We start from the raw sequence: 56,892 nt of genomic DNA on the forward strand, positions 1-56,892 counted from the left end.
CTGCCAGCCGCCCGCGACGCCCAACACGGTGGCGAAGGGCAACGGCTACGACGTGCTGTGGCTCGGCCCCGACGAATGGCTCGTGCGCTCGGACGCAGCCGTGCAGGCCGGTGTGCTCGAAGCGAAGCTCGCGCCTGCATTCGGCGAAGCCTACGCGGCCGCAGTGGACGTGGGCAGCGGCTACACCGTGGTGGAGATCGACGGCGCGCGCACGCGCGAACTGCTCTCGCGCGGCTGCCCGCTCGATCTGCATCCGAACCTGCTCAAGGAAGGGCAATGCGCGCAGAGCGTCTTTTTCAAGGCCTCGATCGTGCTGATTCCTGTGGGCGGCGACCGCTTCGAGATCGTCGTGCGCCGCAGCTTCGCCGACTACTTCTGCCGCATCATGCTCGACGCCACCGCGTCGCTTGCATCATGAAGATCGTCGACGGAACCTTCGATCCCGCGCTCGACGTTCCGGCGGCGCTCGATGCGCCGCCCTCGCGCGGGCGCGGCTGGAGCGTGTTCGTCGAGGGCCTGAGCGTGCCGGCGCGCATCGGCATTCATCCGCACGAGCATGGCCAGCCTCAGCCGCTCGTGATCGATGCGCAGCTCGGCTATCGCTCGATGCCGAAAGAAGAGAGCGACTGGATCGACTACGAGAGCTATTGCGCACGCATCGCCGAGTTTCTCGCGAAGAAGCCGCATACGCGGCTGCTCGAAACGCTGGTGGCCGATATCGCGGCGCTCTCGTTTCGCGAGTGGCCCGCGCTCGATACGCTCACGATCGAAGTGCACAAGCCGAAGATCCGGCCCGGCACGCGGCGCATTGGCGTGTCGCTCGAATGGACGCGTGCCGATTATCTGCAGTGGAGCACCACAGGACGTTGGTAGCGTGGCGCGCCGCCGTGCCTGATTTTGCCTGGTCGATGTCGGAGCACGACAAGCATGCGTCGGCTTTTGCACATCGCGGGGTACGTGCGGCGGGCTACGCTCAACATATCGCTGCGGGCGCGGTTTGATGGGCGCGGCGCAGTGCCAACTCTCAAGGAGACAAGGTGATGAGCAATCGAGGCGTCGTGTATCAAGGTCCGGGCAAGGTCGAAGTGCAGAAGATCGACTATCCGAAGATGGTCGATCCGACTGGCCGCGCGATCGGCCATGGCGTGATTCTCAAGGTCGTCAGCACGAACATCTGCGGCTCGGACCAGCACATGGTGCGCGGCCGCACCACCGCGCCGGTCGGCCTCGTGCTCGGTCACGAGATCACGGGCGAAGTGGTCGAGATTGGTAAGGATGTCGAAACGCTGAAGCTCGGCGATCTGGTGTCGGTGCCGTTCAACGTCGCTTGCGGCCGTTGCGCTATGTGTCGCGAGCAGAACACGGGCGTGTGTCTGACCGTGAACCCGTCGCGCGCAGGCGGCGCGTATGGCTACGTCGACATGGGCGGCTGGATTGGCGGCCAGGCCGAGTATGTGCTTGTGCCGTATGCCGATTTCAATCTGCTGAAGTTCCCGGACAAGGACCAGGCGATGTCGAAGATTCGCGACCTCACCTGCCTTTCGGACATTCTGCCCACCGGCTATCACGGTGCGGTGACGGCGGGCGTGAAGCCGGGTTCGACGGTTTATATCGCGGGTGCTGGCCCTGTTGGTATGGCTGCTGCCGCTTCGGCGCGCCTGCTTGGCGCGGCCTGCACGATCGTCGGCGACATGAATGCGGAACGTCTCGCGCATGCGAAGGCGATGGGCTTCGAAGTCGTGGATCTCTCGAAGGATGCTTCGCTGGGCGATCAGATCGCGCAGATTCTGGGCAAGCCGGAGATCGACTGCGCGGTCGACTGCGTGGGCTTCGAGGCGCACGGCCACGGCGCTTCGGGGCACTCGGAAGAGGCGCCGGCCACGGTGCTTAATTCACTGATGGAAATTACGCGGCCTGCGGGCATGATCGGGATTCCGGGGCTTTATGTGACCGACGATCCGGGTGCCAAGGACGTTGCCGCTCAGATTGGTAGCCTGAGTATTCGATTTGGCCTGGGTTGGGCTAAGTCGCATACGTTCCATACGGGCCAGACGCCGGTGCTCAAGTACAACCGTAATCTGATGCAGGCGATTTTGTTTGACCGGCTGCCGATCGCCAAGATCGTCAATGTCTCGGTTATTTCGCTGGATGATGCGCCTGAAGGGTATAAGAAGTTTGATGGCGGTGCGCCGCGCAAGTTCGTGATCGATCCGCATGGGTTGTTGGCGGCTTGATGGGCGGTAGCGTGTAAGTAGAAAGGGCAGCCGCTGGTGGGGCTGCCCTTTCTGCTTTCTGGAAAGCGGTATGGTGGGTTTGCTCAGCTACTTGGCTGCGTTGTAGCGCCGCCAGAGTTTAATGATTGCCGTATACGCGAGAAGCGCAACGATAAACTCAATAACCAGCATCACTGGAATATAAAGGTCATCCGGATCGCGGATGCCAATTCGATTCGCGGTGGATAGCCATGCGGAAAGCTGATTTTCCGGCATCGGCAGTGGATAGGTGTGGACATAGCGAACGGAAAGCAAAAACAATCCGATGAACAGGATTGTTTTGAATAACCAACGGACAAGTGTTGCCATATGGCATTCCACGGATCTCTTGTCCGATCGAAGCCCGGAGTCGAGGCGAGCGGCAGGGCGTTCTACGGACCAATGCCGATCGATGGCATCGGTCACGCCGGACTAGAACGATGAGTTGCCGGTTTTACCCGAGGAGATTTTCGATTGCAATGGAATCGCAATGAATTTGGGTGCGTGGCTTAATATTCGACAAAAATTTCGCCAATATCCGGCGGACACGGTGTGCCCGCACCCCCAACAACCACAAAAAATCAATGCGCCGATAACGAAGGCGCAACCGCAACAACAACCGGCGTATCCACCCCCGAAAGCGGCGCAATCCGCTTACGCCGTTCCCCAGTAGGCGCATTCCCAAACGCATCCCGATAGCTCTTGCTGAAATGGCAAGCCGACTGAAACCCGCAAGCCATCGTGATTTGCATAATCGACATGTCGGTTTGCAACAACAGCTCACGCGCCCGCCGCAACCGCAGGGTCAGATAGTAATGCGTCGGCGTCATCCCCAGATGTTCATGGAATAACCGCTGCAACTGCCGTTGCGACATATTCGCGAGCCGCGCGAGTTCTTCCCGGGAAAGCGGCTCCTCGATATTGTTTTCCATCAGCGCGATCACTTCGAACAGCGACTTGTTCGCCGACCCAAGCCGCGCCACCAGCGGCATGCGCTGCTGCGCACTGGTATCGCGCACATGCTCGACCACGAACTGCTCGGCAATCTGCGTGACGCGCGCAGTACCCACCCGCGCCGTAATCAGGTTCAGCATCATGTCGAGCGGAGCCACGCCGCCGGTGCAGGTCACCCGGTCCCGGTCGATCACAAAAAGCTCTTTAAGAAAGCGCGTGGAAGGAAACTCCTCCTTCAGCGCCGACATGTTCTCCCAGTGGATCGCGCACGCATACCCGGCCAGCAGCCCCGCCTTGGCGAGTGCATAGGTGCCCGTGCACAGGCTGCCGAGCGCCACGCCCATGCGCGCGAAGCGGCGCAGCGTGGAGAGATGGTCAGCGGTGGTGACGTGCTGCACGTCCACGCCGCCGCATACGAACACGATATCCGGTTGGCCCACGCATTCCGCGGGGCCGGTATCGATGGACAGTCCGTTGCTTGCCATGACCTGGCCGCCCTGCGGACTGATGATCGACCACCGGTAGAGCGGCTGGCCGCTCAGGTAGTTCGCCATGCGAAGAACTTCGATGGCGTTCGTAAACGCGATCATCGTGAAATTGGGCAGCGGCATGAACGCAAAATGCGCCAACGTCGCTGAACGGGCGGGGACCATGAGGGGACGATTCCTTTAATTCTTCAGCCCTGGGGCGGAGTCCCGCGCCAGGCTAACGCAATTTTCGAATCTGGCGTGCCAGGTGTGCCATGCGGCTAAACCCTAATTCAAACCCGACAAAAAGATGGGCGCCCAAATTTAAAGCGGGTTCCAGAGGAATTCGCCATGCAACGGCCATGGCGCTTTAATTCGCCGCGAATAACGTCTGATCATTGTTCGGACCGGAAACCATTCCGCAGGTTGTTTCGCCAATGGTTAGCGAACGTCCCTGTCACTTGTGAAAAACGGACGCCGATGGCGGAAAAGGAAAAGAACGCGTCTGAATTCATACATCGGCGGGAAATACGAAAGACAAGAATAGAGCCGTCAACCGCCACCGTCCCCACCGGCGGGAAACCCAGGCGGGGCGGGCCCTCACGCGGTACGGGCCGGGCCATTCATCTCACATCGTCACGGATGCTCTATGTCGAACACTCAAGCTTTCTTTTCGCAGCCGCTCGCCGAACGCGACTCCGCGGTGCGCACAAGCATTTTGAAAGAAATCGAGCGGCAGCAGTCGCAGGTCGAAATGATCGCGTCGGAAAACATCGTGTCGCGCGCGGTGCTGGAAGCGCAAGGTTCGGTGCTTACCAACAAGTATGCGGAAGGCTATCCCGGCAAGCGCTATTACGGCGGTTGCGAATTCATGGACGATATCGAGTCGCTGGCTATCGAGCGCATCAAGAAGCTCTTTAACGCCGGCTTCGCCAATGTCCAGCCGCACTCGGGCGCGCAAGCCAACGGCGCGGTCATGCTCGCGCTGGCCAAGCCGGGCGAGACCGTGCTCGGCATGTCGCTCGACGCTGGCGGTCACCTTACCCACGGCGCGAAGCCCGCGCTCTCGGGCAAGTGGTTCAACGCGGTGCAGTACGGCGTGAACCGCGAAACCATGCGTATCGATTACGACCAGGTCGAAGCGCTCGCGCATCAGCACAAACCGGGTCTGATCATCGCCGGCTTTTCTGCTTATCCGCGCCAACTGGACTTCGCGCGCTTCCGCGCGATTGCCGATAGCGTCGGCGCGAAGCTGATGGTCGACATGGCGCATATTGCGGGTGTGATCGCCGCCGGCCGCCATGCGAACCCGGTCGAGCACGCGCACGTGGTTACGTCCACTACGCACAAGACCCTGCGCGGTCCGCGCGGCGGCTTCATCCTCACCAACGACGAAGACATCGCCAAGAAGATCAACTCGGCCGTGTTCCCGGGCCTGCAGGGTGGCCCGCTCATGCACGTGATCGCCGGCAAGGCGGTGGCGTTCGGCGAGGCGCTCGATCCGAGCTTCAAGACCTACATCGACAACGTGCTGGCGAACGCACAGGCGCTGGGCGAAGTGCTGAAGGCCGGCGGCGTCGATCTGGTCACGGGCGGCACCGACAACCATCTGTTGCTGGTGGACCTGCGTCCCAAGGGCCTCAAGGGTGCACAAGTGGAGCAGGCGCTCGAGCGCGCCGGCATCACCTGCAACAAGAACGGCATTCCGTTCGACACGGAAAAGCCCACGGTTACCTCGGGCATTCGCCTGGGCACGCCGGCCGGCACGACGCGCGGTTTCGGCGTGGCGGAGTTCCGCGAGATCGGCCGCCTGATTCTGGAAGTGTTCGATTCGTTGCGCGCGCATCCGGAAGGCGACGCCGCCACCGAGCAGCGCGTGCGCCGCGAGATTTTCGCGCTGTGCGAACGTTTCCCGATCTATTGATTATTCAAGGGCCCGGCACGCCGGGTCCGTTCCCGAACAAAGTCGCCCCCCACCGACGTCTGACAATACTGGAGTAGAGACACATGAGCACGCTGCATCAGGACAGCATCATCATCGACGGCCTGAACATTTCGAAGTTCGCGCGGCCGGTATTCGAAGACATGCACAAGGGCGGCATCACGGCTGCGAACTGCACCGTGTCGGTGTGGGAAAACTTCACGAAGACGGTCGACAACATCGGCGTGATGAAGAAGCAGATTCGCGACAACAGCGAACTGCTGACGCTGGTGCGCACGACCGAAGACATTTTCCGTGCGAAGAAGGAAGGCAAGACCGGGGTCATCCTGGGCTTCCAGAATGCGCACGCGTTCGAAGACAACCTTGGCTACATCGAAGCGTTCGCCGATATGGGGGTGCGCGTCGTGCAGCTTTGCTACAACACGCAGAACCTGGTCGGCACCGGCTGCTACGAGCGTGACGGCGGCCTCTCGGACTTCGGCCGCGAAGTGATCACCGAGATGAACCGCGTGGGCATCATGGTCGACCTCTCGCACGTCGGCGGCAACACGTCGTCGGAAGCGATCGCGTTTTCGAAGAAGCCGGTGTGCTATTCGCACATCCTGCCGCTGGGCCTGAAGGATCATCCGCGCAACAAGAGCGATGCGCAGATCAAGGAGATCGCCGATGCGGGCGGCTTCGTCGGCGTGACGATGTTCGCGCCGTTCCTCAAGCGCGGGATCGAATCGACGATCGAAGACTATATCGAAGCGATCGATTATGTCGTGAACATCGCGGGCGAAGACACGGTCGGCATCGGCACGGACTTCACGCAGGATTACGCGAAAGAGTTCTTCGACATGCTCACGCACGACAAGGGCCGTTATCGCCAGCTCACCAATTTCGGCAAGATCGTCAATCCGGAAGGCATCCGCACGATCGGCGAATTCCCGAACCTGACCGCGGCGATGGAACGCGCCGGCTGGAAGGAGTCGCGCATCCGCAAGATCATGGGCGAGAACTGGGTGCGCGTGTACAAGGACGTCTGGGGCGCATAAGCCGCACCACAGTCTAGCCAGCACACAAAACACGAAACAACGGGACGTGCCCTGCGCAAGACGCGTGGGCACGCGGGCGATGCCGCGCCTGCGCAACGACGCAAACGGCTTTTTTCCCTCACGGAGTCACCACGATGCAACCGCAACTGCCGATCAACGTCGATCCCGAAACTGGCGTCTGGACCACCGACGCGCTGCCGATGCTGTACGTGCCGCGCCACTTCTTCACGAACAATCACGTCGCCGTTGAAGAAGCGCTCGGCGTCGAAGCCTATGCGGAAATCCTCTACAAGGCCGGCTACAAGTCCGCTTATCACTGGTGCGACAAGGAAGCGAAGCTGCACGGCCTGACCGGCATGGCGGTGTTCGAGCATTACCTGAAGCGCCTTTCGCAGCGCGGCTGGGGTCTGTTCTCGATCATCGAAGCCGATCCGTCGACCGCGCGCGCAAAGATCGAGCTGCGCCATTCGTCGTTCGTGCTCCAGCAGCCGGGCAAGGAAGGCAAGCTTTGCTACATGTTCGCGGGCTGGTTCGCCGGCGCGATGGACTGGGTCAACGACACGACGCCGGAAGGCAAGGGCGCACCGCGCTCGCAATCGAAGGAAGTGCAGTGCGCGGCCGAGAACCACGATCACTGCGTCTTCGAAGTGTCGCCGATCGCGCACTGAGACACACAAAGAACTACATCAAGTAACACGAGACATACGAACGCCAGAGGTCGCTTGCGATGCGCTATCCCAACCTGTTCAAACCCCTCCAGCTCAATCAGCTGACGCTGCGTAACCGCATTGTCAGCACGGCGCACGCCGAGGTCTATGCGGAGCCGGGCGGTCTGCCGGGCGAACGCTACATCCGCTATTACGAGGAAAAGGCGAAGGGTGGCGTCGGCCTCGCGATTTGCGGCGGGTCGAGCCCGGTGTCGATGGATAGCCCGCAGGGCTGGTGGAAGTCGGTGAACCTCACGACCGACAAGGTCATCGATCCGCTGTCGCGTCTCGCTGAAGCGATGCACCGTCACGGCGCGAAGATCATGATCCAGGCGACCCACATGGGGCGCCGCAATGCCTACCACGGCGAGCACTGGCCGCACCTGGTGACGCCGTCGGGCGTGCGTGAGCCGGTGCACCGCGGCAACGCGAAGATCATCGAAGTCGAGGACATCAAGCGCATCATCAAGGATTTCGCGGCCGCCGCGATTCGCGTGAAGAGCGCGGGCATGGACGGCATCGAAATCTCGGCTGCGCACCAGCAACTGGTCGATCAGTTCTGGAGCCCGCGCACGAACTTCCGCACCGACGAATGGGGCGGCAGCTTCGAGAACCGTCTGCGCTTCGGCATCGAAGTGCTGAAGTCGGTGCGCGAAGCCGTGGGCCGCGACTTCTGCGTTGGCCTGCGCATGTGCGGCGACGAATTCCACGAGAACGGCATCGACCACGAGCACGCGAAGGAAATCGCCCAGGCGATGGAAGCGACGGGCCTGATCGACTACATCAGCGTGGTGGGTTCGGGCGCGGACACGCACAACACGCTCGTGAACTGCATGCCGCCGATGGCGCTGCCGCCGGAACCGTTCGTGCACCTTGCGGGGGGCATCAAGTCGGTGGTGAAGCTGCCGGTGATGCACGCGCAGAGCATCCGCGACGCGGGCCAGGCCGAGCGTCTGCTCGCGAACGGCATGATCGACCTGGTTGGCATGACGCGCGCGCAGATCGCCGATCCGCATATGGTGATCAAGATCCGCGACGGGCGCGAAGACGAAATCAAGCAGTGCGTGGGCGCGAACTACTGTATCGACCGCCAGTACAACGGCCTCGACGTGCTGTGCGTGCAGAACGCCGCAACCTCGCGCGAAGAGACCATGCCGCACGTGATCGAAAAGTCGCGTGGCCCGAAGCGCAAGGTGGTGGTGGTGGGCGCGGGCCCCGCAGGTCTGGAAGCAGCGCGTGTCGCGCGCTCGCGTGGCCATGACGTCGTGCTGTTCGAGAAGAACACCGAAGTCGGCGGCCAGATCATGATCGCGGCGAAGGCGCCGCAGCGCGAGCAGATGGCCGGCATCGTGCGCTGGTTCGACATGGAAACGAAGCGCCTGGGCGTGGATCGCCGGTTGGGCGTCGCGGCGGACGAGAAGATGATCATGGCCGAAAAGCCGGACATCGTTGTGCTGGCAACGGGCGGCCACAGCTATACGGAAGAAGTGCCGGGCTGGGGCGTGGCTGAAGGCCTGGCGGTCAGCGCGTGGGACATCCTCACGGGCAAGGTGGAGCCGAAGCAGAACGTGCTGATCTATGACGGCATCAGCACGCATGCGGGCTCGGGCGTGGCCGACTTTGTCGCGAGCCGCGGCTCGAAGGTCGAAATCGTGACGCCGGACGTCAAGGTGGCCGACGACGTGGGCGGCACGACGTTCCCGATCTTCTATCGCCGGCTGTATGCGCAAGGCGCGGTGCTGACGCCGAATTACTGGCTCGACCGTGTCTACGAAGAAGACGGCAAGAAGATCGCCGTGTTGCGCAACGAGTACACGGAAGAACTCGAGGAGCGCGCGGTCGATCAGGTGGTGATCGAGAACGGCACGCGGCCGAACGACGAGCTCTACTGGAAGCTCAAGAACGAATCGGTGAACCGCGGCCAGATCGACGTGAACAAGCTGTTTGCTTCCGAAGCGCAGCCGTGCTTGACCGAAGAACTCGGCAATGGCCGCTTCCTGTTGTTCCGCGTTGGCGACTGCATCTCGATGCACAACATCCACGGCGCAATTTACGACGCGCTGCGGCTCGTGAAGGACTTCTGACCCATGAACCCGACTTGGCTGATTACCGCGCTGCTGTGGCTGTCGATGGCGGGGCTCGTGTTCGCCGTCGCGAAGCGGGCCGCTTACTGGCGCGTCGGGCGTGCAGCGGCGCCCGGTTCGTTCGGCGCTTTCGGTTTCACGAAGCTGTTCAGCATTCCGAAGCGCTATTTCGTTGACCTTCACCACGTAGTCGCACGTGACCCGTATATCGCGAAGACTCACGTCGCGACTGCCGGCGGCGCGATTGGGGCGCTCGCGCTTGTGTTCATCAACTATGGGCTCGCGATCTACTCGCCGTGGCTCGACAAGCTGATCTTCCTCGCGGCGCTCGCGATGCTGGTTGGCGTGGTGTTCGTGTGGCGTCGCCGTCATGCGAAGAACGTGCCCGCGCGTCTGTCCAAAGGCCCGTGGAACACGCTGCCCTGGGTGCTCGGTTCGTTCGCGCTCGGCCTCGTGCTGTTCATGCTCGTGCCGACCGGCGCGATGTCGGGCGGATTCGCTGTGCTCTGCGCGCTGCTGATCGGCGTGGGCGCATTCGCGATGACGTTCGGCGCGGCCAAGGGCGGCCCGATGAAGCACGCCATCGCAGGCCTGCTGCACCTCGCGTTTCACCCGCGCCAGGAGCGCTTTGCCGCCACGCGTGAAGGCTGGACCGGCAACGGCACGGCTACGCCGCCCACGGCGCTCAAGCTGCCGGATATCGAGCAGCAGGAATATGGCGTCGCCAAGCCGGTGGAATTCCGCTGGAACCAGCTGCTGAGCTTCGACGCCTGCGTGCAGTGCGGCAAGTGCGAGGCTGCTTGCCCCGCGTTCGCCTCGGGTCAGCCGCTCAATCCGAAGAAGCTGATTCAGGACCTCGTGGTGGGCATGGCGGGCGGCACCGACGCGGCCTACGCGGGCAGCCCCACGCCGGGCATTACGGTTGGCCAGCATAGCGGCACGCCCAACGGCCCGATCGTCTCGGGCCTGATCGAAGCGCAAACGCTGTGGTCGTGCACCACCTGCCGCGCCTGCGTGCAGGAGTGCCCGATGCTGATCGAGCACGTGGACGCCATCGTCGACATGCGCCGCAACCAGACGCTCGTGCACGGCACGGTGCCGGGCAAGGGCCCCGAGGTGCTCGCGAATCTGCGCGAAACCGGCACGATGGGCGGCTACGACAAGGCTGCGCGCTACGACTGGTCGGTTGACCTGAACGCGCCCATCGCACAACCGGGCAAGCCAGTGGACGTGCTGCTGGTGGCCGGTGAAGGCGCATTCGACATGCGCTATCAACGCACGCTGCGTGCGCTCGTGAAGGTGCTCAACAAGGCGGGCGTAAGCTACGCGGTGCTGGGCGGGCAGGAAACGGATACGGGCGATGTGGCGCGCCGTCTTGGCGACGAGGCAACGTTCCAGCGCATGGCCAAGCAGATGATGGGCACCCTTTCCGGGCTGAGTTTCAGGCGCATCGTGAGCGCCGACCCGCACGTGATGCACAGCCTGCGCAACGAATATCGCGCGCTCGGCACGCGCTACGAGGTGCTGCATCACACGACCTTCCTCGCCGAACTCGCCGCGAGCGGCAAGATTGCGCCGAAGGCTGTCGAAGCGCTGCGCGACAAGCGCACCACGTATCACGATCCCTGCTATCTGGGCCGCTATAACGGCGAGACCGAAGCGCCGCGCAAGCTGCTCAAGACCATCGGCATCAAGGTCGTGGAGATGGAGCGCAATGGCATGCGCGGACGCTGCTGCGGCGGTGGCGGCGGCGCGCCGCTGACCGATATCCCCGGCAAGCAGCGTATTCCCGATATCCGCATCGCCGACGCGAAGGCGGTGGGCGCTGAAGTGGTGGCGGTGGCGTGCCCGAACTGCACGGCGATGCTCGAGGGCGTCGTGGGTCCGCGCCCCGAGGTGCTCGACGTCGCCGAACTCGTTGCTGCTTCGCTGGAGTGAACCGATGAACGCGATCAAACGAATCGATCCGCGCCGCCCCTTCATCATTACGGCGGCGGGACTCAGGCGCATCACGCTCGGCGAGAGCGGCAGCGCGGACGCCAACGCGGCGCACTGGGGCGGCCATGCGCACGGCGCAGCGGCGGCCAAACCTCGCCGGCAAGTTAGCGATCCGAATCAAGTCATGCTGGTGGTGGCTCATGCCGAGCGCGGCGCGCTCGACGACCACACGTGCCAGACCATCGCGGCGGCGGCCTTGCTGGCCGATGCGAAAACCGAAGTGGCGCTGCTCGTGTTCGGCGAATTGAAAGACGACGCGGCGGCACTCGGCGTGGACAAGCTGATCGAGCTGCCGGGCTTCGAGCGCCGCGTGTTCGCACCCGAAAGCGAACTGCGCGCGTTGCAGGCGTGTGCGGCAGCGCTTGCGCCGAAGCACGTATTCGTGCCCGATAACGCAACCGGTGACGGCGATCTGGGCCGCCGCTATGCAGCTTCCGCTAGCGCAAGCGTGGCGGCGCACGTGGTCGAGATCGACGCGCAACACGTGGGCGCTTACGAGCAGGCGAAGCGCGCGTTCGCTACGCGCGCGCTGCCCGATGTGATTCTGCTAGAGCCCAACGCCGTGGATGCGAAACTGCCCTTCGTGGGCGCGGGCGAGCGTCTCGCGGGCGATTTCATTCGCCCCTCGGACGATATCGCACAGCCTTATCGCGATCTGGGTCTGGAGGAAATCGACGCGGCCCAGGTGGCGCTCGAAGAGGCCGACTTCATCGTCTCGGCGGGCAATGGCGTGACCGATATTGCGTCGTTCGAGCGTCTCGCGGGCGTGTTCGGCGCGGCTATCGGCGCGAGCCGCGTGGCCGTGGACAACGGCCATTTCACGCGCGACAAGCAGGTGGGCGCGACCGGCAAGACGGTCGAGGCGAGTGTGTATATCGCGTTCGGTATTTCCGGAGCCGTGCAGCATCTGCAGGGCATCAAGGATTGCCGCCACGTGATTGCCGTGAACATGGACGGCAGTGCGCCGATCGCGAAGCGCGCGAACCTGACCGTGGTGGGCGACGCGCAGCAGACCATTGCCGCGCTGATCCAGCAGGTGCAGAGTGCACGCGCGACGCGTGGGCAAGCGCCGGCTTCCGCCGAACAACGTCAACCCGCAGGAGTGGCTGCATGAACGCTCAACAACAGATTGCACGCATCGCGGTGCTGGTCTCGGCGGGCCGTCATCCCATGAGCGGAGTACCGCGCTACAGCCGCAATGATGCCCAGGCGCTGGAAATCGGCCGCAAGCTCGCCGATCAGCACCGCGCGCAACTCGACGTGATTCACGCGGGCGATGCGAACGATCCTGCGCTGGCCGAATACCTCGCGCTAGGCGCACGCGAAGTCGAAGTGCTCGCGTGCGGGCCCGGCGACGACGCGGCGCGTGCGCTCGCCGAGCGCGTGCGCGGCTACGACCTCGTGCTGACCGGCACGCGCGCCGAGGGCGCGCACGACAGCGGCATGCTGCCGTACAGCGTGGCGGCGGCATTGCACTGTCCGCTAGTGGGCAGCGCGGTGGACATAGACGTAAAAGGGGGCCGGGCAACGGTGCGCCAGTTCCTGCCCAAGGGGCTGCGCCGCCGCGTGGAAACGGCGTTGCCGGCGGTGATCGCCGTGCATCCGCTGGCGAGCGGCCAGCCGCAGTACGCCTATGCGCGGCTGCGTTCGGGCACGATCCGGCCCCAGCGCGTGACGCGTGTCGCGAGCGACGAAGCGGCCTCCTGGAAGGTCGGTCCCATCGAGCGCAAGCCCGTCAAATTCGCCGCCCCCGAGAAGCGCTCAGGGCATTCCCGGATGCTTGCTGCGGTCACGACCGAGAGCCGTGGCGGGAGCGTCGTAATTGAGGGGAGTTCGGTCGAAAAAGCACAAGTGATACTTGCGTATTTGCGCGAGCATCAACTCATCGATTACTGATCTTTGCCGAGCTGTCGGCAAGATCCGGTGATAAAAAAATCCGGAGCAAACGATGAACGTATCGGCAGATATTCGCGCGCTGGTGGAGCGCCGTCAGGAAGGCTACAGCCTTGAAGCACCCTTCTATCGCAGCGAGGAAGTTTTCAAGCTCGACATGGAGGCGATTTTCCGTCAACACTGGATTCAGGTGGCCACGGAGCCGGAGCTTCCGGAGCCGGGTGACTACGTGACGGTCGAGCTGGCCGGCGAGTCGATCCTGATCGTGCGCGACGACGACATGCAAGTGCGCGCGTTTCATAACGTGTGCCGCCATCGCGGCGCGCGCCTGTGCAACGAGCACAAGGGGACGGTGGGCAACATCGTCTGCCCGTATCACAGCTGGACCTATAACCTGACCGGCGAGCTGATGTTCGCCGAGCACATGGGCGAGCAGTTCGACCGTTGCAAGCACAGCCTCAAGACGGTCCACGTGGAAAACCTGGCAGGCCTGATCTTCATTTGCCTCGCCGAGAATCCGCCCACCGATTTCGCGAACCTGCGCGCAGCCATGGAGCCGTATCTGCTGCCGCACGATCTGCCCAGCTGCAAGGTTGCGGCTCAGGTCGACATCATCGAAAAGGGCAACTGGAAGCTCGTGATGGAGAACAACCGCGAGTGCTATCACTGCGTCGCGAACCATCCGGAACTCACGATTTCGCTCTACGAATACGGCTTCGGCTACCAGCGCTCGGACGCGAACGCGGAAGGCATGGATGCCTTCGTGCGCACCTGCGAGGAGCGCGCGAAGCAATGGGACGAGATGAACCTGCCTTCGGTCGAGATCGAAAAACTCTCGGACGTCACGGGCTTCCGTACCCAGCGCCTGCCGCTCGACCGCAGCGGCGAGTCGCAGACGCTCGACGCCAAGGTGGCTTCGAAGAAGCTGCTGGGCGAGTTCCGCACGGCCGACCTCGGCGGCCTGTCGTTCTGGACCCAGCCGAACTCGTGGCATCACTTCATGAGCGACCACATTGTGTCGTTCTCGGTGATTCCGCTGTCGGCCGGCGAAACGCTCGTGCGCACGCGCTGGCTCGTGCATCAGGACGCGGTGGAAGGCGTCGATTACGACGTGGCGAATCTCACGGCGGTGTGGAACGCCACCAACGACCAGGACCGCACGCTGGTGGAGTATTCGCAGCGCGGCGCGGGAAGCAGCGCCTATGAACCCGGCCCGTACTCGCCGTTCACCGAGGGGCTGGTCGAAAAATTCACGGCTTGGTATGTGGGCCGTCTTGCCGAAAAGATCGGCGCATAAGCTGGTGCGCGAGTAGAGCGGAGTTTGACATGATGCGAGATGCGGCCCAATTCGATCCCACCGACAGCCGGGTAACGCGCCCGGCCTTCTGGGGCGCGCTGCCTGAGCGCTGGACGAGCGATGCGGAAGAAACGCTGGTGTGCTGCCATGTGCGGCAGGAAACGCACGACGTAAAGAGCTTTTTCTTTCGATCGCCGCAAGGGCGCACGTTTTCGTTCGAGCCGGGGCAGTTCGTTACGCTCGAACTGGAGATCGACGGCGAAGCGGTGAATCGCTGTTATACGATTTCGTCGTCGCCGGCGCGGCCGCACACGATCTCCATCACCGTCAAGCGCGTGCCGGGCGGCAAGGTGTCGAACTGGCTGCACGACAACCTGCTGCCGGGCGCGTCGATTCGCGTGCTCGGCCCGGGCGGCGAATTCACCTGCGCGCGCCATCCGGCCAACAAGTATCTGTTTCTTTCGGCGGGCTCGGGCATCACGCCGCTGATGTCGATGAGCCGCGCGCACCACGATCTCGCCGAGGATCGCGACATCGTGTTCGTGCATAGCGCGCGCACGCCCGACGACATCATTTTCGCGCGCGAGCTCGAACTGATTGCCGCGAGCCACTCGAACTTCCGCACCTCGTTCGTTTGCGAACGGCTGGGCGCGCGTACGGCGTGGCCCGGCGTGACCGGCTTTCTCACGCTGCCGCTGCTGAAGCTGATTGCGCCGGACTTCATGGACCGCGAGATTTTCACGTGCGGGCCCGCGCCGTATATGAAGGCCGTGCGCGATCTGCTCGACGAAGCGGGGTTCCCGCGCAAGCAGTATCACGAAGAGAGCTTCTCGTTCGAGACGCTGAATGCGGACGAGCCCGAAGCGCTGGTCGAAGCGCCTGCGGAAACTGCCGTGGGCGCGGAAACGGAAGCTGCCACGTTCAAGGTCACGTTCGCGAAGAGCAACCGCGAGATTCAGTGCGGCACGGACCAGCACGTGCTGGAAGCCGCGCGCCAGGCCGGCGTGCGCCTGCCGTCATCGTGCGCGCAGGGCATGTGCGGCACCTGCAAGGTCAAGCTCGTCTCGGGCCAGGTGCAGATGAATCATAAGGGCGGCATTCGCCAGCGCGAAATCGATCAGGGCATGGCGCTGATGTGCTGCTCGAAGCCGCTGTCCGATCTCGTCATCGATAAATAACGCAAGGCAAAGGATCGCGCGCATGCCGCCTGGGCATGTCGCGCAAAAACAAGATCGTGTCGTAAAACGACGATAACAACACATTGTGGCAGGGGAATCTGGAAGCGCACAGGGCAGGCTTGCCCATACTAGAGGAGACGACCGTGAAGCTGCTTCAAAAACTGTTGTGGACCGGCATGGTGTCGGCGATGGTGGTGTTGAGTGGATCGGCCCTGGCCGACGAGAAGCCGACGTTGAAGATCGGCTATGTGGAAGGTTGGGACGACAGCGTGGCCACGTCGAACGTGGCGGCGCGCATCATCGAAAAGCGCTTCGGCTACCAGGTGCAGCTCGTGCCGGTGGCGGCGGGCATCATGTGGCAGGGCGTGGCGCGAGGCGATCTCGATGCGACGCTTTCCGCGTGGCTGCCGGTCACGCAGGGCGCGTACTGGGCGCAGTTCAAGGATAAGGTGGTCGATCTCGGCACGAATTTCACGGGCGCCAAAATCGGTCTCGTGGTGCCCGACTACGTGAATGCGAAGAGCATCGATGACCTCAACGCGCAGAAGAGCGCGTTTGGCGGGCGCATTGTCGGGATCGACGCCGGTGCGGGCGTGATGAGAAAGACCGACGAGGCCGTGAAGAAATATGGGCTCGATTACTCGGTCATGCCGAGTTCCGGAAGCGCCATGACGGCCGAACTCGCGCGCGATGTCAATGCGAAGAAGCCCGTTATTGTGACTGGCTGGACGCCGCACTGGATGTTCGCCAAGTACAAGCTGCGCTTTCTTGAGGACCCCAAGGATGTCTTTGGCGCAGCCGAGCATGTCGATAGCGTAGCGAATCCGGATCTCGAGAAGAAAGCGCCGCCGGTGGTGTCGTTTCTCAAGAAGTTTCAGTGGAAACCCGGTGAGATCGATAGCGTGATGCTCGCCATTCAGAACGGAGCCAAGCCCGAGGCTGCAGCCGACACCTGGATTGCCGCGCACGGCGATCGTGTGAATGATTGGGTGCAGGCTACCCAGTAATAGCGCGCTGATTGCGGTTTCGCGTTTCCTTGTGTTCGCTAATGTGATGCTGTCCGCCACTTGCCTTTAATCGGGGTGGGTCCGGAGCGTCTGCCACCACTCGCTTCATCCCGGAGCGATAAAAGGCTCATCCTGCCGGCGGCGCTGCACGCGCCGTCGGGCATAACCCAAAGCCGAGGGGGCGCACGCGCTTGCGCCTTCCTCCTCGTCTTTTCCGGTAGTACTCACCTGGTTTTCCGTGCGAATTCGTGCGCGGTGTTTCCGCTTTTCCGAACCAATTTTTCTTTGCGTGCGAATACGCGTATACCCGCGAAAAAGCACCCAAAAAATCTCAATTCCTGGCGTGTCGCTTTTACATAAGCTCCTGTCGCAAATAGCCATCCCGGCGGGGTTTTTTCTGGCAAACATGTAGATACACGAAGCGGGCCGGCGCCTGCATGACGAGGAGATGGAGTCGATGGAATCCCCAAAGATCGTAGTCGATGGACTATGCAAGGTTTTCGGGCCCAACCCGAAAGTGGCGCGCGAGCTGCTTTCGAGCGGCGCCACCAAGGACGAGATGTTCGCGAAAACCGGCTATGTGCTGGGCGTGAACAATGCCTCGTTTTCGGTGAACGAAGGTGAGATTTTCGTGCTGATGGGGCTCTCGGGCTCCGGCAAATCCACGCTGATTCGTCTCATCAATCGTCTCGTCGAGCCCACCGCGGGCAAGGTCGTGATCGATGGCCGCGATATCGCCGCCGTGAAGAAAAGCGAGCTGGTTGCGCTGCGCCGCACCGACATGAGCATGGTGTTCCAGTCGTTCGCACTCATGCCGCAGCGCACGGTGCTCTCGAACGCGGCCTTCGGCCTGGAAGTCGCGGGCGTCGGGCGCAAGGAGCGCGAGCAACGCGCGCTCACGGTGCTCGAGCAGGTCGGCCTCGCGCAGTTCGCACACAAGCTGCCCGCCGAGCTCTCCGGCGGCATGCAGCAGCGTGTGGGCCTCGCGCGCGCGCTGTCCGTCAATCCCTCGCTCATGATCATGGACGAAGCGTTTTCGGCGCTCGACCCGCTCAAGCGCAAGGAAATGCAGAACGTGCTGCTGCAACTGCAAAAGGAGCAGCGCCGCACGATCATGTTCGTTTCGCACGACCTGGAAGAGGCGCTGCGCATTGGCACCCGCATTGCCATCATGGAAGGCGGCCGCATCGTGCAGATCGGCACGCCGCAGGAAATCATCAGTAACCCTGCCGATGACTATGTGCGCGCGTTTTTCGACGGCGTGGACACGAGCCGCTATCTCACCGCTGGCGATCTGATGCAGCGCGAAGCGGTGCCGCTCATCCGCACGCTCGACAAGAAGAGCGTGGCCGCATCGCTCAACGGCAGCAACGAATATGCGTTCGTGCTCGACGCGCAGCGCCGCATCAGCGGCTTCGTCACGCGCGACGCGATTGGCGCGGACAATCCGTCGTTGCGCAAGGTCGAGAGCATTTCGATCGGCGCGCCGCTCGATCAGGTCGTTTCGCGCGTGTGCGCAACCAACACCGCATTGCCCGTGGTCGACGATGAAGGCCGCTATTGCGGTTCCATCGATCAGGCCGCGGTTCTCAAGGTTATTACGCGCAACAGGGGTGCCCATGTCTGAGATCATTCCACTCGGCCAATGGGTCGATCAGTCGGTTCATTATCTGCTCGACCACGATGCCAACACGTTCGACGCCGTCGGCAGGGCGATCGAAGGCTTCGCAAAGCTCATCGAACATGGCCTTCAGGCCGTGCCCATGTGGGCGATGATGGCGTTCTTCATCGCGCTTGGGTTGTGGCGCGTGGGCTGGCGCTTCGCGGCCTTCGCCGCTGGTTCGCTGCTGCTCATCTACGCGACCGGCTTCTGGGATCAGATGATCGTCACCCTGGGGCTCACGCTTTCGTCGACGCTCATTAGCCTCGTGCTGGGCATTCCGCTCGGCATCTGGACCGCGAAGAACAAGCTCGTGCAGACCATTGTGCGGCCGATTCTCGACCTGATGCAGACCATGCCGGCCTTCGTCTACCTGATTCCGGCGGCGATGCTGTTCGGTCTTGGCCGCGTGCCCGGCATTCTCTCAACCGTGATCTTCGCGATGCCGCCCGCCGTGCGTCTCACGAGCCTCGGCATCAAGCACGTGAACCGCGAAATCGTGGAAGCGGGCCATGCCTTCGGCTGCACGCCGTGGCAACTGCTCTACAAGGTGCAGTTTCCCAATGCGCTGCCGTCGATCATGCAGGGCGTGAACCAGACCATCATGATGGCGCTTTCGATGGTGATTATTGCCTCGATGGTGGGCGCCGGCGGCCTCGGCAACGACGTGCTCGCAAGTATCCAGCGACTCGATATCGGATTGGGCTTCGAGAGCGGGCTGGCGGTGGTGCTGCTGGCGATCATTCTGGACCGCATCACGGAGAGCTTCGGCCGCGCGCCGGGTGCCGTAAAGGCGCCGCTGTTCTCCGGCGTGAAGCAGCTTTTTCGTCCGCGCGCCGTAGTCGCGCAGGCTTGAGTGGATAAACGCTGGGACTAGTTGCCGCATTCTTTATCAGGTGAACCGGCTCGCGCTTGCGGGCCGGTTCTTTATTCTCAGTCCGTGCAGGTTTGTCTCCATAGGGGCGCAACGTGACATCCGGCACCGCCGAAGCTGTAGAAACCACCGAACTCACGAAGCCGGTTTCTTCATTGAAACATTTTGGGTTCCTTACCTTGCCGAACTTTTCGATGATCGCGTTTTCGAACGCCGTCGAAGTTCTGCGCATGGCCAACTATGTGGGTCGCGGCGATCTTTATCGCTGGTCGGTCTACACGCTCGACGGCGCGCCTGCCCGTGCGAGCAACGGGATTTCGGTGCGCCCCGCCCAGGCGCCGGACCCGGACGATCTCCCCGACGTGATGATCGTCTGCGGCGGCATTCACATTCAGGATGCCGTGGACGACAACGTGCGCGACGCGCTGCGCGGCTTCGCGGAGCAGGGCCTACCGCTTGGCGGCATTTGCACGGGTGCTTACGCGCTCATGGCGAGCGGGCTGCTCGACGGCTACCGCTGCGTGGTGCATTGGGAAAACCTTTCGTCACTGCACGAGCGCTTTCCTCATGTGCAATTCGCCGACGAACTCTTCGTGGTCGACCGCGACCGGCTGACCTGTACGGGCGGCACGGCGCCGCTGGACCTGATGCTCGATCTCGTGGGCGCGCGCTTGGGCCAGCAGCTTGCCGCGAAGGTCTCGGAGCAATTCATTCTGGAGCGCATTCGCGGCGCGACCGACTTGCAGCCGATTCCCGTGGACGCGCGCGTGGGTTTCTCGCGCGCGGAACTGGTCGAGGTCGTGCGGCTGATGGAAGCGAATATTCGCGAGCCGCTTTCGCTGGAGGAACTCGCGCGGCTCGTGCGGCTTTCGCAGCGGCATTTGCAGCGCATGTTCAAAGCCTATTTGAACGTGTCGCCCACGCACTATTACCTCACGCTGCGCTTGAAGCGCGCACGTGAACTGTTGCGCACGACGGATGCGTCGATCTCGCGCGTGACCGCGATTTGCGGGTTCAATTCGCCGTGCCATTTCAGCAAGGCGTATCGCGTGCAGTTCGGCCATGCGCCGAGTCACGAGCGGCGCGGCGGGGAGTGAAAAGGCAGACACTGCGGGCAGACGCTGCGCCGCGCGTGCTGACACGCCGCGGCGCGCGCGATTCGACGATCAGTGCAGGGCGGAAGACGCGGGCACGCTTGCTTCAGGCGCCGCGAGCCGGTGGTCGGTGCGAAGGAAGGCGTCAAGGTCAGGCATCTGCGAGCTGTCTTGACTACCGCGCTCGCCGCTGCGCTGCTCGCGGTACATGATCGGCGGCACGCCGAACTGCTTGCGGAACTCGCGCCCGAGATGCGACGCGTCGGCGAAACCGCAACTCGATGCAATATCGGCCACGGTGCGGTCCGAACTCGTGAGCAGCCACGCGGCGGTGCGCAGGCGCAGCACATTGGCGAATGCGCGCGGGCTCTTGCCCGTCTCGGCCTTGAAGAGCCGTTCGAGCTGGCGCGGCGAGAGATTGAGCTTGCAGGCCAATTCTTCCAGTGGGATGTTGCGCCCGACTTGCTGCTCCATCAGCAGGATCGCGCGCTTGACCTTCGGATGCGTAGCGGGCTCGAGGCCAGGCGGATGCGGTTGGGGCGCGTTGCCCTTCTGCATCTCGCCTACCAGCAGAATGCGCAGCGCCTTCTGGACGGTCGCGTGATCGAAGTGGCGCAGCAGAATCGCGGCGGCCACGTCGATCGACGCGCGCCCGCCCGAACACGTAATGCGGCGGCGATCGATCACGAAGAGCCGGTCGGCAACCAGTGCATCCGCGTTCACGTTGGGGAAGCGTTCGATGAAGTCCCAGTAGTGGAACCAGCTTACGCAGATGCGGTGATTCTCCAGCACGCCCGCGCGCATCATGGCGAACACGCCGGTGCAGATGCCCACCACCGTGGTGCCGTTGGCCGCCGCGCGGTGGATATGGCGCAGCGTTTCCTCGCTCGCCTGCGGGCCCGAATGCAGCAGGCCGCCCACGACGACGAGATAGTCCACCGGTTCGGCGTCTTCGAAGGTCTCCCACGGCGTGACCTGGATGCCACAACTCGCGCGCACCGGCGCCAGCGTCTCGCCAATCACGCGCCACGAGCAGCGTACGGGCTTGCTGGAATCGCCGTCGTCGGCCGAAAGGCGCAGCATATCTACGAAGCCGGAAAAAGCCGTGAGCGTGAAATTGGGCAGCAGCACGATGCCGAAGCGGATGCGCTCCTTGGTTTGTACGTCGGGCGAGGGAACGATCGGAAGCGGGTCGGACATGGCGGCGGGCGGCTCGGGAAAACGCATGCGAATGAACGTCTGCGGCCCGGGAATACCAAAAAACGCATAAAACCCGCGGCGCTGCAGTCCGCTCAAGCGTCGCTTATCCGGTGCGCCGGCACTTGTGGTTATGCGTCAGGTATCTGTGTCAAAACGAAATTCCGCCGCCATGGCACGGCCCGTGGCGACGGTGTTCCGCGACCACGGCGCATTTGTTCTATCGGCGCTTGGCCGCGTTGGCGACACTCGGCGCAGCCGATACAACCTGATTCAACCCGATTCCATCGCCAGGGCTCTCCACCGTGCCGCACCAGCCGCGCGCCAAAACCGTCGATCTCAACCAGCGTGCCAGCCATGGCGACGCCGCCGCCGCGCTCGCGCTGCTTGAACAGAGCATGGCGCGCGGGCATCAGCGCATCGGCTTGCTGCGCTATCTGCGCGCGCGGTGCCTCGGCGCGATGCTGGAGGTCCGGCATCACGACTATGCGCAGCGCGTGACAGCCCGGCTCAGCGAAACGGCGCTGGCCTGCCTCGCACAGGAGGCGCAGCGCCGTCATCAGGGTTAGCGCACGTTAGAGCACCACCGTGCGCCCGTCGTTGATGAACACGCGGCGCTCGAGGAATGCCTTCACGGCGCGCCCGAGCGTCACGCACTCGACGTCGCGGCCCACGGCGAGCAGCCGCTCGGGGTCGCAGGTGTGATCCACGCGCTGCACTTCCTGCTCGATGATCGGGCCTTCGTCCAGATCGTCGGTAACGAAGTGGGCGGTTGCGCCAATCAGCTTCACGCCGCGCACGTGCGCCTGATGATAGGGGCGCGCGCCCTTGAAGCCGGGCAAGAACGAATGGTGGATGTTGATCGCGCGGCCCGCGAGGCGCTTGCTCGTTTCGTCGGACAAAATCTGCATGTAGCGCGCGAGCACGAGCAACTCAGACCCCGTCGATTCGAACAGGTCGAGGATCGCGGCTTCTTGCTGCTGACGCGTTTCCGGCGTGACCGGCAGATGCCGGAACGGCAGCCCGTGTTGGCGCGCGAGCGGCTCGAAATCGGCATGGTTCGAGGCGATGGCCGCAATGTCCATCGGCAGTTCGCCCATGCGCCAGCGGAACAGCAGGTCGGCGAGACAGTGCTCGAGCTTCGACACCAGGATCAGCACCTTGGGCCGGACCTGCAGGTCGTGGATCGCCCACGTCATTTCATGCTTGCGCGCCGTGGGCTCGAATTCGCTGCGCAGGCTCGCGAGATCGAGCTCGCCGTTGCCGCCCCGAATCACTTCGTGAAAGACGCAACGCAGGAAAAAGCGCGAGCTGATGTCGTCGTCGAAGACGGTCAGTTCGTCGATGTAGCAATGGTGGCCGTCCAGAAAGCCGGCGACGGCGGCCACTTGTCCGGCGGCGCTCGGGCAGGACAGGGTCAGGACGTACTGGTGTGAGCGAACGTCGATGGACATGTGAGGGTCTCCAGGTATCGTAGTGATGCGAGGAGTAAGCCATTTTTTGCCCGCTGGCACATAGAACGCACCCGCTATGTTGCGGGTATGGAAACGCCAGGCGTGGTTAGCACGCCACCGCGCCGCGCTTCATGGCGCGAGCACGCGCGCGTCGATGCGCGCGAGGCGCTTGAGGTGGCGTGGCGCGGGCACGAGGTCCGCGCCCGAGAACAGCAGCGGTGCGCCGTCTGCTTCGGCGAGCGGCGCGCCGCCGCATTCGTAGGCGACCATCGCTTGCAGGCCCACCGGCGTGTTGAACAACTCGTGCCACGTGAAGGGGACGGCATAGCCGTCGTGGCCGATGGCGAGGAAGACCATGCGCTTGAAGTCGCCGTGCGCCTCGCAGCGCAGGCCCGCCGCGTTGAGCAGATCAGTGAGCAGGACGCCACGGTAAGGCTCGACGGCGCGAATGAAGCGCTGCGTGGTGTAGCAGCGCAGATCGAACGGCGTGCTGGTCGTGGCCGGATAGGCGCGCAGGGCGTCGAGCGAGAGCGCCATCGGGCGCAGCACGCTGCCGGTGATCTGCAGGGTGCCGGGGACAGGCGCGTTGTCGTCAGGGATGGCGGGGAGGGCGGTGGCGAGTGCGAGGTCCATCGTCGGGTCTCCGGGCCGGGAGCCGGCCAGCAGGCGGATTGGTGAGCAAGGGACCGTTATGATCGCACGGATATTACGGTGTGGGTGAGGCGCGAGAACCTCGTTAGCTGTTATCTCTAAACCACGCCAAACGTCTGATGAATTTGAAAAATACGGACGTTCGTTGTCTAATAATTCGCGCTGAATCGGTCGGGCAGGAAAGGGCCTTCGATAAGCACGCCAATCCTTACCCATCCACGATGCGCTTATGACCTGCCAAAAGAAGAAAGTACAAAAACGACTCAAGCTGTATGCCGCCGGCAGCCTGGCCACGGCCCTCGCGTGCGGGTCTGGCGGGGCCAGGGCAACGGAGGGCGCGCTCGGGCGTCCCGTGGCCGGCACGAGCGTCCTGTCGGGCGTCGGCACGGTTCCGCCGGAGGATGTGTGGGTCGTGAACGTGCAGGAGCTGTATCTCAACGGCTCGATCAGCGGCAGCCACAGTGTGCCGATCGCCGGGAAAGCGTCGCTCGGCCTCGACGGCAAGGTCGCCTTCACGCTCGCGACGATCGAGCGTGGCTGGGGCAAGTTCGGAGGCTGGGATTTTGCATCGGCCTTCACGCTGCCCTATGTGTGGGAAGAGGTTACGGCCACGTCCGCCATCGGTCGGGCGGGGCGGACGTCGACCGATCGCGCGTCGAACCTGTACGACATGTACTTCACGCCGATCATCGCCGGCTACAGCTTCAGCCAGAACGACCATCTCGCGCTGAGCTTCAACTTCTGGGCGCCCACGGGCCAATACGACGTTCATGCGCTGGCCAACCCGAGCCTGAACAACTGGACCTTCGTGCCGCAGGTGGCCTATACGAAGCTCGTGCCACAGTACGGACTCGAATTCGACGGCGTGCTCGGGCTGCAGTTCTACACGCGCAACCCCGCGACCCAATATCAGAACGCGCCGTTGCTGACGCTCGATGTCATGGGCCTGAAGAGGTTCGCCAATGGCATTGGCGTGGGTGTGGTGATGGGCACGGTGCAGCAGCTCGGCAAGGATACCGGCCCGATCGCGGACCGGCTCGACGGCTTCGTCGGGCACGACTTCGCCATGGGCCCGATCATTACCTATGACACGAAGATCGGCGGCAAGCATCCGCTTTCCGCGAGCCTGCGCTGGGTGCCGAGCATCGCCAGCACCAACCGCCTGAAGAGCACGTCGACCTGGCAGGCGAGCGCCACGATTGCGTTCTGATCGCGGCGCGGGCCGGCCAGGCGCGCGGCCCGCGTTGCACGCAATTTACCCGCAATTACTCCACGCTTTCGCCGCGCGCCTTGTGCTGCGCCGCGAGCTTGTCCTGCTGTGCGGGCGGCACGGGGTCGTAGTGGCTTAGCTGGATGCTGTAGTTGCCGTGGCCGCCCGCCAGCGAGTTCAGGCGCGACTGGTAGTCGTTGAGCTCGGCGAGCGGCACCTTGCCCGCAATCACCATGGCATGGCCGCCCGCCGTGCGCGTGCCGTGCACCTGGCCGCGCCGCGAGGAGAGGTCGCCGATGATGTCGCCCATGGCTGCTTCGGGCGTCATCACCTCGATGTCGACGATGGGTTCGAGCACGATGGGCTGCGCCTTGAGCACCGCATCGATAAACGCCTTGCGCCCAGCCGTAACGAACGCCACTTCCTTCGAGTCGACCGGATGGCTCTTGCCGTCGTATACGGTCACGCGCACGTCCTGCATCGGGAAGCCCGCGAGCGGCCCGTTTTCAATCACCTGCTGAATGCCTTTCTCGACGGCGGGAATGAACTGCGAGGGAATCGCGCCGCCCTTGACCGCATCGACGAATTCGAACCCCGCGCCGCGCGGCAGCGGCTCCACGCGCAGCATGACCTCGCCGAACTGGCCCGCGCCGCCGGTCTGCTTCTTGTGGCGGCAATGGCCTTCCGCCTTGCCGCCGATGGTCTCGCGCCACGCGATGGTGGGCGGCCGCGTGATCACTTCGAGCTTGTGCTGTTCCGTGAGCCGTTCAAGCATGTAGCGCAGATGCAGCTCGCCCAGGCCGTGCACGACGGTCTCGTTGGTGCCCTCGGGATGCTCGATCAGCAAACAGGGATCTTCGGCGGCGAGCTTTTGCAGGACCTCCCAGAGCCGCTGCTCGTGGCCGCGCCGCGCCGGCTCGATCGCGAGACCGTAGATCGGATTGGGAAACTCGCATGGCGTGAGGTGGATGTCGCCGTCCTCGGGGGCGTCGTGCAGCACGTCGTCGAAGCTGATGTCGTCGGCCTTGGCCACCGCGCAGATATTGCCGGGGCCGGCGCGCTGGATCTCCGTGTGATCCTTGCCTTGCAGCATCAGCAGATGCGCGACCTTGAAGGGCTGGCGGCCGTTGCCGATATACAGCTGGCTGTCGCGCGTGACCGTGCCCTGATGAATGCGGAACACGGCCACCTTGCCGATGTACGGGTCCACCACGATCTTGAACACATGCGCGAGCACGTGCTTGTCCGGGTCCGGCTCCGCTTGCACGGGTGTGCGCTTGCCCTCGGCCTCGCGATAGAACATCGGCGGGTTGCCCTCGGTGACGTTGGGCAGGAGACGCACGAACACGTCGAGCAATTGTGCAATGCCCGCGCCCGTTGCCGCCGAAGTGAAGCACACGGGCACCAGATGCCCTTCGCGCAGCGCGCGCTCGAATGGCTCGTGCAATTGCTCGGGGCGAATGGCTTCGCCCTGCTCCAGATACAGCTCCATTAATTCGGGGTCCAGTTCGATGACCTGGTCCACGAGCGCATTGTGCGCGGCTTCCACCGAATGAAAATCGGCCGCACCCGAGGGATTGAAAAAACAGTCCACCACGTCGCTGGCGTTTTGCGCAGGCAGATTGATGGGCAGGCACTGCTTGCCGAACAGCTCCTGAATTTGCTCGAGCAGGCCGGGAAGATCGACTTTTTCGCCGTCGATGCCGTTCACGACGATCATCCGGCACAGCTTGCGCTGCTGCGCCCAGCTCATCATGCGGCTGGTGGTCATTTCAATGCCGGTGCGTGCGTCGATCACGACGGCCGCGGTTTCCACCGCTTCGAGCGCGCTGATGGACAGGCCCGCGAAGTCGGGGTAGCCCGGTGTATCGAGCAGGAAAATGCGCGTGTCCTGGTAGTCCAGGTGCGCGAGCGCGGAATTAAGCGAGTGATGGTATTTGCGCTCGAGTGGATCGAAATCGCACAGGGCGGTGCCGCGATTCACGCTGCCCGGTGCGTGGAGCGCGCCGCCCTGATGGAGCAGCGCTTCAGCGAGCGAGGTCTTGCCGCAACCGGCGTGCCCGACGAGCGCGACAGTACGGATGGCTTCGGGGGTGAAATCCATTTGTCGATCCCTTGTTGTGCAGGTTCATCCAGGGTGGCCTACAATTTTTCTGTAAATCCACTGCATAATCAATACGTTGTCACCATTATTAGCCTGATTTGATCCATTTTGATCCGACTGCTACCCAGTATCGGATGGTGGGCTGGATGGTGGGTCAAAATATTGGGGAATGCCCTATGCCCATGCTTACCGACCGCGCGCTACGCAGCCTGAAACCTGACGATGGGCCGCTCACCGATAGTCAGGTGCCCGGACTGATGATCCGCCCCAATGCCAACGGCGGCAAGTGGGCGCTACGCTACGTGAGCCCTACGACGCGCAAGCGCCGTGAAATGGGATTGGGCGTGTACCCGTCCACGTCGCTGCGCGACGCCCGAGTGCGCGCGCTGGCGATGCGCAGCCAGATCGACAGCGGTCACGACCCAATCCAGGAGCGCGGACTTGAGCAGGTGATCGCCGAGCGGGAGGTAAATGTGCCCACGTTCCTGCAGGCCGCCGAGAAAACACACGAGAAGGCTAAGAGCGGCTGGAAGCATGCGGACGGTAGAAACGCGCGGCGGTGGCTCAGTAGCGTAAAAATGCACCTCGCGCCGCTGCTGGAGTGTCGCGTCGATACCCTCAAGCCGCGCGACTTTTCCGATGCGCTCGCGTCTGCGTGGATTGAGTGTCCACGTGTCGCGGATAACGTCTTTCAGCGCGCTAGCGCGATCATGGAATGGGCTTTCGCGGCGTACCCAGAGTACGTGATGTGTAATCCGGTGCCGAGCGCGCGCGCCTTGCTGCCGAGTCGAAGCGCGCGGCAGTCGAAGCCCAAACATCACCCTGCGATCCCGCACACCGATGCACCCGCATTCGTACGCGCGCACCTTGCGGGCATCGGGCCGCACGACGTGACGCGCGCGTGCACGTTCGTGCTGCTGCACACGGCGGTTCGCCCAGCCGAGGTGCGCGGCATGGAGTGGGGTGAACTTGATCTTGATCGTGCGCGGTGGCTGATCCCCGCGGAGCGGATGAAAGGTGGCGTCGAACACGATGTGCCGCTTGTCCCCGAGGTAGTGAGCCTGCTGCGCGCGATGCGCGAAATACAAGTGCACGATCGGTACGTTTTCCCGAACGTGACCAACACCGGGCCGCTTTCTGACGTGGACTTGCAGACGTTCTTTCGGAAAACGGGCATTGTGTCGGATACCCCCGGCCGAACTCCTGTTCCTCATGGATGTCGTGCGTGCTTTCGCGGTTGGGTGGATGCCAAAGGCTATGATCCCAGACTTGGCGAGCGCCAGCTTGCGCACCGGCTACGTGGAGAGACCGCGGTGGCATATCAACGAGATACGATGTTTGAGCGCCGGGCGATACTCATGGGAGCATGGACGAATTACCTGTACGGGCGGGCAGCGGCAGGTGACAACGCGATCCCGCTTAACGTGAGCGCAGCGGCATAAAAGCCCCCGGTCTTGTGGACAACATGCCAAAAGTTGGACATCAGTTCTCCCGTCGCCCGGTATGACTCTTGACGTAGTCGAGGACTTCGATGTTCCACTGCCTCCAGCAGAGCACTGGGGAACTCGGCTTCGGACGTGGTCCGATATGACTTGGTAAATAGGTTCTTCATAAAATTGTCGAAGTCACAGGGCCAAGCCTTCTGGATGGCCAACGAGGTCGGATCGTCCTTCGAATGATTTATCCATGTCAGCAGTGTGTTCCAACTCGTGGTTCCGGCCTTGACTGCCCCTAATTTTCTCCATCCTTCTTGAGATCCGTATATGTTGACGCTTCGCTGCTTGGAAAACGAATTCCTCGCTGAAGACGAAGAGCCTTCGCGGTTCATATTCGAAAATTCTGGGAAATTATTGCTGACGCACGAAGATGACGAGGAGGTTGAAATAGGATCTTTCAGTGTGAAATACGTCGATGTCACAGGCGCGATAACGGAGGGAGAATCCATCTTTGATGTTTTCGACAGCGACAGCACGTGCATCCAGTATTTTGAGGCGTTGTATGGCACGGACGAGGACATAAAGCCCCGGGTCGCTCGTCTTGCACATGGCGACAGCTGTTTGTGGAATCCTAGTCTGCTTATCCTGGACCGGTTAGTCGTTCACCGCGAGTACCGGGGAAGTGGCCTCGGACTGGTTGCGCTTCGTGGTCTGATACACAGGTTTCGCACGGGAGCTGGCCTGATCGCACTGAAGGCGTTTCCGCTGCAATTCGAGGGGAATCACCGAGAAAAGCCCGAGGGAAGTGATGAAATAAAGCTTGGTTATGACCAGTTTGATGTACCGATGCCCAAAGCTTCCTCCAAGTTACGAAGCTATTATCGCCAGGTAGGCTTCGTCCAAGTACCGCGCACGCCGTTCATGGTGAGGTCTCCGTAAGGGATTCCAGAACTCACGCATGAACCGGGTGCGCTTCTGCCGGCGAGCCGGCATTCGCCAGCCCTTCTTGCATACGCACGACGCTATCGGCATGAGCAGGGATTGATCACTGGCGCTGTAAACGCTGCGAGCGGAGTTATAGCCTCTGTCTCACTATATCGGGCTTACGAGCGCTGCGCATTTACTGAACCAGAACGTCTGCAAATGCAGTCTCTCTTTCCGCATTTGCTCGAAGCCCTGAGGATATGCTAGCGACTTGAAGCGGAGCGCATCAGACAGGTTGACGCCGGCTGCGGCTGGAGTATTGCCATGGCGGACCTTGGCGGAGCTTTTTGCTTTGCGGAAGAAAAGTTCGTCACGCTGATGAAATCTGAGTGGCCGGGCGCCTCGCCCCATGCTCTCCCAATTGAACTATTCAATTCTCTACAGCGGACACCTCGCCTGGCAATTTACGGCCATGCCATCGTTGTTGCCCCTTTTCTAACGAAGACTCTGATTTTTCTGCGGGCACGTCTGCGCGAGCCAATCGACAGCCTCACGAGACGTGAACGCGAAATTGCAGAACTTGTTGTGGTCGGTGATTTTGCCTTCGACGGATATCTCGATGACCGGCCAATCGGGAGTGGTGTGACACAGGATCATGGCGAGACCCCGAGCTAGGGGGGCGTTACACGCTCAGGCACGGATGAGGCTCGACGCGGAGCCATTGTTCGCGTAGGCTTTTCAAGAGTTCCGTCCTTCACGCGCGCGCTGAAATCCTGTGAAGAAAGACTCGATTCAAACACCTGTTTGCGCGGTATCTTGCGAAAGGCTACCGACCATGGATGACATCTCTCCGCAGGCCTTTATCGATGCCACGATGGCCTACCAGAAGACGGCCGCGGTGAAAGCCGCAGTGGCGCTCGATCTGTTCACCGCGATCGCCGACGAAGACGGCGACTTGGAGCGTATAGCCGAGCGGGTAAAGGCCGCCAAGCGCGGTGTGCGCATACTCTGCGACTTCCTGGCCGTGCACGGATTTCTGCAGAAGGAAACGGGACAGTATCGATTGACGCCGTCGACTTCGGCATTCCTGACGACTTCCTCTCCCGCCTGGATAGGAAGCATCGTGGATTTCCTCGCGGCCCCCGAAATGACGGCACTGTGGCTCGAGGACCCGGTCGCGTTCGTTCGCAACGGCGGTGCCTTGGGACTGGGCAACATCGCCCCCGACCATCCCGTCTGGGTGAAGTTTGCACGGTCGATGGCACCCTTCGTGGCCCAAACCGCGCAGAGCATCGCGCAACAGGTGAGCGTGTGGCCTCAGGCACCGACGCGCGTGCTGGATGTGGCGGCAGGGCATGGGCTGTTCGGAATCGCGATCGCCAAGGCGATCCCCGGCGCGGAAGTCGTGGCGACCGACTGGCAGCCGGTTCTTGAGGTCGCGATGGAGCACGCCGTAGCTGCCGGAGTCAATTCGCGTTACCGCACGGTCGCCGGCAGTGCGTTCGAAGTCGATTGGGGTACGAATTTCGATCTGGCTCTGGTTACGAACTTCCTGCACCACTTCGATCCGCCAACCTGCGTCGAAATACTCTCGAAAGTCCGCAAGAGCCTCGGTCCCGCAGGGCGAGCGCTGGCGGTGGAGTTTGTCCCAGACGAGAATCGCGTGTCGCCGCCCTTCGCCGCCGCGTTCTCATTTGTGATGCTTGCATCCACGCCGCAAGGCGACGCGTATACCGCGCGCGAGCTTGAGCAGATGGGCCGCGAAGCTGGCTTTTCCAACGTCAGTGTGACGCCCCTGCCACCTTCACCGGAAGCTCTCGTTACATTCGAATAGCACACACCTGGTACGCGATGGAAGGTCGCGACCGAGGTGCCGCGGCCTTGGAGCACGTGGTCAACTGTGAGATGTGCTGAACGCCGGTACCCAACTCACTCTGGTCAGACAACTTTCTCCAAAACGGTCAGTCAGCCAGGTCCAGATTTTGCAAAGTGGAGTGCCACGAAGGGGCCGTTGGCGACCTCACCCAATCGGCCAGTTGAGCCGTTCGCCCTTGCGGCCAACCGCACATTCAAATGGCCGTCCCGCGTCAGACATCGGACCTTCCGATGCTGGCGATCAGAATCATCGAGCATGGTTGTCTCGGCTCGCTGGTGGGCTAATTTACCTGTCCGGGAAAGCGGGGGAAGGCCACAGTGCCCATCGCACGATAGTAAAAAAATTATCAAGATTTCATGTCGGCCGGGCACGCGGTATGCGCGAGCTTTTTGAGAACGTTAAAAAACCGTCGTATTGACTGTCATGTGGTCTATGGTGCTATCCCTCCGCTATTTGGCAGTTTTGGGAATCTGCGTTTTATTCGCCGCTTGCGGACAGTTTGGGTCCGAACATACTGCGTGCAGGGTTGATTCCTGTCGGATGCGACACGAGATAGTGCAATCCGGCGATGCCTCATGGTATTCGGAAAAATTCCAGGGACATCTGACCGCGAGTGGAGAGCGCTTTGATGCCGGCGCACTAACGGCTGCCCATCGGACATTGCCGCTCGGCAGCTATGTGCGCGTCAGGTCGTTGGCAACCGGAAAGTCGGTTGTCGTGCGCATCAACGATCGCGGACCATACATCAAAAATCGAATTATCGATCTCTCCTATGCTGCGGCGAGGACGTTGGGTTTGACAAACGCACGGTCGATGCGAGTTCAGATCGAACGTGTGGAGAACACGGCGAACACGCAGGCGGAGTCGGATGGCGGCGGAATCTTGACGACGGGAAGGTAAAGGTTGGCGTGAAATTGCCGTGTCCGCACAACTCGATGAGATCGTGAGGACAAGCGCAGAAGCCTCGGGCGTCGCCGGCTTCCCACGCATCGGCGAGTGGCTCGCGCGGCGCGCGTAAGCGCCAGGCGTCGGCGCGGACCCTCATCCGAAATAGCTGATCCCCGAGACAATCATGAGCAGGTTCACCACCCGCGCGAAGTGATTGTCCGAGAGCCGCTGATAGAGCGTCATGCCGATCGCGGTGCCGAGCAGCGCCCCGGGGATGCACAGCAGGATGGCCGGGGCGAATCCGGTCTTGCCGCGGGAGTGCCGCATGAGACTGATGACCGCGAGCGTGGCGACCTGGGTGATCAGGATGAACGGCTGATATACATGGCCGGGCTACACGCGATCAACAGCGACACTCCGCGCGAGTTGTGCAAGCGACCAGTGCTGGATCCCGGCGGTCGCGACAATCGAACGGAATTGTCAACTTAACGTCGACAGCTGATTGGATTCGGAGAATGCATTGGTATCCTGATCAATTGACAATATTGGCCGCGTCAACAACGGGCCATTGATGCCACGCCGCGAGACTCGCCCGCAGTTGTAGGCGATGGCGTTGTCGAGCAGCAGTTCCGCGATGTCGCGCAGGCTCAGGTTGAAGCGAATGTACCAGCGAACAGCGCAACTGATGACGCTCGCGGGGAAACGCTGGCCGTGGTAGAGCGATTATTTCATCGGGCCATGCGATCGGGCCATGCTATCGGGCTCACGCGACGTCGACAATGGACGAAGCACGGCTTCGAACTCGTCTCATTGAGTCGCTACCGGCCAGAGTTGACAATCCCCCTCGATCTATCTGCACAGCGACGAGGTCAAGCGCGCGCATCAGATCGGCGAGGCGTTTGGCAGAATCAGATGAATATCCACACGCCCAAGCGCGCACGCAGGTGTGCGCGCGCCTATAAGCCGGCCGCATCGAACGTCTAGGCGAGCAGCCGCAAGACTTCCCCGAGCGACAGCACGGTTGTGCGCGAATCGAATGCGGTGGCGAACAGGTGTTCATGCACGACCTGATCCGGGTCGTAACAACATTCCTTGACCGTGTACAGACGGAAGTCCGCATCGCTTGCATACGCGACCGAAGACAACACCACACCGGTCGACGCGATGCCGACCATGATCAGCGAATCGACGCCTTGTGCCGAAAGTCGCACCTCCAGATCGGTGCCGAAGAACACGCTGGCGCGGTGCGCGACGATGAGCGGTTCATTGGCCTGCTGGCCCAACTCCGGCGCGATCCGGTCGTCGACAAAGCGGCCCAGTTGCTTGATGCCCTGTCCATTCTTGTTCAACGGGCTGACTTCCGGATAGCCCGGGCTGAACCGCAGATTGGCGAAATAAACGCCGATGCCTTTGGCCCGTGCCGCGTCGCAGAGTTTACGCGTATTGGCCAGCAAGTCCGGCGCCACCGATGGAAAGAGCCCGAGAATGTCGGTCTGATAATGCATGACGACAAGCGCGGTTCGCGCCGGCGCGATTGCCTCCATTTGCACATCTCCTTTCGGGCGCCTAATCGCCCATTCGCCCTTAACGCGACAACCCATAAGATTGACCGGTGGCTCTCGTGTGGTCAACGAATCTCACGAAGGCTTCGCAGTCTTTATCAGATTGTCCGCCTGTAGCATGCCCGGCAAGGCCTCAACGAACAGATCTGTCTGCAATGCCGCGCCAGCCTCGATGTCGTATTGCGAGAAGTCGCGGACACCAGCCGCCAATAGAACTTCGTCGTCCAGAAAGAACTTTCCGGAGGACTCTCTCGATGGGCGCGTCAAAATATAGTGGGCTGCGTCAGCAACGATCTCCGGTTTGCGGCACGCAGCAATCATCTTCGCGCCGCCGATCTCGTTTCGCACGGCGGCAGTCGCAATCGCGGTTCGTGGCCACAGTGAATTCACGGCGACGCCACGGTCCTTGAACTCGCCAGCGAGCGCCAGCGTGAACAGGCTCATCGTGTATTTTGCAATGGCGTATGCCGGGAAATCCTTGAACCACTTTGCGTCTGTGACCAGCGGGGGTGACAGCGTCAGGATGTGCGGATTAGGTGCATTGAGCAGGTGAGGCAGACAGGCCTGCGCACAGACAAATGTGCCCCTGCCGTTCACCCCGTGCATCAGGTCGTACCGCTTGACGGGTGTATTCAGCGTTCCAGTCAGGCGGATCGCACTCGCATTGTTCACGAGTATGTCGATACCGCCGAATACCTCAATGGTCCTGGCAACGGCGTCCTTTACGCGCTCCTCATCGCGAATGTCGACGACGAGTGGAAGCGCATTTCCGCCAGCCGCTTCCACTGCAGCGGCGGCCGTATGGATCGTGCCGTCGAGCCGCGGGTCCGGGTCTGCCGTTTTCGCTGCAATCACGACGTTGGCTCCGTCGCGTGCTGCGCGTAGTGCAATGGCAAGTCCGATACCCCGGCTGCCACCGGACATGAAAATTGTCTTGCCGGCAAGGTCCATGGTCATCTCCTCACTTCTTGCGCTGGTATGCGCTAGCTACGCTGCGCCTCAGGCGCGCTTCACGACGCCCCGCACCGACGGGTTTGACCCGCCAATGTGCAGATCAATTCGCTGCAAAGCGGCAATCGTCGATGTCCACAACGCAGACAGGTGTTGGCAACTGGTTGATTGTTTGATTTTGCGCCTAAGATGAATTTCTATGCGCGCAAGCTGTTGCAGGCCCGCAAACGGCGGGAGCCAGAAGGCCGCGCGCGGATCGACGCCAACAAGTGTTTTCATCATGAATGCGAGCGTGCGCGCGGCGGGTGCCTGTCGTGCGTCTGCAATAACACCAAGGTGCGCGACGGAGAACGCCGCGCTGGGGACGTCTGGCCGGCCTGGCCGGTCGGCCTTGCTTCGCCATGTCTTGCTTGCACTGGCTTGCGCGCTGGGCGCGGCGCCGGCCGTGCCCGCCGTGATACCCGCCAATACAGTCGACCCAGCCAGCACGACGCACGCCGTTACTGGCGCGAGCCGTACCGATCTCCCCATTCCGCCACGCGACGCAGCCGTGCGCCAGGTCGTGCTGGGCATCATCAGCTTTACACGCTGGCCGACGCCGCCCGCGCGCCTGCACCTGTGCGTGACGGGCCGGCCCAACTACGCGCAGGGCTTCGTCGACACGCTGCAGGCCGGCTCGACGCCGCTCGACGTACAGCACGTCGAGTTTAATGATTCCACCCTCGGCGCAACCTGCCAGGTCGTCTATCTTGGCGAACTGAGCAACACCGAGCGACAGCAGGTAAGCGCTGCCGTGGCAGGCCATCCTGTCCTGACGATTGCGGAGCACGATCCGTCTTGTACCGCAGGCAGCATGTTCTGTCTCACTATCGACGGCGAACGCGTCACGTTCGATATCAATCTCGATGCCGTGGCGCGCAGCGGCGTACGAGTCCACCCGAATGTACTCAACCTGGCGCGGCGGCCGGTGATGCCATGACACAGCCCGCACCCCCCGTTTCCCCTCCGCCGACGCCGCGCCCGACGCTGCAAGCCGTATTGCGCCGCGCGCACCTGCGTCTGGCGTTCGTCGCCGTCACAATGGCCACGGTGTCATTGATCATGGTCGCTGTGATCGCATTGCGGGCCTATTCCGGCAACAACCTGAACCTGCTGGCACGCTCCCTCGGCTATACGGTTGAGGCGGCGTTGGTGTTCGGCGACCGTGTCGCAGCGGCCCAGGCGATCGAGCTGATCGCCAAAGAAGAGGACGTGGCTGAGATCGTTGTCACGGATAGCAGGAGCCGGCCGTTCGCGGCATGGCAGACGCCAGCCGCCAGTGCGATCGCCCGGCTCGAGCGGGCAGTCGCCGACGTTGCGCTGCCCGGACCCGTGACCGTACCGGTGCTGCACGACGGCATCGTCGTCGGTTACGTCGAAGTGCGCGGCCAGGGGCATCAGTTCTTCGGCTTCCTGCTCGGAGGCGTCGGCGGTATCCTGGCCTGCCTCGCCGTTAGCGTACTTGGCGCCTATGTCAGTTCGAAGCGCGTGGTGCGCAATATTGTCGCCCCGCTGGGCGCGCTGGCCGGTGTCGCCCACGCAGTGCGGCGCGAACGCGCGTTCGAGCGGCGCGTCAAGCCCGCTGCGATTGCTGAACTGAATCAGCTCGGCGACGACTTCAACGCCTTGCTCGATGAATTCGAAGACTGGCAAAACCACCTGCGCGACGAAAACGCGTCGCTCGAACACAAGGCAACCCACGATGCGCTCACTGGCCTGCCCAACCGCTTGCAGTTCGAAGCTCGCCTCAAGTGCGCTCTCAGCGAAGCCACGGTGACGGACCAGCGAGTCGCCGTTCTCTATCTCGACTGTGACCGTTTCAAAGAGATCAACGACTGCTTCGGCCATGACGCGGGCGACGCGGTGCTGATCGGCATCGCGGCACGGCTGCGTACGCAATTGTGCGAGGTCGATCTGGTGGCACGGCTCGGCGGCGACGAATTCGCCGTGATGCTGGCGCCGATGCGCGAACTGGCCAGCGCCGCCCGTATTGCCGAGGACATCCTGTCCGGCATGACGCTGTCGATCACGTTGTCCGATGGCCGCACGGTCGCCGCCATGATGAGCATCGGGATTGCACTGTATCCCGATCACGCGTGCGACGCGAACGGCCTGCTGCGCGCTGCAGATGCGGCGATGTATCGGGCCAAGCGCGCGCGACCGGGTTCGTGGCAGTTCGCCGAAGGTATTGCTGGACCGGCTTGACGCGATGGCATGGCGCAGCAGCCGGAGCGTCGCAAGGATTAGCAACAGCGCGCGCGAAGCCGGCGCGCTCGAGGAGAATGCGATGAACAAGCACTCGTTTCCTGCAAGGATCTGGCGATCAGGTATTGTGAGCGCACTGCTCCTGTGTTTGCTGCTTGGGGGCTGCAAGACGCCGCCGCTTTACCGCGGTCTGACGCACAAGCAGGTCCAGGTACTCACGTCTGCGGGATTCGAGGAGACCGAGCAGGGCTTCGAGTTCGGCTTGACCGGCCCCATCCTGTTCGACTTCGATCGCTATAACCTCAAGCCTGACGTCCGCCGGACTGTCGAGCGGATTGGCCGCACGCTTACGTCGGCGGGGCTCAACAGCGTGCGCGTCTATGGCTACAGCGATGCGGAGGGCTCAAACGCCTATGACCTCGAGTTGTCCAGACGCCGCGCCGAGATCGTGGCGCTCGAACTCGTCGACACCGGCCTTCCTGCCGAACACGTCGAAATCGCTGGGAAAGGCAAGCGCGACCCGGTTGGCGACAACCGCACGGAAGCCGGCCGCGCACAAAACCGCCGGGTCGCAATTGTCGTCTCACCGCGCTGAGCCGGCGCGGTGTTTCGCTTGTGGCGGTTCCAACCGGCATCCGCCCGGTAAGCATGGTCGCGAGAGTAATGGCGCGGGAGAACGGCGCATCAATGGACCGTTGTTGCCGCAGCCAATATTGTCAATTGATCAGGATGCCAATGCATTCTACGAATCTAATTAGCCGTTGACGTTAAGGTGATAATGCGCTTCGGGCTTTTGTTCCTTCTTGTAAAACTGTGCGTGAAAACCTGAGATCCTCAACGCCGAGGGGGTTGCCTAACTGGAGAAAATATCCGCGGAGGTCAACTGCGTATTGGCTGGATTATCAATGTGAGCCTCTATTGGACGCCGACAGTAGTCGTGGGCGAATTTGCGGGCGGCCGTAAGGAATTGTTGGACCCTGGTTGGGAATAGTGCCGCCGCACCAACACGAATGAATGTTCATCAAGCTGTTGCATCGACCGGTTGAATCTGCCGGCGGACCCAGAAGTTCGGAAAGAGATTAGACGTAGCAGGAAGGGGCAGACGCCACCTGCTAAACTCATTGATTATCGACCTGGATGTCTTTTAGTAAGCCAATCATGAAGAGCAGTGCGAAAGGGGGCCTCGTTTATTCCACTGACGGCGGGCGGATGTGTCCCGATTGCAGGCGGGTTCTCGCGCAATGCGTTTGCAGGACGATCGCCAGTACACGACAGGTAGGCGACGGCGTTGCACGGGTGGTTCGCGAGACCAAAGGTCGGGGCGGGAAGAGCGTGACGATCGTTAAGGGGTTGGCGCTTGACCCCGCTGGCCTGGCCTTGCTGGGGAAGCAGTTGCGTGCGGCCTGCGGCTCGGGTGGAACGGTCAAGGATGGCGTGATTGAAGTGCAGGGCGACCATTGCGACCGCGTCCTCGAAGAACTCAAAAAGTCCGGCCATAGTGCGAAGCGGGCCGGGGGCTAATTTATCAGTGGGCGGCGGCCGAGAGGCTCAATAGACCGCGCATGGGCAGCAACAGCCAGCTATCGTCAATTCACGAAGGTCATCTCACGAGATGGAGTTGCCCGGCGTCGTTCAGGGCTCTTTGTGGATGATTCATCCGATATCCGGGGGCAGGGATGGCGCCACAAGCCGCGCCAGTACCTCGGGGTAATGCGATCAAGCGAATAGCGCAAAATGTGGCTCGTTGAAACGCGCCTGAGCTGGTTTTTCAGCGCGGTGCATTGGCAAGACAATCATGCTGAAGAGGGACAAATGAAGAAAGGAAAGGCGAAACTTACGCGTCATGATGCTGAACGACTCTTCGAAGGACTACCCAGCGGGAACGTGAGGGTGTCGAGCCGGCCCGAGAACCCATTCGAATCAGGGGCGTTCGCCGAGGTCGAGCGCGTCGACGACGAAGCCAAACTCTGGAAAGACAATCTCATCACTCTCCCGGTAGCGATCGAGTTGCCTGCTGGCTACGAGTCGGTCTCCCGCATGCGCGAGGCGATGGCGCGGGCATGGCGCATGAAGTGGGTGCGTGAGGGGGAAAACGAGGTTGTCGCCGAATTTCCTGAAGGATGGACAGCCGTTCGCCCGAAAAGTGGGCCCATAGAGTTGCGAGATTCCTCGGGCGTGGTCCGTGCCTTGTACGGGTGGGCCGAGGACGCTGAACTCAGGATTCTGCCGCGCTATCTGGTTGAGTCGCAGGCGAACAGTTCAACTGGACTGGGTAGCCTGGTAGTCCGTGATCGTGCAAACAGCCAGATTCTCGAGAGATCATCAATCTGGTCTGCTAAATCTGGTACCAATCATCCGGATTGGAGCAGGCTGACAGTGTGGCTCAACTCACACTACCCGCGACATCTGGATCCGCTGCGGTACTGGAAGGATTGCGAGGAAAATATCCAGAGCTAAGCGGTCTTTCGATTTTTGGGCGCTCGGTTCCCGAGGCAAAGTAACGCTTCCCGGCTTCCCGGCTTCCCGGCTTCCCGGCTTCCCGGCTTCCCGGCTGCGCTGGCAAGTCCCACTGCTGGATCGAACCACCGGGGCGGTACGAAGGCCTGCTTCGCTCGTATGGGTCCATTGCATGTCGGGGAACTTCCACCCGTATAGGCGTTTGAGCGATGACCAGTCTACGAGCGAAGCACGGACAAGTTCAATTTGCTGGCTGGATCAATCGACCAAATTCGGCCGTTCGTTACTGCCGTACGGATCGTCAACGATCTGCATCGCGGAGCGGTTGCAGAATTGAAGAACCGGAATCAGCCGTCCATAGTCCGTGGAGCGGCTTCGCGACATGGTGCCGCCGCCGTGTAGCTCGCCTCTCAGGTTTGGGGTTGCTTCGATTGTCTCGTTTTCTACGCGTCCTTGAGCCAGGGCATTTCCACGGGTGACACCACCAGCTGCCGGAACTCGCGCTTCAGTTCGAAGATAAACCCAACCAGGATCATGGAGTCGGCATAGGGGATTGGAAATACGTGAGGGTTTTCCGCCGTGCGCAGCGGGTGCGTGGGCGTGTCCGCCGTCGTTGCGGCGTTCTCCCGGACGCTTTCCAGTTCGTCAGCCATTGCCTGCCCACTTAGTTTCACGACGCGGCTACGCAGGTCGCTGAAGGGTTCGATGCGCGCCCCGTCTTCGTTGTATTCCGGCACTTCATAGATGAACCAGGACATTTGCGTCTCCTGAAAAAAGGCAGCCATTCTAACAGTGGGCGTAATTGCGACCGGCCTGATATCTCTGGAGCATTTCAACCTTGGAGAGCGGGCCGTTGCCCTTGGGGAACCAGGGCGGCTTGACGGCGCTGAAAGCTATGAGCGCTGCCTTGAGCTTGACCCGTCGTACGCGGATACTCACCGCAATCTGGCAAGCCTGCTTGAGAGACGGGTTGACGCTCAGGGCGCATCATCTGAATGCCTGGAGCCGCATGACGACTTGAAAGCTATATTCAAGGGGATAATGCCTGCATTCACACGTTCTGCTCTAACGCAGCTCAAACGTCCTCCGTCCGGGCTGTTGCCCTCGCATTCCCTCCGGCAGCTCGGGGCGCAGCCCAGCCTCAATCTGATCGATGGTTGGCAGGATGATCTCCAGCGATGGTGGCGCTGCGCGCATTTTCTGTCACCCGGCCACGCCAATCGGTTTGGTCACACCGCGCAGCGCATATATCGGCTCATCTAGTACGTTACTGCGAAGCCCCTCTCGAGTACCGCATGTTCTGAAAGTTGATGCTGTCATGTAGCGCGGGATATGAGCCGGAAATTTCCAGCTGAAACCGGGACGGAATTTGGGCTAGCCTCAGTTCGGATGCGCCGGGCCTACGTCGATCGAGGGACGAAGGAAGGCCTGTCGAACAAGGAAATCCACCGCTGCCTGAAACGCTATATCGTCTTCGCGGGCGTGCACAGGCAGGCAAGCGTACTGGGCGCCACTTGAGGCAAGGCGCGGCGCGCCAGTGCGTTGCCAGCGTTGTGTCAGTCGTGCGCCATCGCGCGATCGACGCTCATTTGCGTGGGCATCATGTTGACGTTTGCGTTATGCATGACCCACAGCGAAAGCCCGACGATCACCGCGATCAGGAGCGCCGTGCACACGAAGATGCCGGTGTTCGCTCGCTGGCTGCGCGAGGCGCCGATATGCAGGAAATACACTAGCTGCACGACGAGTTGCGCGATGCACAGCACGACGATGGCCGCGAGCCCTACCCCGGGCGATACGAGATGAAATATGACCACGCCAAAGGACGCGAGCGTGAGCACGAGCGACAGGATTGTGCCGACCATGTAGCCCTTGAGGCTGCCGTGCGCGTCGTCATGGTCGATTGGGTGTGTGGCGTGAGCTTGGGTCACAGCATGCCTCGCAGATAGACGAAGGTGAAAACGCAGATCCACACGAGATCCAGGAAGTGCCAGAACAGGCTCAGGCACGCGAGACGGCGGCGGGTCGCATCAGTGAGCCCGAACTTCCAGGTCTGATGCATCATGATCACAATCCACAGCAGGCCGGCCGTGACGTGTAGACCGTGTGTGCCAACCAATGTGAAGTAAGCTGAAAGATATGCGCTCGTATGCGGGCCCGCGCCATCGGCAATGAGCTTCGCGAACTCGTTCACCTCCATGCCAACGAAGCCTGTGCCAAACGCAAACGTGATCGCGAGCCAGAGAATGACCTGCGCGCGGCGCTGCGCATGCAGGCCCAGCATCGCCATGCCGAACGTTACGCTGCTCGCGAGCAGCAGCAGCGTTTCGCCGAGCACGTAGGGCAGTTCAAAGAGCTGCCTGCCGCTGGGACCGCCTGCCGTCGCATTCGCGAGCACGCCGAAGGTGGCGAAGAGCGTCGCGAAGATGAGGCAGTCGCTCATCAGGTAGATCCAGAACCCCAGCGTGGTTTTGGTGCCATCGTCGTGACTGTGATCGTGGCCGTGCCCATGGGCATGAGTGGTAGCAGCGTGTGCCATGGTTAGGCCATCTCCTCGATTTGCTCGGGTTGTTCGGAACGCATAGCGATGTCGAGCTGGCTGAAGCGCGCATTTTCGATGCGCGCTACCTCCGCAGCCGGCACCCAATAATCGACGTCCTGGTCGTAGCTGCGCACGATGAAGGTGGCGATCATGCCGGCGAGCCCCAACGCTGCGAACGGCCACATGTGCCATACAGCGGCGAAACCGAACAGCAGGCTGAACGCGGCGATGATGAAGCCCGCACCCGTGTTGCGCGGCATGTGAATGTCTTCATAGGTGAGCGGCTGTACATATGCTCGGCCCGCTTCCTTATTGTCCCAGTGCTGCTCCATCGAGGTGATGTCCGGCAACACGGCGAAGTTGTAGAACGGAGCGGGCGAGGCCGTCGACCATTCGAGGCTGCGGCCGTCCCATGGGTCGCCGGTGACGTCGCGGAGCGCATCGCGGTTGCGAATGCTCACGTAAAGCTGCACGATGAATGAGAGGATGCCGAGGCCCACGAACACCGCGCCCACAAGCGCCACCACGAGCCACGGGTGCCATCCGGGCACCGCGTAGTGATTCATGCGGCGCGTCATGCCCTCGAAGCCAAGGATGTAGAGCGGCGTGAACGCGAGCCAGTAACCGATCAGCCAACACCAGAACGACACCTTGCCCCAGAATTCGTCGAGCGTGAAACCGAACACCTTCGGGAACCAGAAGCTGATGCCAGCAAGACAACCGAACACCACGCCGCCGATGATCACGTTATGGAAGTGCGCGACGAGAAATAATGAGTTGTGCAGCACGAAGTCCGCGCCCGGTACGGCAAGGAGCACGCCCGTCATGCCGCCCACGGCGAAGGTCACCATGAAGCCGATGGTCCAGAGCGTGGCGCTGTGATAGCGGATGCGACCGCGATACATCGTGAAGAGCCAGTTGAACAGCTTCACGCCGGTCGGGATCGAGATGATCGTGGTCATAATGCCGAAGAACGCATTGACATTCGCACCTGAGCCCATCGTGAAGAAGTGATGGAGCCACACGAAGAACGAAAGGATGCCGATCGAGGCCGTCGCGTACACCATCGATTTATAGCCGAACAGCGGCTTGCCCGAGAATGTAGCGATGATCTCTGAAAAGGCACCGAATGCAGGCAGGATCAGGATATATACCTCGGGGTGGCCCCATACCCAGATCAGGTTGATGTACATCATTGCATTTCCGCCGAGCTCGTTCGTGAAGAAATGCATGTCGAGATAGCGGTCCATCGTGAGCAGCGCGAGCGTGCCGGTGAGTACCGGGAACACCGCGACGATCAGGATGTTGGTAATGAATGCCGTCCACACAAATACAGGCATCTTCATGAGGTTCATGCCGGGCGCGCGCATGCGCAGGATTGTCACGATGAAGTTGATGCCCGAGAGCGTTGTGCCAAGGCCTGATAGCTGCAAAGACCATATGTAGTAGTCCACACCGACTGTCGGGCTGTAGCCAAGCTCCGAGAGTGGCGGATACGCGACCCAGCCTGTCGCGGCGAAGTCGCCAACGAACATCGAGACCATCACCAGCACCGCGCCCACCACCGAGAGCCAGTAGGAGAGCGAGTTCACGAACGGATATGCCACGTCGCGCGCGCCGATCTGAAGCGGCACGACCACGTTCATCAGCCCGAGAATGAGCGGAGTGGCTACGAAGAAGATCATGATGACGCCGTGCGCCGTAAAGATCTGATCGTAGTGATGTGGCGGTAGATAGCCCGCCGCGTCGTTAAAGGCGATTGCCTGCTGCACGCGCATCATGATTGCGTCGGCGAAACCGCGCAGCAACATGACGACCGCGAGCACGATGTACATGATGCCAATGCGCTTGTGGTCCACCGAGGTGATCCACTCGCGCCACAGATAGCCCCACTTCCCTGCGATCGTGATCGCGGCGAGCAAGGCAAGGCCGCCGAGCGCCACTGCGGCGCCCGTGCCCATGATGATCGGCTCGTGCCAAGGAACGGCACCGAGCGTGAGTTTTCCGAACATGATCTGATTACTCCGCTGCGAGGATGGCGGGCGCGCGTGCCCCACTGCGTTCAAGGGTGAGTGCGGGAACGTTCGCGCCCGTGCCGCAAATCGGATTGCCATGTACGTCGCGCATGTACTGGCCGACTACGCCGTCGAAGAGGCCAGGAGCGACGTTGGAATAGAGGGTGACGGGCGTCTTTTCGCCCGGCTGCGCGAGTTGCGCGTAGGCACCACGGCTCAGCACTGCGGGCGAGGCTTTCGCGTGTGCGATCCATGCTTCGAAGTCGGTGCGGCTCGTGGCCAGCGTGTCGAAATGCATGTCCGAGAACCCCGGTCCACTGAACGCCGCCGAGCGGCCCGCATAGGTGCCGGGCAGGTTGGCGATCAGATGCAGTTGCGTTTGCATGCCCGACATCGCATAGACCTGGCTGCCGAGCTGCGGAATGAAGAACGAGTTCATGAGCGAGTCGGCGGTCAGGCGGAACGACACGGGTGTGTCCACCGGAATCACCAACTGATTCACCGAGGCGACGCCGTAATCCGGATAGATGAAGAGCCACTTCCAGTTCAGCGCGACTACATCCACGCGGATTGGTTTTTGCTGCGACTCGATCGGCTTGTACGGATCGAGCGAGTGCGTCGTGCGCCAGATCAGCACACCGAGCGTGAGCACGATCACGCAGGGAATCGACCACACCACGACTTCGATGGCGGTCGAATGAGCCCACTTCGGCGCATAGGTCGCGCCAGTATTGGACGCGCGATAGCGCCACGCGAACCAAAGCGTGAGCGCGATCACGGGGATCACCACGAGCAGCATCAGGCCGAGCGCGATAAGGATGAGGTTCTTCTCCTGCACGCCGATGTCGCCTTTCGGGTCGAGCAGCACGGAACTGCAGCCGCCGAGCAGCGCTAGCGCGCCGGCTGCCGCGAGCACCACTGCACTGCGGATCGGACGCTGGACGAATGAACGTATGCGGGTGGATTGGGAATGCTGCGGGCCGGCTTCAATGTCCGGCCCTTCCTGAGCGTTGCGAGCAATGGCGTAGCGCATGTTGGGTTCCATGGTTGACGATCGCGCAAACCCATCCATACGTGCTCATATCACCGTCACGGCGACAACCAGACACTGCCGTCCGAAGAGCCATACATAGCTTTTATGTATGGATTTACGCGCTTCGTGTCTGCATGCTAGAGTAAGACATGGCACCTACATCTGCGACAAAATGACACCAAAAGATAGGATCGATCCGGACAAGGACGCGTCGGCATGGGTCGCGGCGCTACAGGTCGGCAGCGGGCCGCGCTACCTACGGCTCGTCGATTTCATTGAGCTCGCGGTGGCCGAAGGCACGCTGGCACCCGGCGAGCGCGTGCCAGCGCAGCGCTCGCTTGCAGCCCTGCTCGGCGTGGACCTGACCACCGTGACGCGCGGCTTCAACGAAGCGCGGCGGCGCGGCCTGATCGAGGCGCGCGGGCCGCTCGGCACGTTCATCTCGGCGCCGCGCGCGGAACTCGCCCAGCGCGTGGACCTGAGCATGAACATTCCACCGCAGCCTGCGGGCATCGACACCGACGCGCTGCTGCGCGAAGGCCTTTCGCGCCTGCTGCTGCGCAGCGACGCCGATCTGTTGATGACCTATCACATCGGCGGCGGCAGCTCGGCCGATTGCGCGGCAGGCGCGAAGTGGCTCGGGCCGCTGCTTGGCGCGGTCGATCCGGCGCGACTGACGGTGTGCCCCGGCGCCCAGGCGGCGCTGGCAGCGCTCATCCTCGCGCTGACTGGGCCAGGCGACGCGGTCCTGAGCGAGCCGCTCATCTATCCGGGGCTGCCGCACGCGGTCGAGCAGTTGGGGCGTCGCATCGAAACCGTAGCTACGGACGCCGAAGGCATGCGGCCCGACGCGCTCGAAGCCGCGTGTCGTCTGAACGACATGGACGGCCTGCACGGTGCGCGGCTGCTGTACCTCAATCCAACGCTGCAGAACCCCACCGGCGCGACCATGTCCGAGGCGCGGCGCCTCGACATCCTGCGAGTGGCTGCGCGCTACAGTCTGCGCATCGTCGAGGACGATCCGTACTGGCGCTTCGCAACCGACGCGCCGCCCCCGCTCGCGCGCCTTGCGCCGTCGCAAGTCTGCTATGTCTCGACGCTCTCGAAAGTACTCTCGCCCGGTTTGCGCACGGCCTTTCTGGTGATGCCCGACAGCGCGTCGCGCGCGCGCGTCCTGAGCGCCCTGCGCACCTTTTCGCTGATGGCGGCGCCGCTCGCTAACGCGCTCGCCATGCAATGGATCGAAGACGGCGTGGCCGCGCAGATCTTCGAAGGTGTAAGCGCGGAGGCGCGCGCGCGCCAGAGCATGGCCGCACAGATGCTCGGCTCGCTCCAGAGCGAGGGAATTCATCTCTGGTACACGCTGCCGAGCTACTGGCAGGCGCGCGAACTCGCAGCGGCCGCGAGCACCGAAGGTCTTGCCCTGGCGCCATCCACCGCATTCGAACAGGGGGCGGGCATAGCGAACGCGATCCGCATCTCGCTTGGCGCGACCGCCGATCGCGTGCAACTGCAGGCCGCGCTGCGGCGGCTTTCCACGCTGCTCGCCCGCGATCGCTCGATGCACGCGCAGGTGATCGTCTGAGTTGGCATCACGCAGCTCGGCCAGGACGGCCACGACCGCGGGGCGTGCGTCGTGGCCGTTGCACTCGCGGATGTGGGCTTCGAAGTCGAGATCGGCCAGCACTTCGTGACGCCAGATGTGGCCGCTGCCCGTTCGCCCGATATCGTCGGCGTTTCAACACTTGCGGGCGCGCACTTACGATGACACCGTCAACGTGACGCCGGTCCGCGCCAGGGCGCTTCACGCAGCACATCGCCCTGATAGAACGCCGGAAAGCGTTCGAGTTGCCGAAGCGCATCCTCGACGGAAACGCCTTCGCTCAACACGGCGCTGGAAAAGCCCATGCGCTCCATCTGAAGCAGTTGATCGACGAGCACCTCACCCGTCGCGCGCAAATCGCCGCGAAAACCTAACCGACGTCTGACGAGATAGGCCTGGGTGAAGGCGCGCCCGTCAGTGAAGGTCGGGAACTGCAGCTCGATGCGCGTGGCTCCTGAGATTTCGGCGGCATGCGCGAGCAGGTCCGCGTCGTTAGGCATGGTCAGTACGGCTGCCGCTTGATCGTCGGCGTGTTCCTGGGCGCTTAGAAGCCGGATACGCGAAGCATTCGTCATACCGTGTACTCCGTCGTTGCGCGCACCGCGTCCGCGGCGGCCTTGAAGGGTTCGAGCCCCACGCGGCGCACGGTTTCGATGAACGTCTCGCGGCGTTCGCTTTTCTGCTCGCGCAGCGCCAGATAGCAGCCGATTACCGCGTCGACGGCATCGGTCACTTCGTGCGCTGCAAACGACGGGCCGATGACCTTGCCGGGTCGTGCGTCGCCGCTGCGCGCCGAGCCGTCTGCGCCGCCAAGCGTGATCTGGTACCACTCAGCGCCGTCCTTATCGACGCCGAGTATGCCGATATGCCCGCTGTGATGATGGCCGCACGAATTGATGCAGCCGCTGATATGCAGGTCGATCTCGCCGATATCATTGAGTTCGTCGATGTCCTGGTAGCGCTCCATGATGCTCTGCGCAATGGGCAGCGAGCGTGCGTTGGCGAGTGCGCAAAAGTCACCGCCGGGGCAGGAGATCATATCGGTGAGCAGATGCACGTTGGCGCTCGCGAGCTGAGCGTCGACGGCGGCTTGCCAGAGCGACAGCAGGTCGCCGGCATGGACCCACGGCAGCACGATGTTCTGCGTGTGCGTGACGCGCGCTTCTCCCGCAGAGAAGCGGTCCACGAGATCCGCCACGCGTTCGAGCTGCTCTGCCGACGCGTCGCCGGGCGCCTGCAACAGGCGCTTGAAGGAGAGGGTGACGATGCGCATCGACGGGTCCTTGTGCGGCGCGACGTTGCGCTCCAGCCAGCGCTGCAGTTTCGGCGTTTGCCGGGCAGCAATTTGCAGCGCAGCGGCAGCGGCAGGATCTACGGGGCGGCCTGCGGCTGCTTGCGGCGGCACAGCGAAATACTTGCTCATGCGGTCGAACTCGGCCTGCGCAATGGTGTGCGGGCCACCGTCGCACTCCACGATCTGGCGAAACTCTTCTTCGACTTCGTCGATGAAGCGCTGCCCTTCAGCCTTCGCCAGTATCTTGATGCGCGCCTTGTACTTGTTGTCGCGCCGGCCAAACTGGTTGTACACGCGTACGACTGCCTCAATGTAGTTCATGATCTGCCGCCACGGCAGGAACTCACGCAGGACCACACCGATAACAGGCGTACGGCCCATGCCCCCGCCTACCGCTACGCGAAAGCCCAACTGGCCGCTTGCGTCCTGGACGAGCCGCAGACCCACGTCGTGCCACCCCGTTGCGGCACGATCTTCCGTTGCGCCTGTAATTGCGATCTTGAACTTGCGTGGGAGGAACGCGAACTCGGGATGCAGTGTTGTCCACTGGCGCATGATTTCGGCAAAGGGCCGCGGGTCGGCGATCTCGTCCGGCGCAACGCCTGCGCGCTCATCGCAGGAGATGTTGCGGATGCAATTGCCGCTCGTCTGGATGCCGTGCATGTCGACCGTGGCGAGGAGGTCCATCACATCGGCGGCTTTCGACAGCGGAATCCAATTGAATTGGACATTGGTACGCGTCGTGAAGTGCGCATGATGTGCCGGCAGGCGCACGGTACCGAGCTTGCGCTGCGCCTCCAGCGCACTCCGGTAGACCTCTGCCTCAGGCTCGTCATACTCTCGGGCAATGCGGGCGAGCACGCGAAGCTGCGCGCTCGACAGCTCTCCATAGGGAACCGCAACGCGCAACATTGGCGCGTGCCGTTGCACGTACCAGCCGTTTTGCAGGCGAAGCGGGCGGAACGCGTCCTCGCTCAGCGTGCCGTCTTGCCAGCGCTCGATCTGATCGCGGAACTGGGCCGCACGGTTTGCCACGAAGGCTCTGTCGAATTCGTTATAGCGATACATTTTAGCTACGAAAATACCGGGCAGATGTTGAACACGGAGCAAAGACCTTATCGCGCCGCATCCGGCACCTCAAGCAGCAGATGACGCTAAAAAGAGCGCAGCAGAAGCCGCGTGCATGGATCGATCAGCTTCGCGCACGCACGTCGGGATGAGCGAGCAGCTCGGCGAGCGTGCGGATCGCCGCGTCGATGCGGGGCGACCACGGATGGCCATAATTCAGCCGGATGCAATTCTCAAATGCGTGGGACGCAGAAAAGATCGGGCCGGGCGCCACGCTGATACCACGCTCGATGGCGAGACGATGCAGCGCCATGGCGTCGATGGGCTCGCGGAAGGTGAGCCACAGAAAGTAGCCACCCTCTGGCCGCGTGTGCTGCGTGCCTTCGGGCAGCCAGCGGCGGATCGCCTCGATCATCGAGTCACGCTGGCCGTGCATGGCGAGGCGGATCTTCTTCAGATGACGCTCGTAGCCGCCGTGCTCCAGGTAGTCGGCTATCCCGGCCTGGACGGGGATGCTTGCCGAAATCGTGGTCATGAGCTTGAGCCGCTGCACGCGCTCGCCAAAGCGCCCCGCGCTCGCCCAGCCCACGCGATAGCCAGGCGCGAGGTTCTTCGAAAACGAGCCGCAGTGCATGACGAGTCCGCGCCGGTCAAAGGCCATGGCCGGCGGAGGATAGTTCGGCGCGTAGTGCAACTCGCCGTAAACGTCGTCTTCGATGAGCGGGACATCGTGTTTCGCGAGCAGTTCAACGAGTGCCTCTTTCTTTGCCGCCGACAACGTCACGCCAGTGGGGTTCTGGAAATTCGTCATGAACCAGCAGGCGCGGATGGGGTGCTTTTCTAGCGCAGCGGCCAGCGCGTCGAGGTCGAGTCCCGTGTCGGTATCGACGGGAATCTCCAATGCGCGCAGGCCTAGTCGCTCGATTGCCTGGAGCGCCGCATAAAAGCCTGGCGACTCCACTGCGACAATATCGCCCGGCTGCGTGACCGCCATCAGGCAAAGATTGAGCGCTTCGAGCGCGCCATTGGTGACGATGATGTTCTCGGCGGGCTGCGAGATGCCAATGCGCATGTAGCGCAGCGCAATCTGCCGCCGCAGGTTCTCGTTGCCCGGCGGAAGATCGACCACCGTGCTCCACGGGCTCACGCTGCGCGCGCCCTGGCCGAGCGATTTCGCCAATCGCGACAGCGGAAAAAGCAGCGGGGAAGGGAACGCGGAGCCGAGCGGCACGATACCGGGACGCTTGGCGGCATCGAGCACCGAAAAGACGAGTTCGCTGATATCGACGCTGGCGGTTTCCCCCGTTGTCGCACCAGCAGCCTTGACTGGTTTCGAAAGCTCGGCGACGTAGTAGCCGGAACGCTCCTCCGCGAGCACCAGTCCCCACTGTTCAAGCAGATAGTAAGCGCGCGCCGCCGTGGACTGGCTCACGCCGTGCTGCGCGATGATCTGCCGCAGCGATGGCATGCGTGAGCCCGGTGCCAGGTTGCCGGAGCGAATCTCAGCGGCCATGCTTTGCGCCAGGAGTTCGTAACGTGTCATGCGCTCTCGCTCTTTAAATGACGATGCTTTTGGGCGAGGTACGCCGCAAATTGGTTCGATTCTCGTCTGTCTGGGTAGCCTTGGGATTGGGCGGCAAACTGCTGCGCTCATTTTATCGTCGTCTGCTTCTGTACGGGAGTTCCGCAGGGGCGGATCATCGTCGCTAGCGCGCATCGGACTCCGGGGCTGTTCTCCCGGGATGCGCCGGGATTACTGCGCGAGTGCCTGGATCATCACCTAAACCCGCAGAGCTTGCGGCTCTTATTGCCTGTAGCGTGGCAAGCCTTTCGCCCTGGCACGTGAGTGCCGGGGCATTTCTCGTCGCCGCGACAAACACGCTCCGGCTGCGTCGCTCAAATCGTTGGCAACTGCTGCTTTATCTGTTCTTCGATAAGTTTGAACATCGAGTCATGTGATCGAGCGAAATGGAGAAAATGATGGAACTCATCCGCATGGTACGTATTGTTCTGTGGAGCTTCTTCGGTGTACGAAAGAGTGCAGCCCACGAAGATGACTTTGCCAATGTGAACTTTAGCTGGCTGCCGCTCGTGGCTGTTGGCCTGGCGGCGCTAATCGCTGCCTGCATACTTGGCGTCGTGCTACTGGTCGCACATTCCACGGGAACCGCACAAGGGTTCTGAAGAGGGTTCTGTCGCGCTAACGTGCTCGCGTAAAATTCGGCGAACGAAAATTACAGACGCTCAAGATGGCCGGGACGATAAAGACACCGCGTGAGACATTGCCGACTGGCATCGCCAAGGTTCTGAAGCCTGTCATGCGGTAGCACGCAAAAATTAAAAAGTAATCCGAAGTTTGTGTATGGCCAATCGCAATGGCGGGCACGTTGCGACGGGAGTCGTATAGATTTTCCCGCCGTGGCGAAAACTGTTATTCGCGGATTCGGGAAAGCCGATTGAATCTCGCCACGCGAGATTTTTGGGGCGACCGCGGTCATAGAGCGTTTTTGTTTGCAGGGCGGGCGCTCCGCCGTCACAGGATGACGACCATCGCTCCGTAATGCGCTGATACGCACCCTGTGTGCCAATCCTCGATCAGCTCCCGAAGTATTCTTGATTTGCAGAAGCGCCAGCAGGTGCGACGTCACGTTGCGCTCGCCACTTCGAAACGCTGCAGCCGAACTGATGGCTGAACCATCGCGAAAACGCACTCAGCGAACCGAATCCAAGCAGCACCGCAACCTCGGACAGCTGGCGCTCGCGATTCCCGATATAGCGGACGACGAGCTCCGCCCGCAGCGATGCAAGAATTCCCGCGTAGCTCTCGCCTTGACGGGTGAGGCGGCGCTGCACTGTTCTCGCATCCACGCCGAGGTGTTCCGCGATCCTTTCGATCGAGCATGCTCCGGACGGCAGCAGCACGACGATGAGTCGCCGCACCTTGTCGGCCATGGTGTCGTCAGAGCGAGCAAGCAGCGAGTCGAGATACTGCCGGACTTGTCTGGCCATTGCAGGATCGTAGGACGGAAGGGACGACTCCAGATCGGCCGCATCGCAGATGAGCCCGTCGAACTCCTGGCCGAACGCCACCGGCATCCCAAATACCCTTAGATGTGTCGCGGTGCTAGCCGGTGCCGAATGGGTGAAACAGACTCTGCGCGGCTTCCAGCCGCCGCCGAGAAAGAGCACGACCACCCGATACAGCACAGCCACGACCAATTCGGCGGACTGACGTTGCGAACCGGGCAACCCGTTCAAGGCTTCCTGCCGGAGGATCACGACGCCGTCGTCTTCTTCTATACACATCGCAAGCGCTTCGTTATGCAGACGCAGATAACGGGACATTGAGTTGAGTGCACGTCGCAGCGTCGGCTCCTCGCGCATGACGAAAGCGAGCGGGCCGAGATTCGAGAGTTGCCGCGTCTGCGCCATTCTGAGACCGAAATCCTCGACGCCGGCAGCGTGCGCCGATGCCTCGAGCAGATTGCTGACTGCGGCAGCGGGAATTCGAATGTCGGGATCCACCAGCGCGGTCAGATTGATCCCGGCCGCGCGCAGGAAGCGGTAGGGATCCAGGCCAAGCGAGCGCGCTACGTCGACGTAGTCGGTGAGGCTCGCGCCTCGAAGCAGGTAGGACATGGCGTTTTCCCGATCTGTCGTGAAATGTAAAACCAGTGCCGTCAAATGTCAAATCAACGTATTCCAAGAACCGATACTGGAACTGTCGCGGCCATACCGCGACAGTCAAATCCGGCAATCCAACCGATGGACAAACAAGATGAGCGAGACAACCTCTGGCAAGACGCCGACCTGTGATCGGCTTCGCGAAAGTGGTAACTGGAATGCGGCCTGGCAGCCGTTTTACGAGCTCGATCCGGCGTGGACCGAGAAGTTCATGAGCATGGCGATGCATCCGATCGCGTCCGGCGTCCTTGAGCCAAAGGTCGTCGAGTTCATTGCTATCGCGGTCGACGCGTCCTGCACGCATATGTACGCGCCGGGCACACGCCGGCACATCCGCAAGGCGCTTGAGCTTGGTGCGACGAAGGAGGAAATTACCGCAGTGCTGCAAGCCGTCAGCGTGCTCGGCATTCACGCGAGCAGCCTTGGCGCGCCGATTCTGCTCGAAGAACTGGCCGCGATGGCGGAGCAGCGTGCCACCGATGAGCGCGCTGTCGCGTGACGGCGACACGGACGTGCGTAACGCTTCAATTTTCGGCAGTGTGCGCATCGCGTGGCTCACGATGAACCAGCAGGCGGGCTGGCTTGGCAACAGCACAAACGGCATCATCGGCGCGCTATATGACAGTAACGCGCCGGTGTACAACTCGCCTTCTCTCTATGGCGTGTCGGTCGCGCGGGAGTATGCGCCAGGTGGTGTGGCGGGCCATTTCCAGGGCGGAACGCGCGAGTCGGCCGCCCTCAAGTAGTCGAACTACGGCCTGAATCTGGCAGCCGTCCATCACATCAGAACCCGTATCTGTCACCGCTTGCGCAGCGACTGATTGCGGTGTTACGGGAGCGGTTGGCATGAGGGTGGTGGAATGTGCCGGACCCGCTCTCCGCGTGGAACTTGAAATAGTGCGCGTGCTTTTCGTTCAGGATTTTTCGCAGGTGTGCCGCAACGCTGAGGATTGCCCAATCTGGTTGTTCGACCCAGTTTGAGAGGGTTCGAATAGGAGAAGGTCCGTTGACAGAGTTGACCGCTCGCTCGATTGCGTTCGATCTCCAGCGCGCTAGATCAATAGTTTCAACGTCTCGAACAAGACAAGGTCTTCCTTTTTTGCGGACCTCGCATGCCGCCGGATTACGTCAAGGAGGCACTCGACGAAAGCGACTGCCGCATTGCTCAGCGTGCTGCTGCGACGTGTGACGATCCCCAGTTGTCGGGGCTCGAACACCTCGCGCAACGTGAGCGGCCTCAGGCGACCACCGAACGGCGGCACGTGGCTCAGGATCGTCGGGCTCCACGTGCACATGTCGGCGTGCTCGACCATCGTCTGCAGCATCGCCACCGATTGGGCGCGCACGATGCGGCGTTCGTCTATCTGCGCTCCATGGCGCGTGAACAGATAGTCCAGCAGGTTGCTCTCTGAGTCCGGCGCGAAGTTCAACACCCAGTCCTCGTCGAATAGCTCGTGGATAGAGCGTGCCTGCGCTTTCCGATGCCCCTCGCGGACCATCACCGACGATTCATAAGTGAGTATGGGTTCGCATGCGAATTCCTGCATGCTCGCGCCGGGCTGCAACTGGCCAACGGCAAAATCCATGGAGCCTTCGCGCAACAGCGGCTGGGCAACCGCCATCAATCCTTCGAACAGTTCGAGACGGATATCCGGCAAGCGCTTGCGAAAGCGCTGAACGGCCTCGGCCAGGAAGGTCAGCGTAATCCACGGCGTGACGCCTACCATGAGCCTGCCTGACCCTGGCCCAGAAAACCGCTCCATTTGAAACTGGAAAATTCCGGCATGATGTTGACATCTTGACCAGGAGGTCGTGCCGTGAAGAAGAGCAAGTTCACCGACGAGCAGATTGCGTACGCATTGAAACAGGCCGAGCTGGGCACACCGGTCGCCGAGGTACGCCGCAATATGGGTATCAGCGACGCTACCTTCTACAACGGGTGAACGAATGCGGCAGCGAGCTGGATGTGCTTCTGCAGAAGCGCCTGGACAAGGCAGCAGCCAAACGCTTCCTCAAGCATTTGCTGCGATCGAATCCCATGCCCCGGAAAATCGTAACCGACCAACTGCGCAGTTACCCTGCGGCGAAGGCAGACATCGCAGAACTCGCGAGCATCAAGCACGTGTTCGTGAAGGCGGTCGCACGAGTGAACAATAACCGTGCCGAGAACAGTCACCAACCTGCGCGTCGTCGCGAGCGTGCCATGAACGGATTTCGCGATCCGCTTCGCACGCAGATGTTTCTATCCGGCTTCGGCCCGATCCGTCAACACGTTGCATTATCCCGCCACCGCATGACGGCGCAGTCCCATCGCACCAAACTCAAGGCACGCCTTGCAGCGTGGAATCGTTGGACCGCGATCGATGCTGCCAAGTGCACACATTGACAACGATTCAAATTCGTTCCCATCTTACCCCGTCAGCTGCCGTCAAGTTGACAACGCCCGGTCGGTCAGTTGCGGAAGCGCCTGTGGAAACGCAGGCGCGGAAGTTGCGGCATACATCGGGCACCCAGCGCGGCCTCATCTGCCCTGCCCAATGTGCGGGCTGCAGGCGGCACTTGTAAGCCTGAATGCGTCAGCGTAGACTGCAAGCGGGAGATGGCATTCCTCCCTAAAACCGCCCTGCGGGGCTAATGATGCCTACGGGCCTGGGAACAGGCACTGTAGGCGTGCGCGCACTAACCGCGTCACCCCTCTCCGTGTCCGCGCCGCGATGGCGGTGTTTCCCAGATCTCCAATACCTGCTCCGGCTTTTTCAGCTAGCTGGAGGTAGTCTTGCGCGCGTTGACCGCGCCTGCGAGCGGTAGGCAAGGGGTAGAAATGGATTTCCATAGCATCCTCTTTGAGACGCCCGAGGACGGCGCACCGTCCGGGGACGTTGCCGAACCAGATTTCTTCGGTGATCTCAATCTCGACCAGTTCGTGGGCGAGGCGACACGGGGATTTGACGAATACAACCTCACGCCGTTTTTTCGCACGGTGCTGAACCGGGAAAGCGCCATCACCTATCGGCACGAGGTCATGCGAGACCTCGACGGTCCGGAACTGCTGCTTGTCATTCAGGCGTTCGCACTCGCCATGCGCAAAACCCGGACGTGTCTGGGAGAGGCACAGCGCCTCTACTACCGGCGGCAGAAGCAGTGGTGGTTTCTCGCAGCTGCTACGCATTACTGCCAGTGCGTGCTAGCGATCTGTGACGGGCTAAGTGGCGCTGGCCCGCGGTCCAGGGGCTTGAAGAGGTTCGGCGCGTGGCTCACCGGCCACGTGGGTTCTGGGCGTTTCATGAAGCTCTGCCACGACGTCGAGGAAGTCCGCGGCACCCTGGCAGGGGTGCGCTACTGCATTCACCTCAACGGAAGTGCGGTCACCGTCTTGAACTACGATGATGAGGATGACTACGGAACATTCGTTCTGGGAATCTTCGAACGGTTCAAGCAGGGCGAGGTCAAGGATCACAGCGTCGAGCAGAAAGACTGGCCAGAGATGAACCACGTCGAGGCACACATACTCGACTTTGTTGCTGAACTCAATCCGCTGCCTTTCCAGCTGCTGGATGCATTCTGCTCCGACCAAGCGGACTTTCTTGACGCAACAATTGCGGCCTTTGATCGTGAGATTCAGTTTTATATCGCCTACCGTAGTTACATCCAGTTGTGTCGGGACGCAGGTCTGAAGTTCAGCTATCCCGTAGTATCTGGAGCCACGAAGTCGATCCGCTGCGAAGAGACTTTTGATCTCGTGCTCGCCCATAAACTTTGCGCAGACAAGGTCGCCCTTGTTTGCAACGACCTTTTTCTTGAGGGCCCAGAGCGGATCTTTGTGGTTTCAGGGCCCAATAATGGTGGCAAGACCACGTTTGCCCGAACGTTCGGCCAACTGCACTTTCTCGCAAAACTGGGATGTCCTGTCCCGGGCCGCAACTCGCATCTCTTTCTTTACGATCGGCTCTTTGCGCACTTTGAGCGCGAGGAGAACACCCTCGACCTGCGCGGCAAGCTTCAGGACGACCTGATGCGGATGCACGCCATCCTGCAAGCCTCCACTCCGAACAGCATCATCCTGATGAACGAGATCTTCAGCTCGACGACGCTCGCCGATGCGCTGTTTCTCTGCCGCAGGATCATCGGTGAAATCATGGAGCGCGACGCGCTGTGCGTCTGCGTGACGTTCATCGAGGAACTCGCGCGGCTGGGGCCCCAGACCGTGAGCATGGTAAGCGAGATCAAACCCGACAGTCCCTCGGTTCGTACCTTC

The 56,892-nt window shown here is 61.9% G+C and carries 52 protein-coding genes, 5 pseudogenes and 1 riboswitch (1 of these 58 only partly in view); of the genes and pseudogenes, 36 read left to right on the forward strand and 21 right to left on the reverse strand.

The features are described 5' to 3' along the window. From HV773_RS18575 to fdhA, 3 genes are all read left to right on the forward strand, one after another. The coding region (locus HV773_RS18575; protein ID WP_175196337.1) for a sarcosine oxidase subunit gamma at window positions 1-418 on the forward strand (418 nt) is incomplete at its 5' end. Next, a complete protein-coding gene (locus HV773_RS18580; protein ID WP_129563969.1) occupies window positions 415-873 on the forward strand; it encodes a dihydroneopterin aldolase in 459 nt (152 codons plus the stop codon). The genes HV773_RS18575 and HV773_RS18580, both read left to right, overlap by 4 nt. 164 nt (window positions 874-1,037) lie before the next feature. Beyond that, on the forward strand, window positions 1,038-2,234 hold the full coding sequence (gene fdhA / locus HV773_RS18585; protein ID WP_129563970.1) for a formaldehyde dehydrogenase, glutathione-independent: 1,197 nt from the start codon (window positions 1,038-1,040) through the stop codon (window positions 2,232-2,234). An 87-nt stretch (window positions 2,235-2,321) separates the two neighbouring features. Here the strand turns inward: fdhA and HV773_RS18590 are convergent, their stop codons facing one another. Then, the gene (locus tag HV773_RS18590) at window positions 2,322-2,582 is read right to left on the reverse strand and encodes a hypothetical protein (RefSeq protein ID WP_129563971.1); all 261 of its coding nucleotides are present in this window, start codon (window positions 2,580-2,582) and stop codon (window positions 2,322-2,324) included. Between the two features lie 251 nt (window positions 2,583-2,833). Then, entirely contained in the window at window positions 2,834-3,859 is a 1,026-nt protein-coding gene (locus HV773_RS18595) for a GlxA family transcriptional regulator (protein ID WP_129563972.1), read from the reverse strand. A gap of 463 nt (window positions 3,860-4,322) precedes the next feature. Here HV773_RS18595 and HV773_RS18600 point away from each other — a divergent pair, with 463 nt between their 5' ends. From HV773_RS18600 to HV773_RS18660, 13 genes are all read left to right on the forward strand, one after another. After that, the gene (locus HV773_RS18600; RefSeq protein WP_129563974.1) at window positions 4,323-5,597 is read left to right on the forward strand and encodes a serine hydroxymethyltransferase; all 1,275 of its coding nucleotides are present in this window, start codon (window positions 4,323-4,325) and stop codon (window positions 5,595-5,597) included. An 83-nt stretch (window positions 5,598-5,680) separates the two neighbouring features. Beyond that, window positions 5,681-6,652, forward strand: coding sequence for a dipeptidase (locus HV773_RS18605; protein WP_035534843.1), 972 nt, complete (start codon window positions 5,681-5,683; stop codon window positions 6,650-6,652). Window positions 6,653-6,786: 134 nt separating this feature from the next. Then, entirely contained in the window at window positions 6,787-7,320 is a 534-nt protein-coding gene (locus tag HV773_RS18610) for a DUF5943 domain-containing protein (RefSeq protein ID WP_129563975.1), read from the forward strand. 59 nt (window positions 7,321-7,379) lie between these two features. After that, window positions 7,380-9,443 (forward strand): NADH:flavin oxidoreductase, encoded by a 2,064-nt coding sequence (locus HV773_RS18615; RefSeq protein ID WP_129563976.1) that lies wholly within the window; start codon window positions 7,380-7,382, stop codon window positions 9,441-9,443. A gap of 3 nt (window positions 9,444-9,446) precedes the next feature. After that, window positions 9,447-11,381, forward strand: a complete 1,935-nt coding sequence (locus HV773_RS18620; RefSeq protein WP_129563977.1) for a (Fe-S)-binding protein — start codon at window positions 9,447-9,449, stop codon at window positions 11,379-11,381. A gap of 4 nt (window positions 11,382-11,385) precedes the next feature. Beyond that, window positions 11,386-12,555: an electron transfer flavoprotein subunit alpha/FixB family protein gene (locus HV773_RS18625; protein WP_129563978.1), complete on the forward strand. Its 1,170-nt coding sequence runs from the start codon at window positions 11,386-11,388 to the stop codon at window positions 12,553-12,555. After that, on the forward strand, window positions 12,552-13,337 hold the full coding sequence (locus HV773_RS18630) for an electron transfer flavoprotein subunit beta/FixA family protein (RefSeq protein ID WP_129563979.1): 786 nt from the start codon (window positions 12,552-12,554) through the stop codon (window positions 13,335-13,337). The genes HV773_RS18625 and HV773_RS18630 overlap by 4 nt, the downstream gene beginning before the upstream one ends. Window positions 13,338-13,389: 52 nt before the next feature. Beyond that, window positions 13,390-14,631 carry an aromatic ring-hydroxylating oxygenase subunit alpha gene (locus tag HV773_RS18635; protein WP_129563980.1) on the forward strand — a complete coding sequence of 414 codons (1,242 nt, stop codon included), beginning with the start codon at window positions 13,390-13,392 and terminating at the stop codon, window positions 14,629-14,631. A gap of 29 nt (window positions 14,632-14,660) precedes the next feature. Beyond that, window positions 14,661-15,809: an FAD-binding oxidoreductase gene (locus HV773_RS18640; RefSeq protein ID WP_129563981.1), complete on the forward strand. Its 1,149-nt coding sequence runs from the start codon at window positions 14,661-14,663 to the stop codon at window positions 15,807-15,809. Window positions 15,810-15,952: 143 nt separating this feature from the next. After that, window positions 15,953-16,816 (forward strand): glycine betaine ABC transporter substrate-binding protein, encoded by an 864-nt coding sequence (locus HV773_RS18645; RefSeq protein WP_129563982.1) that lies wholly within the window; start codon window positions 15,953-15,955, stop codon window positions 16,814-16,816. Between the two features lie 457 nt (window positions 16,817-17,273). Beyond that, entirely contained in the window at window positions 17,274-18,443 is a 1,170-nt protein-coding gene (locus tag HV773_RS18650) for a quaternary amine ABC transporter ATP-binding protein (RefSeq protein WP_129563983.1), read from the forward strand. After that, the gene (gene choW / locus HV773_RS18655; RefSeq protein ID WP_129563984.1) at window positions 18,436-19,332 is read left to right on the forward strand and encodes a choline ABC transporter permease subunit; all 897 of its coding nucleotides are present in this window, start codon (window positions 18,436-18,438) and stop codon (window positions 19,330-19,332) included. The genes HV773_RS18650 and choW overlap by 8 nt, the downstream gene beginning before the upstream one ends. Before the next feature lie 113 nt (window positions 19,333-19,445). Continuing rightward, on the forward strand, window positions 19,446-20,447 hold the full coding sequence (locus HV773_RS18660) for a GlxA family transcriptional regulator (protein ID WP_227875437.1): 1,002 nt from the start codon (window positions 19,446-19,448) through the stop codon (window positions 20,445-20,447). Window positions 20,448-20,516: 69 nt separating this feature from the next. Here the strand turns inward: HV773_RS18660 and HV773_RS18665 are convergent, their stop codons facing one another. Next, window positions 20,517-21,644 carry a GlxA family transcriptional regulator gene (locus HV773_RS18665; RefSeq protein WP_129563986.1) on the reverse strand — a complete coding sequence of 376 codons (1,128 nt, stop codon included), beginning with the start codon at window positions 21,642-21,644 and terminating at the stop codon, window positions 20,517-20,519. Window positions 21,645-21,946: 302 nt separating this feature from the next. On the opposite strand from HV773_RS18665, the gene HV773_RS18670 reads away from it, so the two are divergent. After that, the gene (locus HV773_RS18670) at window positions 21,947-22,210 is read left to right on the forward strand and encodes a hypothetical protein (protein WP_129563987.1); all 264 of its coding nucleotides are present in this window, start codon (window positions 21,947-21,949) and stop codon (window positions 22,208-22,210) included. A 6-nt stretch (window positions 22,211-22,216) separates the two neighbouring features. Here HV773_RS18670 and purU read toward each other — a convergent pair whose 3' ends face one another. Next, window positions 22,217-23,095: a formyltetrahydrofolate deformylase gene (purU, locus tag HV773_RS18675; protein ID WP_129563988.1), complete on the reverse strand. Its 879-nt coding sequence runs from the start codon at window positions 23,093-23,095 to the stop codon at window positions 22,217-22,219. Window positions 23,096-23,224: 129 nt separating this feature from the next. Further along, window positions 23,225-23,728: a molybdopterin-dependent oxidoreductase gene (locus HV773_RS18680; protein ID WP_129563989.1), complete on the reverse strand. Its 504-nt coding sequence runs from the start codon at window positions 23,726-23,728 to the stop codon at window positions 23,225-23,227. Between the two features lie 247 nt (window positions 23,729-23,975). On the opposite strand from HV773_RS18680, the gene HV773_RS18685 reads away from it, so the two are divergent. Next, window positions 23,976-24,956, forward strand: a complete 981-nt coding sequence (locus tag HV773_RS18685; protein ID WP_129563990.1) for a SphA family protein — start codon at window positions 23,976-23,978, stop codon at window positions 24,954-24,956. A 55-nt stretch (window positions 24,957-25,011) separates the two neighbouring features. Here the strand turns inward: HV773_RS18685 and fusA are convergent, their stop codons facing one another. Further along, window positions 25,012-27,060 carry an elongation factor G gene (gene fusA, locus HV773_RS18690; RefSeq protein WP_129563991.1) on the reverse strand — a complete coding sequence of 683 codons (2,049 nt, stop codon included), beginning with the start codon at window positions 27,058-27,060 and terminating at the stop codon, window positions 25,012-25,014. Window positions 27,061-27,236: 176 nt separating this feature from the next. Here fusA and HV773_RS18695 point away from each other — a divergent pair, with 176 nt between their 5' ends. From HV773_RS18695 to HV773_RS18715, 5 genes are all read left to right on the forward strand, one after another. Further along, window positions 27,237-28,502, forward strand: coding sequence for a tyrosine-type recombinase/integrase (locus HV773_RS18695; protein WP_160113489.1), 1,266 nt, complete (start codon window positions 27,237-27,239; stop codon window positions 28,500-28,502). A 321-nt stretch (window positions 28,503-28,823) separates the two neighbouring features. Continuing rightward, the gene (locus tag HV773_RS18700; protein ID WP_129563993.1) at window positions 28,824-29,435 is read left to right on the forward strand and encodes a hypothetical protein; all 612 of its coding nucleotides are present in this window, start codon (window positions 28,824-28,826) and stop codon (window positions 29,433-29,435) included. A gap of 309 nt (window positions 29,436-29,744) precedes the next feature. After that, window positions 29,745-30,095: a hypothetical protein gene (locus HV773_RS18705; RefSeq protein ID WP_160113490.1), complete on the forward strand. Its 351-nt coding sequence runs from the start codon at window positions 29,745-29,747 to the stop codon at window positions 30,093-30,095. Window positions 30,096-30,255: 160 nt separating this feature from the next. After that, window positions 30,256-31,254, forward strand: coding sequence for a methyltransferase (locus tag HV773_RS18710; RefSeq protein WP_129563994.1), 999 nt, complete (start codon window positions 30,256-30,258; stop codon window positions 31,252-31,254). 597 nt (window positions 31,255-31,851) lie between these two features. Further along, the gene (locus HV773_RS18715) at window positions 31,852-32,196 is read left to right on the forward strand and encodes a septal ring lytic transglycosylase RlpA family protein (protein ID WP_227875438.1); all 345 of its coding nucleotides are present in this window, start codon (window positions 31,852-31,854) and stop codon (window positions 32,194-32,196) included. Between the two features lie 141 nt (window positions 32,197-32,337). Here the strand turns inward: HV773_RS18715 and HV773_RS18720 are convergent, their stop codons facing one another. The 5 genes and pseudogenes from HV773_RS18720 to HV773_RS18735 form a co-directional block, all read right to left on the reverse strand. Further along, complete coding sequence (locus HV773_RS18720; protein WP_160113491.1) at window positions 32,338-32,511, reverse strand: hypothetical protein; 174 nt, start codon at window positions 32,509-32,511, stop codon at window positions 32,338-32,340. A gap of 279 nt (window positions 32,512-32,790) precedes the next feature. Next, window positions 32,791-32,871, reverse strand: a pseudogene (locus HV773_RS37550) (IS6 family transposase); the annotation flags it as partial. Between the two features lie 293 nt (window positions 32,872-33,164). Then, window positions 33,165-33,785 carry a cysteine hydrolase family protein gene (locus HV773_RS18725; RefSeq protein WP_129564462.1) on the reverse strand — a complete coding sequence of 207 codons (621 nt, stop codon included), beginning with the start codon at window positions 33,783-33,785 and terminating at the stop codon, window positions 33,165-33,167. Window positions 33,786-33,821: 36 nt separating this feature from the next. Next, complete coding sequence (locus HV773_RS18730) at window positions 33,822-34,697, reverse strand: SDR family oxidoreductase (RefSeq protein WP_129563995.1); 876 nt, start codon at window positions 34,695-34,697, stop codon at window positions 33,822-33,824. A 48-nt stretch (window positions 34,698-34,745) separates the two neighbouring features. Continuing rightward, entirely contained in the window at window positions 34,746-34,979 is a 234-nt protein-coding gene (locus HV773_RS18735; RefSeq protein WP_129563996.1) for a hypothetical protein, read from the reverse strand. On the opposite strand from HV773_RS18735, the gene yfiR reads away from it, so the two are divergent. The 5 genes from yfiR to HV773_RS18760 all read left to right on the forward strand — a co-directional run bounded on the left by yfiR (window position 34,978) and on the right by HV773_RS18760 (window position 39,398). Further along, window positions 34,978-35,676: a regulatory sequestration protein YfiR gene (gene yfiR, locus HV773_RS18740; RefSeq protein WP_129563997.1), complete on the forward strand. Its 699-nt coding sequence runs from the start codon at window positions 34,978-34,980 to the stop codon at window positions 35,674-35,676. The two genes, HV773_RS18735 and yfiR, sit on opposite strands and share 2 nt — an antisense overlap. Beyond that, on the forward strand, window positions 35,673-36,941 hold the full coding sequence (gene dgcN, locus HV773_RS18745; RefSeq protein WP_129563998.1) for a diguanylate cyclase DgcN/YfiN: 1,269 nt from the start codon (window positions 35,673-35,675) through the stop codon (window positions 36,939-36,941). Before yfiR ends, dgcN begins: the two co-directional genes overlap by 4 nt. An 82-nt stretch (window positions 36,942-37,023) precedes the next feature. Then, entirely contained in the window at window positions 37,024-37,536 is a 513-nt protein-coding gene (yfiB, locus tag HV773_RS18750; RefSeq protein ID WP_129564463.1) for an outer membrane lipoprotein YfiB, read from the forward strand. A gap of 563 nt (window positions 37,537-38,099) precedes the next feature. Then, window positions 38,100-38,462 (forward strand): translation initiation factor Sui1, encoded by a 363-nt coding sequence (locus HV773_RS18755; protein WP_129563999.1) that lies wholly within the window; start codon window positions 38,100-38,102, stop codon window positions 38,460-38,462. 291 nt (window positions 38,463-38,753) lie between these two features. Further along, window positions 38,754-39,398, forward strand: a complete 645-nt coding sequence (locus HV773_RS18760) for a hypothetical protein (RefSeq protein ID WP_129564464.1) — start codon at window positions 38,754-38,756, stop codon at window positions 39,396-39,398. 443 nt (window positions 39,399-39,841) lie between these two features. Here the strand turns inward: HV773_RS18760 and HV773_RS18765 are convergent, their stop codons facing one another. The 5 genes from HV773_RS18765 to cyoA all read right to left on the reverse strand — a co-directional run bounded on the left by HV773_RS18765 (window position 39,842) and on the right by cyoA (window position 44,988). Beyond that, window positions 39,842-40,156: a helicase gene (locus tag HV773_RS18765; protein WP_129564000.1), complete on the reverse strand. Its 315-nt coding sequence runs from the start codon at window positions 40,154-40,156 to the stop codon at window positions 39,842-39,844. A gap of 798 nt (window positions 40,157-40,954) precedes the next feature. Next, a complete protein-coding gene (gene cyoD, locus HV773_RS18775) occupies window positions 40,955-41,329 on the reverse strand; it encodes a cytochrome o ubiquinol oxidase subunit IV (protein ID WP_227875440.1) in 375 nt (124 codons plus the stop codon). Further along, complete coding sequence (cyoC, locus tag HV773_RS18780) at window positions 41,326-41,937, reverse strand: cytochrome o ubiquinol oxidase subunit III (protein ID WP_129564002.1); 612 nt, start codon at window positions 41,935-41,937, stop codon at window positions 41,326-41,328. The genes cyoD and cyoC overlap by 4 nt, the downstream gene beginning before the upstream one ends. A 2-nt stretch (window positions 41,938-41,939) precedes the next feature. Then, a complete protein-coding gene (gene cyoB / locus HV773_RS18785; RefSeq protein WP_129564003.1) occupies window positions 41,940-43,952 on the reverse strand; it encodes a cytochrome o ubiquinol oxidase subunit I in 2,013 nt (670 codons plus the stop codon). 7 nt (window positions 43,953-43,959) lie between these two features. Continuing rightward, window positions 43,960-44,988 (reverse strand): ubiquinol oxidase subunit II, encoded by a 1,029-nt coding sequence (cyoA, locus tag HV773_RS18790; protein WP_129564004.1) that lies wholly within the window; start codon window positions 44,986-44,988, stop codon window positions 43,960-43,962. Between the two features lie 172 nt (window positions 44,989-45,160). Between cyoA and HV773_RS18795 the strand changes: the two genes are divergently transcribed. Next, the gene (locus HV773_RS18795; RefSeq protein WP_129564005.1) at window positions 45,161-46,573 is read left to right on the forward strand and encodes an aminotransferase-like domain-containing protein; all 1,413 of its coding nucleotides are present in this window, start codon (window positions 45,161-45,163) and stop codon (window positions 46,571-46,573) included. 51 nt (window positions 46,574-46,624) lie between these two features. After that, window positions 46,625-46,756, forward strand: coding sequence for a hypothetical protein (locus HV773_RS18800; protein WP_377729087.1), 132 nt, complete (start codon window positions 46,625-46,627; stop codon window positions 46,754-46,756). Between the two features lie 5 nt (window positions 46,757-46,761). Here HV773_RS18800 and HV773_RS18805 read toward each other — a convergent pair whose 3' ends face one another. The 3 genes from HV773_RS18805 to HV773_RS18815 form a co-directional block, all read right to left on the reverse strand. Beyond that, window positions 46,762-47,166 carry a DUF934 domain-containing protein gene (locus HV773_RS18805; protein WP_129564007.1) on the reverse strand — a complete coding sequence of 135 codons (405 nt, stop codon included), beginning with the start codon at window positions 47,164-47,166 and terminating at the stop codon, window positions 46,762-46,764. After that, a complete protein-coding gene (locus tag HV773_RS18810) occupies window positions 47,163-48,953 on the reverse strand; it encodes a nitrite/sulfite reductase (protein ID WP_129564008.1) in 1,791 nt (596 codons plus the stop codon). The genes HV773_RS18805 and HV773_RS18810 overlap by 4 nt, the downstream gene beginning before the upstream one ends. A 124-nt stretch (window positions 48,954-49,077) precedes the next feature. Next, a complete protein-coding gene (locus tag HV773_RS18815) occupies window positions 49,078-50,496 on the reverse strand; it encodes an aminotransferase-like domain-containing protein (protein WP_129564009.1) in 1,419 nt (472 codons plus the stop codon). Window positions 50,497-50,933: 437 nt separating this feature from the next. Between HV773_RS18815 and HV773_RS18820 the strand changes: the two genes are divergently transcribed. Next, window positions 50,934-51,137 (forward strand): DUF2970 domain-containing protein, encoded by a 204-nt coding sequence (locus HV773_RS18820; RefSeq protein WP_129564466.1) that lies wholly within the window; start codon window positions 50,934-50,936, stop codon window positions 51,135-51,137. A 411-nt stretch (window positions 51,138-51,548) separates the two neighbouring features. Here the strand turns inward: HV773_RS18820 and HV773_RS18825 are convergent, their stop codons facing one another. After that, window positions 51,549-52,592, reverse strand: coding sequence for an AraC family transcriptional regulator (locus HV773_RS18825; protein ID WP_129564010.1), 1,044 nt, complete (start codon window positions 52,590-52,592; stop codon window positions 51,549-51,551). Between the two features lie 139 nt (window positions 52,593-52,731). Between HV773_RS18825 and HV773_RS18830 the strand changes: the two genes are divergently transcribed. Together HV773_RS18830 and HV773_RS18835 are read left to right on the forward strand one after the other, a co-directional pair. Continuing rightward, on the forward strand, window positions 52,732-53,136 hold the full coding sequence (locus tag HV773_RS18830) for a carboxymuconolactone decarboxylase family protein (protein ID WP_129564467.1): 405 nt from the start codon (window positions 52,732-52,734) through the stop codon (window positions 53,134-53,136). 4 nt (window positions 53,137-53,140) lie between these two features. Next, window positions 53,141-53,380 (forward strand): annotated as a pseudogene (locus HV773_RS18835) (porin); the annotation flags it as partial. A gap of 309 nt (window positions 53,381-53,689) precedes the next feature. Here the strand turns inward: HV773_RS18835 and HV773_RS18840 are convergent. Beyond that, window positions 53,690-54,379, reverse strand: a pseudogene (locus HV773_RS18840) (substrate-binding domain-containing protein); the annotation flags it as partial. A 75-nt stretch (window positions 54,380-54,454) separates the two neighbouring features. On the opposite strand from HV773_RS18840, the pseudogene HV773_RS18845 reads away from it, so the two are divergent. The 3 genes and pseudogenes from HV773_RS18845 to HV773_RS18855 form a co-directional block, all read left to right on the forward strand. After that, window positions 54,455-54,571: pseudogene (locus HV773_RS18845) on the forward strand (transposase); the annotation flags it as partial. Beyond that, window positions 54,562-55,023, forward strand: a pseudogene (locus tag HV773_RS18850) (DDE-type integrase/transposase/recombinase); the annotation flags it as partial. The pseudogenes HV773_RS18845 and HV773_RS18850, both read left to right, overlap by 10 nt. A 200-nt stretch (window positions 55,024-55,223) precedes the next feature. After that, a riboswitch (Fluoride riboswitch) is annotated at window positions 55,224-55,288 on the forward strand. A 170-nt stretch (window positions 55,289-55,458) separates the two neighbouring features. Further along, window positions 55,459-56,892, forward strand: the 5' portion of a protein-coding gene (locus HV773_RS18855) for a MutS-related protein (protein ID WP_129564012.1). The gene runs 102 nt beyond the window's last position; 1,434 of the gene's 1,536 nt are visible here — the first part of the coding sequence; its start codon is at window positions 55,459-55,461; the stop codon falls past the right edge of the window.

Origin of the sequence: Paraburkholderia caffeinitolerans (assembly GCF_902859945.1) — a bacterium.
Taxonomy (GTDB): Bacteria; Pseudomonadota; Gammaproteobacteria; order Burkholderiales; family Burkholderiaceae; genus Paraburkholderia; species Paraburkholderia caffeinitolerans.

Bases quoted from the DNA above. Each gene is read 5' to 3' on its own strand.
- HV773_RS18820 (WP_129564466.1), top strand. From the start codon at position 50,934: ATGGAACTCATCCGCATGGTACGTATTGTTCTGTGGAGCTTCTTCGGT.
- fusA (WP_129563991.1), bottom strand. From the start codon at position 27,060: ATGGATTTCACCCCCGAAGCCATCCGTACTGTCGCGCTCGTCGGGCAC.
- HV773_RS18755 (WP_129563999.1), top strand. From the start codon at position 38,100: ATGAAGAGCAGTGCGAAAGGGGGCCTCGTTTATTCCACTGACGGCGGG.
- HV773_RS18590 (WP_129563971.1), bottom strand. From the start codon at position 2,582: ATGGCAACACTTGTCCGTTGGTTATTCAAAACAATCCTGTTCATCGGA.
- HV773_RS18760 (WP_129564464.1), top strand. From the start codon at position 38,754: ATGAAGAAAGGAAAGGCGAAACTTACGCGTCATGATGCTGAACGACTC.
- HV773_RS18705 (WP_160113490.1), top strand. From the start codon at position 29,745: ATGGCGGACCTTGGCGGAGCTTTTTGCTTTGCGGAAGAAAAGTTCGTC.
- HV773_RS18605 (WP_035534843.1), top strand. From the start codon at position 5,681: ATGAGCACGCTGCATCAGGACAGCATCATCATCGACGGCCTGAACATT.
- cyoA (WP_129564004.1), bottom strand. From the start codon at position 44,988: ATGCGCTACGCCATTGCTCGCAACGCTCAGGAAGGGCCGGACATTGAA.
- HV773_RS18620 (WP_129563977.1), top strand. From the start codon at position 9,447: ATGAACCCGACTTGGCTGATTACCGCGCTGCTGTGGCTGTCGATGGCG.
- HV773_RS18710 (WP_129563994.1), top strand. From the start codon at position 30,256: ATGGATGACATCTCTCCGCAGGCCTTTATCGATGCCACGATGGCCTAC.
- HV773_RS18735 (WP_129563996.1), bottom strand. From the start codon at position 34,979: ATGATGAAAACACTTGTTGGCGTCGATCCGCGCGCGGCCTTCTGGCTC.
- HV773_RS18830 (WP_129564467.1), top strand. From the start codon at position 52,732: ATGAGCGAGACAACCTCTGGCAAGACGCCGACCTGTGATCGGCTTCGC.
- HV773_RS18720 (WP_160113491.1), bottom strand. From the start codon at position 32,511: ATGCGGCACTCCCGCGGCAAGACCGGATTCGCCCCGGCCATCCTGCTG.
- HV773_RS18650 (WP_129563983.1), top strand. From the start codon at position 17,274: ATGGAATCCCCAAAGATCGTAGTCGATGGACTATGCAAGGTTTTCGGG.
- HV773_RS18595 (WP_129563972.1), bottom strand. From the start codon at position 3,859: ATGGTCCCCGCCCGTTCAGCGACGTTGGCGCATTTTGCGTTCATGCCG.
- HV773_RS18600 (WP_129563974.1), top strand. From the start codon at position 4,323: ATGTCGAACACTCAAGCTTTCTTTTCGCAGCCGCTCGCCGAACGCGAC.
- HV773_RS18640 (WP_129563981.1), top strand. From the start codon at position 14,661: ATGATGCGAGATGCGGCCCAATTCGATCCCACCGACAGCCGGGTAACG.
- HV773_RS18725 (WP_129564462.1), bottom strand. From the start codon at position 33,785: ATGGGTTGTCGCGTTAAGGGCGAATGGGCGATTAGGCGCCCGAAAGGA.
- HV773_RS18635 (WP_129563980.1), top strand. From the start codon at position 13,390: ATGAACGTATCGGCAGATATTCGCGCGCTGGTGGAGCGCCGTCAGGAA.
- HV773_RS18580 (WP_129563969.1), top strand. From the start codon at position 415: ATGAAGATCGTCGACGGAACCTTCGATCCCGCGCTCGACGTTCCGGCG.
- HV773_RS18695 (WP_160113489.1), top strand. From the start codon at position 27,237: ATGCCCATGCTTACCGACCGCGCGCTACGCAGCCTGAAACCTGACGAT.
- HV773_RS18805 (WP_129564007.1), bottom strand. From the start codon at position 47,166: ATGACGAATGCTTCGCGTATCCGGCTTCTAAGCGCCCAGGAACACGCC.
- yfiR (WP_129563997.1), top strand. From the start codon at position 34,978: ATGAATGCGAGCGTGCGCGCGGCGGGTGCCTGTCGTGCGTCTGCAATA.
- HV773_RS18665 (WP_129563986.1), bottom strand. From the start codon at position 21,644: ATGTCCGACCCGCTTCCGATCGTTCCCTCGCCCGACGTACAAACCAAG.
- HV773_RS18700 (WP_129563993.1), top strand. From the start codon at position 28,824: ATGTTGACGCTTCGCTGCTTGGAAAACGAATTCCTCGCTGAAGACGAA.
- yfiB (WP_129564463.1), top strand. From the start codon at position 37,024: ATGAACAAGCACTCGTTTCCTGCAAGGATCTGGCGATCAGGTATTGTG.
- HV773_RS18615 (WP_129563976.1), top strand. From the start codon at position 7,380: ATGCGCTATCCCAACCTGTTCAAACCCCTCCAGCTCAATCAGCTGACG.
- cyoC (WP_129564002.1), bottom strand. From the start codon at position 41,937: ATGGCACACGCTGCTACCACTCATGCCCATGGGCACGGCCACGATCAC.
- HV773_RS18765 (WP_129564000.1), bottom strand. From the start codon at position 40,156: ATGTCCTGGTTCATCTATGAAGTGCCGGAATACAACGAAGACGGGGCG.
- HV773_RS18730 (WP_129563995.1), bottom strand. From the start codon at position 34,697: ATGGACCTTGCCGGCAAGACAATTTTCATGTCCGGTGGCAGCCGGGGT.
- HV773_RS18680 (WP_129563989.1), bottom strand. From the start codon at position 23,728: ATGGACCTCGCACTCGCCACCGCCCTCCCCGCCATCCCTGACGACAAC.
- HV773_RS18630 (WP_129563979.1), top strand. From the start codon at position 12,552: ATGAACGCTCAACAACAGATTGCACGCATCGCGGTGCTGGTCTCGGCG.
- HV773_RS18825 (WP_129564010.1), bottom strand. From the start codon at position 52,592: ATGTCCTACCTGCTTCGAGGCGCGAGCCTCACCGACTACGTCGACGTA.
- choW (WP_129563984.1), top strand. From the start codon at position 18,436: ATGTCTGAGATCATTCCACTCGGCCAATGGGTCGATCAGTCGGTTCAT.
- HV773_RS18810 (WP_129564008.1), bottom strand. From the start codon at position 48,953: ATGTATCGCTATAACGAATTCGACAGAGCCTTCGTGGCAAACCGTGCG.
- dgcN (WP_129563998.1), top strand. From the start codon at position 35,673: ATGACACAGCCCGCACCCCCCGTTTCCCCTCCGCCGACGCCGCGCCCG.
- HV773_RS18685 (WP_129563990.1), top strand. From the start codon at position 23,976: ATGACCTGCCAAAAGAAGAAAGTACAAAAACGACTCAAGCTGTATGCC.
- purU (WP_129563988.1), bottom strand. From the start codon at position 23,095: ATGTCCATCGACGTTCGCTCACACCAGTACGTCCTGACCCTGTCCTGC.
- HV773_RS18815 (WP_129564009.1), bottom strand. From the start codon at position 50,496: ATGACACGTTACGAACTCCTGGCGCAAAGCATGGCCGCTGAGATTCGC.
- HV773_RS18795 (WP_129564005.1), top strand. From the start codon at position 45,161: ATGACACCAAAAGATAGGATCGATCCGGACAAGGACGCGTCGGCATGG.
- cyoB (WP_129564003.1), bottom strand. From the start codon at position 43,952: ATGTTCGGAAAACTCACGCTCGGTGCCGTTCCTTGGCACGAGCCGATC.
- HV773_RS18610 (WP_129563975.1), top strand. From the start codon at position 6,787: ATGCAACCGCAACTGCCGATCAACGTCGATCCCGAAACTGGCGTCTGG.
- HV773_RS18625 (WP_129563978.1), top strand. From the start codon at position 11,386: ATGAACGCGATCAAACGAATCGATCCGCGCCGCCCCTTCATCATTACG.